The following is a 57671-nucleotide window of genomic DNA, read 5'->3' on the forward strand; positions in this document are numbered from 1 at the left end:
CGCTGATGGTAGTGTGGGGTTACCCATGTGAGAGTAAGTCATCGCCAGCTTTTAAATCTAAAACACCCCGGTCTCTAGCGAGAACGGGGTGTTTTTTATGCGCAGTGCTTATTATCGGAATAAAAGAGATCTAGTCATATTAAGTAAATAGAAATATGCACAAGAATTAAAGTGCATAAACAACTGAAAATTAATACATTTTTGTAAATGCAAAAAGAAAACCCCATCATCCTGATGGGGTTTTCTTCGTATTGGTGTGTTAGATTTGACTCCTGTCGAATCTCACGTCCTGTGTGTTTTCTTATTCTCAATGAGACTTCCTGTCTCTTTATGCTTTGTATGATAAGCGCAATGTCTAGGTCAGTATATTCGCTAATCACTGCGATTGTTGTAGGTTAAAGCTTACAAGATGATCCAATTAAAAATTAAGACCCAATTCGCTCAGTTACCAATATAAAATGGTGAGATGGATACTTTTGTTTAAAATAAATCGATAAGTCATAACAATATTGAGGGAATTTAAAATGAAGGCTTTTCGACAGTGCTTAATCTATTTGCCCCTATTGCTCAGCTGTAGCTTGTTGAGTGCATGTAATGCTCAAAATAATCAAACCACTACGGCTAATTCTTTAATTAACCAGAGCTATCAGGTCCAAAAAGTAGCGACATTTGGTGAACCTTGGGCAATGGCTGAGTTAGCTGATGGTCGTTTACTGATTACCGAAAGGAGAGGAAAGTTAAAACTGTTTGATCCTTCTACATTGAAAAGTATAGAAATTTTAGGGCTTCCCGAAGTGGCTTATGGTGGGCAAGGGGGCTTAGGCGATATTGTTCTACATCCTGATTTTGCAAACAATCATCAAATTTATTTAAGTTATGCCGAAACAGGAAAAGGGGGATATGGTGCGGTTGTGATTCGTGGTGAATTAAATCTTCAAGAGAAAAATCCCCGAATAATCAATATCAAAAGAATTTGGGAACAAGTTCCTAAAGTTTCAGGGCAAGGGCATTATGCACATCGAATGATTTTTGCAAAGGATGGTAAGCTCTGGATTAGTTCTGGTGAACGCCAGAAATTTGATCCTGCTCAAGATATGAATTCAAACTTAGGCAAAGTTTTAAGACTGAATGATGATGGTACTGTTGTTGCAGATCATCCATTTACTCAACAAGGTGAGATTGCAAAACAAGTATGGTCGTTGGGTCATCGTAATCCATTAGGTATGGCTTTTGATGCCAAGGATCAATTGTGGGTGGTTGAAATGGGGCCTAAAGGAGGAGATGAGTTAAATCTGATTAAGAAGGGCGAAAATTATGGTTATCCGATTGTTTCCAATGGTGATCATTATTCAGGAAAATCCATTCCCGATCATGCGACACGTCCTGAATTTAAAGCGCCAGAAATCAGTTGGACACCAGTGATATCACCCTCCAGTTTGGTCTTTTATCAAGATGAATTATTTCCGAAATGGAATCATAAAGCCTTAATTGGTGGGTTATCTTCAGAGGCGATTATTGTGGTTGATACTGAATCAAAGCCTGTTCGTGAGGTACAGCGTTTGAACATGCAGCAACGCATTCGAGATATTCATCCCGCGCATAATGGTTCGATTTGGGTTTTGGAAGATGGGAAAAGTGCGGGGCTATTAAGATTGTTGCCTAAGTAAAAAATTAATTTAAATTAAGGAATTATTCAGCCGACTAATGCTTATATGATGAGTGAAGCATGTCTACGTATTATAAAACTGACGCAGTATTGTCATTGAAATGACCTCAAAATGTCATGCTATTGGTTTCTAATAAAGCTCATTTAAATCAATAAAAAAGACCTTTATGAAAAAAATTGCTTACTCTGTTTTAGCGTTAGGCATATTGGCTTTAACCGCATGTAATGATGATGACAAGGATTTCTCATTTGAATCATCTGTCTCCGTACCGACCTTGGTTTCATTTGCCAAACTTGATGTCGAAACTTATGCAGCTGGCCCAAACTCAGGTACCTTTGTAAAGGGCGCCAATGGCATATTCCCGCCTTTTAAAGGTCAGCCAGTTCAAGGTTTCTCGGGTGCTGTAAAGAACGGTGATGGCACTTATATGGTCATGGCAGACAATGGCTTTGGTACACAAGACAATTCATCTGACTTTCTACTACGTATTTATCAAGTAAAACCTGATTTTCGGACGAAATCGGCAGGATCTGCAAAAGTGCAAGTGATGAGCTTTGTTCAGCTTCGTGATCCCAATAAATTAATTCCATTTACAATCATTAATCAAAACAGCACTGATCGTTTGCTTACCGGGGCAGATTTTGATCCTGAATCGATTCAACGTACTGCGGACGGTACCTATTGGATTGGTGATGAATTTGGACCATATTTACTGCATTTTGATAAAGATGGAATACTGCTTGATGCACCGATAGCATTACCTCATCCATTGAAAGCTGGTGTGGAATTACGTTCTCCGCAAAATCAATTCAATAAAGCCAACCTAAACTATGTAGAGCCTTTGGTTCTGCAAAGTGGTGGCTTTGAAGGAATGGCATTGTCTAAGGATGGTCAATATTTATATCCTTTGTTAGAAAAACCGTTAAAAGGCGAGACCACACAACAGTTGCTTATCTCACAATTTGATGTGAAGAAGAAAGCGTATACTGGTCGATATTATTATTTTACCTTGAATGCCAAGGCGACCAATATTGGTGACTTCCAAATGTTTGATGATAAGTCTGGCATTATCATTGAGCGTGATGCGAGTCAAAACAAGTTAGATGGTTATAAGAAGCTGATTCAAATTGAATTAGGGGATTCTGGTAAAGCGGTAAAACGTTCTGACTTAGTTGATCTTATGAATATTGCCAACCCGAATAATTTATATGGTACAGCGCGAGATGGGGATATTGGTACAGCAACAACTTTTGCTTTTCCATTTGAAACCATTGAAGATGTGATTATTGAAAATAAAAACACTTTAACTGTTTTAAATGACAATAACTTCCCCGGTTCATCAGGACGAAATGCAAAGCGTGCGGATGATAATGAAATTATTCAGATTAAATTGCCTAAAGCGTTGTATTAATAAGCGATAAAATATATTGGTGCTTCACTCTAACAAAGCCAGTCAATTGACTGGCTTTCTTTCTACATCATTCAAGTATGAGGATTAAGCTAAACAGTCTTGTTTAGAAACTTGATCAGGGCAGCCCAATGGATTTAAAGCACATTTTAAATCTTCAATTTGTTCATGGGTGACATAGCCTTTAGATTTTAGGTAATCTGCAACTCGGTCATCACGTAGACTTAAGAATGCTGCATCATAAACACCTAAATCTACAAATAACGCAGCTGCTTCTAAGCTATTAAAACGGTCTAGAAACACATCATTGCCATACATCAGGAAAACATGGTCGTAATCTGCATGTGCATCGATTTTTAAACGAGCTGCTAATGTTGTTGGAGAGGTTTTGATAAAAAGCAAATCTGATAATTCATCAAATTGGGTCATATCTAAGATATTTTCCCCAGTTTTTACTTTACCTAACCATGCTTTAAAGACCAGTACCGCACCGCCACGCAGTAACATGCTCCACACTTGATGGCGAACTTCATCATTTAAGCATTCGCATTCATCTTCGAGACGTTGAACCAGCTTTTCTTCTTGTTGCGCTAATTTATCAAATAGACCTAAGCCTTGAGGATGGTAAGCAACAGGGGTAAACACATCAAATTTTAATTCCTCAAATACTTGAAGTGCTAAAGGCACAGCAGCTTGATAAATCGTGTTGAGTGCTTGGATTTGTGTGTCGTGGAGTTTGCTATGTTTAAAAAGATCTTGCCAATCAATTTCAGGCAAGATTGCATTTGCACCATATTGACGATGAAATTGTTGAGCTTGGTGTAGCCCATGTGGAACAGTTTCTGAAATATTCATGGTTAAAAATCCTATTTAAAATTGAATTCAAGCGCTGTTTTTGTTTTCCTAAACATGAGCGTGATTTTGTCTTGAAGTAATTTTTGATTTATCTGAGATGCAATAGGAATACGACTAAAGTTGTAGATAGAGGGGAAAAGGTTTTTTTATTTTTTAAAATCATATAAATAGAAAATTGTAACTAACTATACAAGTGTATATTTACTATTTTGATGTTATTTGCCATAGAAAAGAAGGCTTTGAAGTTTTTAGTCAATAAATGGGTTCGAGTTTTGCTTTTTTTTGAATGCTTTTGCACAAAGCTTAAAAAAAATTGCTATTCCACTTAAAAAATTGCGTTACAAAACCTCTAGAATGTAACGATCTAGAGGTTGTAAATGTTTCAAAACATTAAAGAAGAACGTGATCAATAAATTGAAATGGGTTGAAAGTAGTGGAAGATTATTTAGAAATCTTCAAGCCAGATAACCATGCACGTAGAGAAGCAGGTTTCAATGGTTTCTTCAACAACACCACGTTGAGGTCTTTAACACGCTCAGGTAATTCAGGATCAGAATCTGCAGTAATCAGTGCTGACGGAACATTTTCCTGACGGTTTTCGACAATAAAATCTAAGCCAATTTTACCATGATTTAAATGCTGATCAACCAACCAGACTTGAATGTTTTCTTTTTGAATAATTTCCAAAGCTTGTTCAGGTTCAGTGGCTTTAAACACTTGATAACCCCATTTGGTCAGTAGCGTTGCCATACCTTCTAAGATTGTATCGTCATTGTCTAAACATAAGATTTTATAAGCTTTGGCTTTTAATGGTACCGCTTGTATAGGTGTTGAAACGACTTTAGGTGCTGCTACCATTGGCACATCAATCATAAAGCATGAGCCTTTGCCAAGCTCAGAGTAAACATGTACAGGATAATCAAGCAAACTGGTCATACGTTGCACGATTGCTAGCCCAAGTCCAAGCCCTTGTTCACCCCATGGCGAGGTATGTCCACAACGCTCAAATTCTTGAAACAACTTAATGCGTTGCTCTTCTGCAATCCCTGGACCTGTATCCCATACACCGATACGGATATGATTTGGACGATTAGACGCGCGCAATACACCAACAATCACACGTCCACGAGCAGTATAACGTAAGGCATTACTGACAAAATTTTGGATGATACGACGGATCCATTGTGGGTCGGTATCAATCCAGAATTGGGCATCATGGACATGCAATTGGATATTGCGTTGTGCGGCGATTGATTTAAATTGTAGTTCTAAATCACTCAATAAATCATGCAACGGATAAGCTTGGCGTTTCGGTTGGATTGAACCACCTTCCAATCGAGCAATATCCAAAAGGGCAGATAACATGCTCTCGGCACCATGTAAGGCACGATCAAGCTGCTGTAAGGTTTTACGGTCTTCATCTGATTGTACGCTTTGTTCTAAAGCAGTACTGAATAAGCGTGCTGCATGCATTGGTTGAAGCAAATCGTGACTAGCTGCTGCAATAAAGCGACTTTTTGACATATTAGCTTTGTCGGCTTGCTCACGTGCCAGTTGTTGTTCAGATAAGGCATTTGCAAGCTGTTGGGTACGATCAGACACGCGTGCTTCTAGTACCGCTTCATTTTCACGGAATGCGGTAATATCGGCAAAGGTTGTGACAAAACCACCCCCTTCAATGGGGTTACCACGCATTTGAATCACACGGCCATCTTTACGAATCCGTTCAAATTCATGAGCGCTACCGACTTTCATCCAATGTATTCGTTTACGTACATGCTCTTCTACCGAGCCTGGACCACATTCGCCACGTTCAGCGTTGTAACGAATCAAATCGGCAATGGGACAACCGACATAGACTAAATCTTTTGGATAATCAAACAGTTTTAAATATTGGTTGTTCCATGCGACCAAACACATGTTTTCATCAACCACACTCACCCCTTGGGTCATGTGGTCAATCATGGTCATGATGAGATTTTGGTTAAAACGTTGCCATTGTGAAGCTTGGTCGAGAATATTTGCCACTTGACCTAAAGCCAAGCCATTATTGACCATGGCTGTGGTGAGTAGTGTTCGTGCTGAGGCTGCACCGATTGTTCCTGCAAGGTATTGCTCAGTAAACCGCCACCACATCCCATTGGCACTACTATTCTCATTGAGCACCACATTATTCATAGTACAAAACTGTTGAAATGCGTGGGTTGCTGGGCCTTCGCCTGTAATACGCTTAGCAAGTGCAATCAGATCACCGACTTTAAGTTTAGCGACATCATGGTGTAAGTAATTAATATCAGTAGAGGTGTTTTGTGTAGGTAAGGGCTTAGTTTCATAGTAGAAAAAGCTCTCTGCCTGAATTTGTTCAGCAATACTTGGGCGATAAATACGAGAGACCCAAATATATAAGGTAATATTTAAGCCAAGTGCCCAGATGACACCATGTGTAAGCGGGGCAAAAGATTCAAAGCCAAATAAGGCTTCTGGTCTTAACCATTCAATATTTATAGGTCCAAACATCAAAAATTGATGTGCAAATTGGCTATATTCAACAGGTAGGCTACGTAAAATCGTGGGTAATAATAATGTATATGACCAAAGTATGAAGCCAACGACTAAACCTGCATAAACCCCTTGGCGACTTCCTCCACGCCAGTATAAACCGCCAATGAGCGCAGGCGAAAATTGTGCAACCGCACTAAATGCCAATAGCCCAAAGGTGGATAGTTGGTCAATATCATTAAAGAAGTGGAAGAATAAAAAACCGAGTAGCATCACCGCTAAAATACAAACACGACGAGTAAATTTAAGTACTTGTGGTAAGCGTTTGTCATGACGGGAAAGAATGCCAAACTTCCATAGAGAAGGCATAATCAAGTCATTACTGAGCATGATGGACAGTGCCACAGAGGATACTAAAAGCATACCAGTTGACGCTGAAAAGCCGCCTAAAAATGCCAGTAACGATAACCAGTCTTGATTATAACTAATCGGCAATGAGAGTACTGCAACATCAGGAATAGTTAGATATTTGGGTGCTGCATGAAGAGCCCAACTGGCGATTGGAATAATAGCAATAATGGTTAGAATCAAATAGGCAGCAAACCAACGTCTTGCACCACGAATATGTTTTTCATCGCGTAATTCAACCACTGCAACATGAAACTGACGGGGTAAACAGATAATTGCCAATGAGGCTAATAACGTTTGAACCCAGAAGGTGTCTGGCACACCAAACAGTTGTACTTCATGAAAAGTCTTTTGCACATCCTGTGAGATTTGTACAATATTTTGTGGATGATCAAAAATAAAGAAAAATGCCACACAAAGCAGGGCAAATAGTTTTACAAATGATTCAAAAGCGACAGCAAGCATTAAACCGCCATGTTGTTCCGTATTGGCGATTTGTCTTGTTCCAAACATCATCGCTAAAATCGCTAATACAGCAGTAAGACCAAGCACCCCATTGGTGGTGGTGGAAACTACTTGGGTATTGTGATCGAGCATGACGGAAGCGCTAAGCGCAATGGCGCGTAATTGCAGTGCTAAGTAAGGAATGATGGCGATTACAGCCAAGATTGTGACTAAGGATGCTAATGTTCCACTTTTACCATAACGTGCTGCCACAAAGTCGGCAATCGAAGAAATCGCATGATGTTGACGCACACGACCTAAGCGACGCCAGATGTCATAACCCAGCCAGACAAATAATAAAGGTCCTAAATAAATCGGCAGGAAAATAATCCCTTCACGTACTGCAGCACCTGTTGCCCCGTAAAACGTCCAAGATGAGCAATACACGCCCAATGTTAGACTAAAGAGAAGCATCCTGCCGCGCGTACTTAATCGACTCGCATGCCTCTCACCAAAGAAAGCACAAACGAATAGAATGAGGATGTAAAGGGCCAGAACCCCTATAATTAACCAACTGTTCATAAGGACTGCAGTATAAAAATCTGCGCCTATAATAACGCATCCATGAACTGTCTCGTTTATTTTGCTCAAAATTTAACGACCAAAGTCTAAGTTACGAGAACCCCACAATATTGTTAATTTTGACCATGTAAAAAAATATTAAAAAAAGCAACCAGTGTTCTGGTCGCTTATCAAGGAGCATGGTTATGGATGAGAGACAGGTAGAGGCGATTCTACAAAATCCAAAATTCAAGGAAATGGTTGCTAAAAAAAGTAAATTGAGCTGGACATTAACTGCAATTATGTTGTTCGTTTATGTTGGCTTTATGCTTTTAGTAGGCTATAACAAAGAATTTTTAATGAGTTCATTTAGTGGTGGTATAACTACTTGGGGGATTCCTTTAGGTCTGGGAATTATTGTTTTATCTTTCGTTTTGTGTGGTGTGTATTCATATATTGCCAACAATAAATTGGATCAACTGAATGCAGATGCAATGAAAGAAGTAGAAGCAATCACCCACGAAAAAGGACTGCACTAAGATGAAATGGAACTCTTTAAAGACTAAAGCAGCTCTTGCATCTACTGCACTGCTTTCTACTGTTGTACAAGCAGGCCCAGATTTAGGTGAAGCTCAACAGCAAGCAACCAACTGGCATGCAATCATTATGTTTGCAATTTTTGTTGGTTTAACTTTGTTCATTACCAAATGGGCTGCAAAACAAACCACAAATACCGCAGATTTCTATACCGCTGGTGGTGGTATCTCAGGTTTCCAAAATGGCTTAGCGATTGCAGGCGACTATATGTCTGCTGCATCGTTCTTAGGTATTTCTGCATTGGTGTTTAGCTCAGGCTTTGATGGCTTGCTTTATTCACTGGGTTTCATGGTTGGCTGGCCAATCGTATTGTTCTTGGTTGCTGAGCGCCTACGTAACTTAGGTAAATATAACCTGTCTGACGTGGTTTCTTTCCGTTTAGAAGAAAAACCAGTACGTACACTTGCAGCAATCAGTTCGCTTGTTGTTGTGGCTTTCTATTTGATTGCTCAAATGGTGGGTGCAGGTCAGCTGATCAAACTGTTATTTGGTTTGAACTATAACATCGCAGTTGTGATTGTTGGCCTTCTGATGATGGCTTATGTGATCTTCGGTGGCATGTTGGCAACAACTTGGGTACAGATCATTAAAGCAGTGATGTTACTTTCAGGTGCAACATTCATGGCGTTCATGGTGATGCATTCTGTCGGTTATAGCTTCTCTGAAATGTTCAGACAGTCTATTGATGTATTTGCAAAAGTACATGATGTCAGTCTTGATGATGCAACCAAAATTATGGGGCCAGGCAGTTTGGCGAAAAACCCACTCGATGCTTTGTCACTTGGTTTAGCACTCATGTTTGGTACAGCAGGTTTACCACACATTCTTATGCGTTTCTTTACAGTTAAAGATGCCAAAGAAGCGCGTAAATCTGTAGTTGTTGCAACAGGCTTCATTGGTTACTTCTACTTATTAACTTTCATTATCGGTTTTGGTGCGATCCTTTTCGTATCAAACAATCCACAATTTATTGATGTTGCAAAAATGGCTGTAACTGGCAAACTAGAATTAGTTGGCGGTAACAACATGGCAGCGGTACACCTTGCAGATGCAGTAGGTGGCGATCTGTTCATGGGCTTTATTTCAGCAGTTGCTTTCGCAACGATTCTTGCGGTAGTTGCAGGTTTGACACTGTCAGGTGCTTCAGCAATTTCACATGACTTATACGCAAACGTACTGAAAAAGGGTCAAACAACTCCTGAATCTGAATTACGTATGTCGAAGATTGCAACACTCGGTCTTGCGATCTTTGCGATGATTTTAGGTATTTTGTTCGAGAAACAAAACGTTGCCTTCATGGTAGGTTTAGCATTCTCTGTCGCGGCGTGTGCAAACTTCCCAGTATTGGTTCTTTCAATGTTCTGGAAAGGCTTGACTACACGTGGTGCTGTTGTTGGTGGTGTTGTCGGTCTAGTGACAGCGGTGACTTTAATTATCTTGTCTAAAGCGGTTTGGGTAGACACATTAAAAATCTCTGATACTCCGATCAACTCATTCAATGGTCCTGCAATCTTTGCAATGCCATTAGCATTCATCTGCTGTTGGTTGTTCTCTGTGACAGACAAATCTGCACGTGCAGAGGCAGAGCGCAAAGCATTTGATGCACAGTTTGTACGTTCACAAACAGGTATTGGTATCTCTGGTGCTTCAGATCACTAAGTGATTGGAGATCAGCCTAAAAAACACCTTCTCGAAGGTGTTTTTTTATGGAGGATGCAAAGCCAGAGTTCAATCATCCTAGGTTCAGCCTTTAAGCCATATTAAGCTTGTTTTATGCTGATTGATCAGTTGAATGATCACGAAAAATTGAAAGGATTTAAGAAACCCAATGAATATGTTAATTTGAATGTTTAAAAGAACAATCAGAATCAGAAAATATGCGTTCAATGCTCGAATTTTGGAAAGGTTTTAAACAATTACCGTCAGCATGGTTATTGTTGGTCCAACTGCTTATTTTAGTTTTATCTGTCTATACCAATGCCAGTAGAAGTTATCAAATTTTAACTTGGTTACTGGGTGTCTCTGCATTATTGATTATTGCCAAAGTGATTCGACAAACACCGACATTTACACTGTTGGGCTTAACCTTTGTCACAGGGGCATTTGTACTGTCCTTTCTGATGCTGATCGGTTTTCATTCTGTTACTTTGCAAATCTTTGCACATTCATTTGAAGCAGCCGCTTATTTTTGTGCAGCATATGGCCTAATCCGCTATATGTTTGCAGATCGTTATTTAACCAAAGATGAGTTGTTTGCTGCGGGTGCGGTATTTACCCTGATCGCATGGGGATTTGCCTTCTTATACAGTATCTGTCAATTGATGGTTCCACAGAGCTTTCAAAACCCAAATCATGTTGCAGACTACCAATCTTGGCTGGATTTACTATTCATTAGTTTTAGTCTGCAATCGGCCACAGGATTGTCTGATTTGATTCCTGTTGCACCTGCTGCGCGGGTGATTTCAATGTTACAAATGTTCTGTGGCGTGATGTATTTTGCCCTGATCGTCTCACGGATGATTGCCCTGCAATATATTGAAAACAAACCAAAATCATGAGTTAATGATCTTGTTACATTTAGTAAATTGTTGAAAATGTTAATTTAAATTATAATGTGGCCTGAATCCAATCGCTGTTCTACAGGATTCGTCTTTTTTCACACCTGTGAATGCCTTTTTTTGACTTTAAAAAGTCTGTCCATTGAGTATAAAAACCTGGGGGAAATATGCCTTCCAAAAAAATCACTTGGTTTGACAATGTCAATCCAAATGTTTTCTTGAGCACTGTTGGAATTATTGCGCTTTTTTTAGCCGTTGTTGTCTTTGCACCAAATGCCTTTGAATTGATTACCCAAAGGATGAATGGATGGATTACTGATTCATTTAGTTGGTTCTATGTTTTATCTGTCGCAATATTTTTAATTGTACTGATTTTTATTGCCTTTTCTGACATGGGTAAAATCAAGCTTGGACCAGATCATAGCCAGCCTGAGTATAGTAATGGGTCATGGTTTGCCATGCTATTTACTGCGGGTATGGGCATCGGGTTGATGTTTTTTAGTGTTGCAGAGCCTGTCATGCATTATGTCAATCCACCTACAGGTGATCCACAAACTATTGAATCTGCCCAAGAAGCAATGAGAATTACCTTTTTTCATTGGGGCTTACATGCTTGGGCTATCTATGCGGTTGTGGGCTTAACGCTGGCTTATTTTGCTTTTCGCTATAACTTGCCACTCAAAGTTCGTTCGGGTTTATTTCCGATTATTGGTCAACGAATTCATGGTCCAATCGGAGATGCGGTAGATACTTTTGCCACCATTGGTACGGTATTTGGTGTGGCTACCACGTTAGGGTTTGGGGTAACACAAATTAACTCTGGCTTAAATTATTTATTTGGCTGGGAAAGTAATATTAGCACCCAAATCTTTTTGATTATTGTGGTGAGTACGCTGGCTTCATTGTCAGTTTTCTTAGGATTAGACAAAGGAATTAAACGTCTCTCTGAACTGAATCTGATTTTAGCCTTGGTATTGCTAGGTTTTGTATTCCTCGCCAGTTCCAGTATTTATATCCTACAAGCAACCATTCAAAACGCTGGACAGTATATTTCGAATTTGTTTAGCATGACCTTTAATTTATATGCTTATCAATCGAATGGCTGGATTGGTGGTTGGACCATCATGTATTGGGCATGGTGGATATCTTGGTCACCATTTGTTGGTATGTTTATTGCGCGTGTTTCAAAAGGTCGAACTATTCGAGAGTTTATTGTTGGTGTACTGCTTATTCCGACAGGCTTTACCTTGATCTGGATGGGTTTTATTGGCAATGCTGCCTTGTTCAGTATTATGGAACAAGGGCAGGTTGGGCTAATTTCTGCGGTACAAAAAGATTCATCAGTTGCATTGTTTGAATTTTTAACCCATTTGCCTTTTTCAGGTGTATTTAGTCTTATTGCGACACTGCTGGTGGTCTTGTTCTTTGTTACCTCTGCGGATTCTGGTGCATTGGTGACCGATTATCTCACTGCGAAAACAGAAAATTCGCCGATATGGCAACGCTTGTTCTGGACTGTTTTAATGGCGGTGTTGTCGATCATTTTATTAATGGTCGGTGGGTTAGGCGCATTACAATCGGCTACCATGATGAGTGCCTTACCGTTCACCTTTATCATGCTGCTGTTGTGTTGGGGCTTAGTCAAAGCATTACGCTTAGATGTCACCAAAATGCAGGCTTTACAAGTGGCAAGAATCACGCCAAGAGCTGTACAAAATCCACGTAGTTGGCAGCAACGTTTAGGCTTAATCATGCACTATCCGCATACGTTGGCCGAAGTACAACATTATATTCAGGTTGATGTGATTAAGGCTTTTGAAAGTATTCGTTTTGAGTTTAAACGCCGTGATTTAAATGTGGTGATTAAAGAAACTGAAGACGGTATTCAACTCAGTGTGGATCATCATGATGAGTTCAATTTTATCTATAAAGTGATTGCACGCAAAATGGTTGCGCCAAGCTTTATGATGAATGAAGAACATCAGGAAACAGATGATTTTTATCAAGCAGAAATATTTTTAAGAGAAGGTGGTCAAAATTATGATGTGATGGAGTGGACGCAAGAAGACTTGATTCAAGACATCATTGACCAATATGAACGTCATCTACATTTCTTAAATGTATTGAGAAACTAAGTTATTTATTTAAAAGCAAAGGCAATAAAAAAGGACTCGTATGAGTCCTTTTTTTGATTCAATTTCTAAGCAAATTAGAAACGGAATTTAGCGTTTAAGCCAACAGTTTGCGTATCACCAACATACGAAATTGCTTGACCTTTATTCGCTTCGTAGTTTGCATTTACGTAGCTAGCACCAACTGCAATAGCAGGAGTGATGAAGTAGTTTACGTTTGCACCCCAAGCTGAATCAGGCGTACCTTCGTAGCTAGACGCTGCGTAAGAAGCACCAACGCTTAATTGTGGGTTCAAATAGAAATCAGTTTTGAACTGGTATGCAGTTGCATCACCATAGATAATGCCTGATTCAAACGCTAAAGACATATTTGTACCGTCAATACCGCCAACGTATTTAGCACGTGCAGTAATTGCGTCTTGGTCTTCACCAATTGTTGCAGCTTCAGCAGTCGCTTTAGCAACGCCGTTACCCATAACATTGAATGCATCTAAAGCAACTTGGTCAGCAACGTTAGTATAACCAACAGCGACTAAGAAGTTTTGAGTAGGAAGAGCACCCACTTCTAATGCAAAACGATCGCCTTGATCGTTTGACAAGCCATTTTTACCGTCAAGGATTGTGTGGCTATAAGAAGCACTCGCGTATGCAGGTACATATGGAGTAGGAACATAAAGTTCAGCTTTAGCGCCGTAGTTATGTACAACTACATCAGCGTCTAATTCGCCATAGTTATATGCTAAAGAAACATTTGATGCTTGGTTTAAGAACGCCGCTTCAGCCAATGGACCTTTTGAAGAGTCAACATTTTTGAAGTAGTAAGTACCTTGCAAACCACCAGTGAAATCTTTGTCATTTTCAGTCGTATCGATATACTCTGATTGACCTTGAATTTCGAATTGGTATGCTTGAGCGCCGGTCATGGCTAATAATAAAGCAGTGGCTAAACCGAGTTTTTTCATAATCTTTTCCAATAGGAGAAATTGGTGAAACAGACGGCATTGTATTGTAACAAGATATTAAGTCAATGATGTTTAAGGCCAATGTTTACAAAGTAGATACATGAAATTTACATTGTTCAAAAAACGCACATCTGAGTGGCTTTGCGTCAACCTAGAAAAAAACTGAATCAGAACAACAAACTAAATTCAGACAAAAGTTTTATTTCATATAAAACTGAGATCAAATTGTTAAATTAATGCATTTGTTTTATTGTTTATTTGTATATTTTAATCGATATTACCGATGGTTATTTTGCGATCAATGTCAAGAAAATGTCACTAAATTCTGCTTAATTTTAGAATTAATTTGTGACTTTATAATCATTTTATATTTAAATTGTATTTTTATTCTCATTTATTTGTAAAAACGATAAATAATTTATATCCGATCAATTTAATTGGTTTTACAAAGTAAAAGATATTTTGGATAATGAGTCAATAAAGTTCATTTATTTAAATGAATTTTTTTGAAATTTTGAGTTTATATGCCCAGCTTTCCCCAAAGTTGGGCTTTTTTTTATTTTAGATTCAAAACAAAATGCATTAAACAGAGAATAAAATATTGCACCAATATGGAGCATAATTATGCAAAATATAAATTAGCTTGGCATGATTCTTGCCAAAAAAAATCCCAATTTTCAAAGAAAACTGGGATTTTTCGCCAAAATCTGGAGCAAATCAATAAATTCTGCTGAGGAATATTAATAAATTGCCCTAATGAGGTGCATTATGCACCAATACATTGCATATGTAAATATTTTCTTACATTCAATTTAAAAAATAATTTATAGGCTCATCTACACTATTTCAGATGTAATCGATACCTAAGTAAATTTTATGAGTAATCACATATTTAAAGTCAAAATAAAAACCAGTCTATGGATTCTCCTGATTAGCGTGGCATTTTCAGGGTGTGCCTCCGATCTTAAATTGCGTGATTCAGTTTCATCACAAAGAAAAAATGAAATCCCTTTATTGTTTAATTATGCTCAAACTCAAGCTGTCTTTGTGACCTATGACGGAACTCACCTTAAACGCTATGGAAATGATTTAAATCGAGCTAAGACCTCGTATATCCCAGCCTCTACTTTTAAAATGTTGAATGCTTTGATTGGCTTGCAACATGGTAAAGCCACAAATACTGAAATATTTAAATGGAACGGGGAAAAAAGATCTTTTCCTACATGGGAAAAAGATATGACCTTGGCAGAAGCAATGCAGGTTTCAGCTGTACCTGTATATCAGGAGCTAGCGCGACGTATTGGTTTGGACTTGATGAGTCAAGAAGTCAAGCGTGTTGGTTTTGGCAATACACAAATTGGTCAACAGGTGGATAATTTCTGGCTTGTCGGACCATTGAAAATTACCCCAGAACAAGAAGCTAAATTTGCTTATCAATTGGCAAAGAAAACATTGCCTTTTGATGATACTGTACAACAGCAAGTCAAAGATATGCTTTATGTCGAAAGACGTGGTGATTCCAAGCTCTATGCTAAAAGTGGTTGGGGAATGGATGTTGAGCCACAAGTAGGTTGGTACACAGGATGGGTGGAGCAGCCGAATGGTCAGATCACCGCTTTTGCTTTAAATATGCATATGCAGACAGGGGATGACCCTGCTGAACGCAAGCAAATGACATTAAGTATCTTGGATAAATTAGGTTTATTCTTTTATTTGAGATAACCGCAGTAGATAAAAAAATGCCCAGTTTATTGGGGGAAACTGGGCAATAAAAAAGATATATTTTCAAATCGTGAGAATTTCTATCTAAGTCTGATTTTATGCAAATTCTATTGATATGTAAAATGTGAATTTTGAATATTACTCATCTATTAAAACGATAATATAAAGGAGCTGAACGCTGTAGATTAAACTTGATTATGTGGAGTAGTTTATGTGTATATATTCTATAATATAAACAAAATTTCTTTAGCTTTATTACGATATAATTTCCCACAGGACCATGGTGATGGTGCATGAACTCAGATCAGAACAAATAAGCACCCGTTTGCTTATCCTCATGTCAGTCATCATTTTGTCTGTTTTATTAATTGCTGTTCCACAAATCATCAGTAATTATCGAGAGTATAGCCGAGCAAATCGAGCTTTAGTCAATATTCAAGCCTTGCAAGTTTTTGCTGAAACATCCAATAAAATTTCACGGGAAAGAGCGCCAACAAATAAAGCAATGTCGAGCTCGACAGCAAATTTTCCAGATAGAATAAAAGAATTGCAGGACTTTCGTAAGGATGTAGATCAGCAGATTAATTTAACCGTCGAGACCTTAAACAAAGCAGGGTTTACAAGTTTGGCGGATCAAGTTAATGTTCAGTTAAGATATGATTTGAACATCGCCCGTAAACAAGTTGATGCATATTTAGCCTTACCGTTAAAAGAACGTAATTCAGTGCAAATGGATCAAGTGATTCAGGGAATGTTTCGGGCGTGGGACAGTTGTAGAGTCATGTTGCAGCAATTAATCAATCATTCAAAAAAGAATAATAGCGATGTGACTGACTATGCTTCAATTGTGCTGATATTGGCTGATTTGCGTGATCAATCTGGACGGGTCGCGTCTAACATCATGGCACCCCTGAGCTTTTCCGAACCCCTGCCTGAATATAACAAAGCACGCTCGTTACAAACGCAAGAACAGGTTAAATATTTATGGCGTTTGATGGATACCATGCAAATAGAGTCTTTAAAAACCCCTGAGTATCTTTATTTATATGGTCAGGTGAAAACTCAATTTATTGACCAAGGTTTACCCATCGTAAATCGTTTGGTGCAAGAGAGTAGAAATCAGCAGCCGTATTTTTTAACGGCAAACCAACTCACAGATGCAATCGTGGATAAGTTTACCACGGTGGTAAATTTACAAAAATATCTACTTGAAACGCATGCCTTAAGTGCGCGCCATCGAATGGAATCGGAGCAACGTCAATTTTTTATCACGCTATTTATTTCTCTTTTGTCATTGTCGGTAGCAGTTTTTACGATGTTATATACACGTAAAAAGTTATTTGAACCTTTGATATATGCAAGAAATATGATTTTGGAACTATCACAAGTTCAAGAACGTGATTATTTAGGGGATGCTTCGATACAAACCAAAGAGGTGCATACCTTAACCGATGCGCTTGATAAATTAAAAGAAATGCTCAAACAACGCGATGCTTTTGAATTTCAATTACAAAATAGTGCCAACACCGATAGCTTAACGGGTGTTTCAAATCGATTGGCTTTAGACGTTTATTTAAAAAATATTGCGACACAAATGGAGCGATTTCAAGAGTTGACCTTGATCATGGTGGATATTGATAATTTTAAATATGTGAATGATCGCTTTGGACATATTTTAGGTGATTCGGTTATTGTTGAGATTGCTCGGTGTTTAAAAGCAAATATTGCGCAATCTGATTTAATTGTACGTTTTGGTGGTGATGAGTTTTTAATTTTGATTGATCGCATCCAATGGGATTGGGCATTACAAATTTCTGAAAGTATTTTGGCTGATGTATCTAGGTTAAGTTTTAATAGTTCTATGTCTACAGAGCAGTTGAATGTTTCTGTCAGTATTGGCGTTGCGACAGGGGCTGAAAGTTGGGAAGCATTGTTTACACGAGCAGATGCATCATTATTTAAGGCCAAAGCACAAGGTCGAAACAAAGTTGTGGGCTGATTGGCTGATTTTACAGTCTATAGTGATATAAATATAAAATAAAAGCATCTAAGAGAGGCTTTGAAAATAAAGATTAAATGAAGTGGGTATTGAACAAGAGCATATGGCTCGTGATGACGATTAAGCAGTTTGGACGTATTGATTTAACATCATCATTCAATGGTGATAACGCTAAATTATTTTGAACCGACTTTAAGCAACTCTGCATACAATTGATTTAAAAATTTTTGCTGTTCTGTATTCTCTTGAAAGTGACGTTGATACAGCACACTACAGCTTTCTACATCGACAATATTATTTAGATTAAATGACCAATCATTGGTATTTTTAATACTAATCCCCAGATTATCGCCACAGCGTTGCCATTGTTTGGAGAAGCCAGAGTTTTGATTGGGAGCAAGCTGCTTAAATTCTGCTTTAAGGCTAAAGCCGCGCATTTCTGAGTTGGTGAATTTGTTGATCGTACTGATGGGTACGCCGCCCCAAGTAATGGTTTGTCCACTCGGTATTGAGATGCCTTGTAGTTTACTTTCATTCATTAACTGACTTTGTCTGCCAGTTTTAAAGCCCTGTTTTTCGTAGGTTAAAGTAGAGCCCACAGGAAGCTGTATTTTTTTAATCAGTAAGGGCTGGGTGGTTATAAAATAAGGATTGTCGGGTCTGCCATTACCACCTGCAATGTTTATGCTACAACTGCTGAGCAAACAGATACTTGGGACTAAAAGGCATGAGTAAAGAAGCTTCATAAGGAAAATATCCTGTGCTATGTATTGATCTTGCCTTGTTTGAATGAGAAATGCAAAATTTGCTTTAGAAAATCCCCAAATTACGCAGATGATTATTGAAATATATGAAGAAAAAGGCTGAGAATCTGAGTTTTATAAAAATTATATGAGCTATTTAATTTGGAGCTCAGATGATTAATCTCTCCCTAAGTCCTGTGAGAGAAAGAGGGAAACACCCTCCTTATTTAAAGGAGGGTGTGGAAGATGTAGTGAATTACTTCAACAGCGGTTTTAAGAACTTCGCTGTATGTGAAACTTTAGATTTCACCACTTGTTCTGGGGTGCCTTCCGCAATAATCTGACCACCACCTGCGCCACCTTCAGGGCCTAAATCAATCACCCAGTCCGCCGTCTTAATCACATCGAGATTATGCTCAATCACCACAATGGTATTTCCTTTATTGCGTAGTTCATGAAGAATATCGAGCAGTTTGGCAATATCGTGGAAATGCAAACCAGTGGTTGGTTCATCCAGTACATACAAGGTTTTACCTGTATCACGTTTTGCCAGCTCACGTGCCAGTTTGACCCGTTGCGCTTCACCACCCGATAGAGTTGTTGCAGACTGACCTAAGCGGATATAACCTAGCCCGACTTGGTTTAATGTTTCCAAACGACGGTGAATCACTGGGATTGCATCAAAGAAATGCATCGCATCTTCGACTGTCATTTCCAATACGTCAGAAATATTCTTGCCTTTATAACCAACTTCCAAGGTTTCGCGGTTATAACGCTGACCATGACAGTTGTCACAAGGCACATACATATCGGGTAAGAAGTGCATGGCAACTTTGATCATACCATCCCCCTCACACACCTCACAGCGTCCACCTTTAACGTTAAACGAGAAACGACCTGCAGCATAACCACGGGCTTTGGCTTCAGGGGTTTGTGCAAACAATTCACGAATCGGGGTAAACAAACCGGTATACGTCGCTGGGTTGGAACGTGGAGTACGTCCAATCGGACTTTGGTCAATGTCTACCACTTTATCAAGGAACTGTAAGCCATCAATCGAATCAAACTTTTCAGCAGTTAAGGTGGTTGCACCATTTAATTGCGTCGCTGCAAGTGGTAATAGGGTACGGTTAATTAAGGTGGATTTACCTGAACCTGAAACACCAGTCACACAAGTCATCACACCTAAAGGAATCGTCAAATCAACATTTTGTAAGTTATGCCCAGATGCACCCATCAGTTTAATTTGTTCTTCAGGTTTCGGTGGTTTAACACGCTCTTTGGGTACAGCAATTTTTAACTTACCAGATAGGTATTTTCCTGTTAGTGAGTTCTCATTGGCTGCGAGTTCATCATAGGTGCCTTCGGCAATGATATGACCGCCATGTACACCAGCGCCTGGACCGATATCAATAATATGGTCAGCTGCACGGATTGCATCTTCATCATGTTCAACCACTAAAACCGTATTACCAAGATCACGCAAACGAACTAGTGTTTCCAATAAACGATCATTATCACGTTGATGTAAACCAATGGATGGCTCATCTAAAACGTACATTACCCCCATTAGACCAGCACCAATTTGTGAGGCTAGGCGGATACGTTGTGCTTCCCCACCTGAAAGTGTTTCAGCAGAGCGAGACAGACTTAAATAGTTCAAACCGACTGATACAAGGAAGTGCAAACGCTCGCGAATTTCTTTAAAAATTTTATCGGCAATTTCACCTTTGGCACCTTCAAGATTTAAATCTTGATAGTAGCTTTCAGCATCCCCAATCGACATTTTGGTAATTTGGGCAATAGTTTTATCTTTAACACGGACATGACGTGAAATTTCATTTAAACGTGAACCGCCACAAGCATCACAAGCGGCATTAGATAAATACTGCGCCAGATCATCACGGACATAATTAGATTCAGTTTCACGATAACGACGTTCTAAATGAGGCAAAATTCCTTCAAAAGGTTGTACCCGATTATGTTTACGACCACGCTCATCGATATAACTAAGATCAATTTTTTCTTTGCCTGTACCATAGAGAAATTTCTTTTTCGTATCAGCATCGAGTTCATTCCAAGGGGTGTCTAAAGAAAACCCAAAATGATCTGCAACTTTCTGAATCATGCTGTAATAGTATGGACGTTGTCTGTCCCAGCCACGGATTGCACCTTGGCTAATAGAAACATCTGGGCTTGGAATCAGTTTTTCAGCACTGAAATGACTACGGGTACCTAAACCGTCACAGACAGGGCATGCACCAAATGGGTTATTGAACGAGAACAGACGTGGCTCTAGTTCAGCAACAGCACGGTCGCATTCAGGGCAGGAATGTTTTGCTGAAAATACACGGTCAGGATGTTCACCACCCATCCACGATAAAATCGCCAGATCACTGCCTAAACGTAATGCTGTTTCAAAGCTTTCGGCAATTCGGTTACCTAAATCATCACGGACTTTAAAACGGTCAATCACAACTTCAATGGTGTGCTTTTTCTTTTTATCAAGTTCTGGTGGTGTATCGATATCAATCACTTCACCATCCACGCGCGCGCGGACAAAACCTTGGCTCTGTAATTGCTCAAACAGATTGCTGTATTCACCTTTACGCTCACGAACAACTGGAGCAAGGAGCATCAATGCTGTGCCTTCCTCCAGTCCTTTCACGGCATCGACCATTTCAGAAACAGTCTGTGCAACCATCGGCAAGTCATGCTCTGGGCAGTAGGGTGTGCCAACACGCGCATACAGTAAACGTAAATAGTCGTAGATTTCAGTAATGGTTCCTACGGTTGAACGGGGGTTATGGCTGGTAGATTTCTGTTCAATCGCAATCGCAGGGCTTAAACCTTCAATTGAATCAACTTCAGGCTTTTCCATTTGTGAAAGAAACTGACGTGCATACGCAGATAAAGATTCGACATAACGGCGCTGACCCTCAGCATATAAGGTATCGAAAGCCAGAGATGATTTCCCTGAGCCTGAGAGTCCTGTGATGACCACAAACTTGTCACGTGGAATATCGAGTGACACATTTTTTAAATTATGGGTACGTGCGCCTCGAATACGGATATGACTTTGACTCATAAAAGCTTTCTCGAAATTATGCGAATTAAAGGGGTATATGATAGCGATTTAATTTTGTTCAAGCTGTAAAAAATAGTTTTTAAACGACAAATTGTGTCATGTAACTGACCATTTAAAACTGTGATGGAGTTTGAGTTTTTGAATAAAATAATAATATTCATATGTTTATGATAGTTTTCAATAATTTTTAGGGTCGCATTCAGCTAATTTAAAATCAAAGCTATAATTTATTTAAAATAAGTCATTGAAGAAAAATGAGATATGCAGTCAGTTTTTTGATGCTGTGCTGATTTCTGAATACTTATTTCGATATTGCATAAGTTAGAACGAATAAACCAGATCAGCTTTAAGATTGGTCATGTGATGTAATCAAGAACCACTTATCTAAAAAAGAGAATTGTTAGACAAACGTTCTGTGATTAACTATTGTTTTTATTGTAAAATGTGTGATAGCTATCGCACTTGTGGAGGGCTTGAAAATGAATATACGAAAAATTATATCAGTTGTTTGTTTTGCATTTTCTTGCAATGTCTTGGCTGGCGAGACTTCACAAGTTTTATTTGATCAAGCGTTCAATTTAAAACCCAATCAATTGTACGAATTAGAATTAGAAGATGTACAAGCGGGGGATCAGATTTGGACAGCGGTTTATTTGGTTGGACGACAAAATTATCCAGGACTTACTGCAAAAGTTGAGTTTGTTATGGACAATCATGGCCTGTTAAATAAAGCCAATCCCAGTGAGCATGCTGTATATCAAACACTGATCGCAGAAAATTTGACGCAAACCAATCAATATTCACTCAAGCAATTCAAAGGCTTAAACACATTCATTGAAGATACTTCAGAACAGCTGATTACAGATCCGATATTGGAAAAAACTGATAGCATTCGTATTTATAGTCAAGTGAATGACTGGATCCCTGAATACAACACTTATGAACCCATCAAAGTGAAATTTGGCATTCAAAATCCTTTGGATTTTGATATTGTTGCGGCTTATGTTTTGGTGGGCAAAGGTGAAAAGCCTGCTGAACTCAGTGAATTAAATTTTAAAAATATTCAAGCTACTTATGCCTCACCTTTGCCTCCAGTACCAGCCGATTTTACTCAAGCGGAAGTGAATAAATCTGAGATGCACTTGAGTAGAGGTGAGCTAAAATTTATCTTTTTTATTGTGATGGCGATTGTCATGGGTTTGGTTGCGTTTATTAACCGAGGCAAATTAAAACGCGCTTTTTAAAGGTTTAACTTATAGCGCATTAAATTTCTAATATTTTAGATTTCAAATTTACATGCTTGGCGTAAACTCTTGCACTGATCATGTGTTCGAGTAATTTTAGATGTTGTCTTTATTTTTGAAATGTATTCTGGGTGCAGCAGTGGTTTTGTTGATTTCAATTCTTTCAAAAAGTAAGGCATTTTATATTGCAGGTTTAGTTCCACTTTTTCCAACATTTGCATTGATCGCACATGTGATTGTGGCGCAGGAAAAAGGTGCTGAAGCCTTAAAGCAAACAGCCTTATTCGGGCTGTGGTCGTTGATACCGTATTTCATTTATTTGTTCATGGTTTATTTACTGGCAACTAAGCTTTCGATGTGGTCTTGTTTAGGGATTGCAACGTTATGCTGGATTGTAGCTGCTGCTGTGTTGATTTATGCATGGCAATTATTTCAGAATGGATCGGTTTTATGATTTATTGAATCAAGAAAAAGAGTTGCAATGAATACTTTTGAGTTGATTGTAAAGTTCATGAGCCTTTGATCAAGGCTCATTTTTTAGGGATGAATTTTAATAATGAGATATTTAAACAATAAACTGTTTTGGGCTTTCTAGGTTCTTAATGGCATTGTAAATTTCATCTGCATGATTACACACAATCAGTTTTGCCCGATGTTGAGGCGGTAAAAAGCCTTCAATAACAGCATGGTCTAATTGCGCAATCAAATGGTCATAGAAACCATTGACGTTATATAACATCATCGGTTTTTGATGTTGATTCAATTGTCCCCATGTCGCGACTTCTAGAATTTCTTCAAAGGTACCAAAGCCACCTGGTAGAGCGACAAAAGCACTCGCGCGTTCAGCCATCATAGCCTTACGTTCATGCATGTTTTGTACAATATGTAATTCTGTTAATTGGTTATGGGCAATTTCATAATCCAGCATAAATTCGGGAATAACACCCACAACATCACCACCATGTTCCGTGACCGTATCTGCAACTTGGCCCATTAAGCCAATACTTGCACCGCCATAGACGATCCCAAAACCTTGTTCTGCGATACCTTGGGCAAGTTGGATGGCTTTTTCTCGATAGGTGGGGTTATTTCCGGGTCGGGAACCACAATAGAGTGCGATTAAACATTGTGTGGCTTTATGTTGTTGTTGATCTAATTCGAAAGGTTTATTCATCATTACAGGCAATACACTATTCATAATTTATTTTTTCACCTTAACTTATCATGTTCTTATACATTTCTACTACTTTAAGTAAGAAATGTGACAAAAACATGTTGTATTATCGGCGCTTTTGCAATGATTTGTATCACTTTGATTTTGTATTTAATTTTAGATAAATCAGTAAAAATCCTGATAAATGAGATGAAATTCCTATCTGGATTGCCTATAATTAACGCTTATTTATCAACAAATGAATCATCATGGGTAGTGGTTGTAGTCGCTCCGAAAATGCACAATCTTTAGATAAAATAATAGTTCAAAATACACTAAAGTTTTCTTATCAATTCCAAAATTTACAGTTCTCACATGCTGAAAATAGCTATTGCACATTTTCAATGGAGCAAGATCAATGATACTTGAGTGGATGTCTGATCCTTCAGCATGGATTGGTCTTGCAACTTTAGTTGTTTTAGAAATCGTTTTAGGTATTGATAACCTTGTGTTTATTGCAATTTTGGCAGAAAAACTTCCGCCTGAACAACGTGATAAAGCAAGGATTATTGGGCTTTTACTTGCCCTCTGTATGCGAATGGTGTTACTGGCATCCATTGCATGGGTGGTGACATTAACCGAACCATTATTCCATCTCTTTGAGCATGCTTTTTCTGGGCGTGATTTGATCTTGCTGTTTGGTGGTGTGTTCTTATTGTTCAAAGGCACAATGGAACTACATGAACGCCTTGAAGGTGGTCAGGATCTTAAAGAAGAAAATCCTGTTCATGCTGTATTTTGGATGGTCATTGTCCAAATTGTTGTTTTAGATGCAGTATTCTCCCTCGATAGTGTGATCACCGCTGTGGGAATGGTGAAAGAACTTTCAGTGATGATGATTGCTGTGGTGATTGCTGTAGCTATTATGCTGTGGGCATCAAAAGCCTTGATGGACTTTGTCAATAAGCACCCGACAGTAGTGATTCTATGTCTTGGCTTTTTGATGATGATTGGTTTCTCATTGATCGTTGAAGGTTTTGGTTATCACATTCCAAAAGGTTACTTATATGCAGCGATTGGTTTTTCTGTGCTGATCGAGTTTATGAACCAAACCATGCGTAAAAACCAAGAGAAAATGGTGACAACGACCGACTTGCGTTTCCGTACAGCTTCAGCAGTATTGAAAATGTTAGGCGGAAAAAGTGCCGATAGTCAAAATGGTAAAGCGGATGATGTGATCGCAACACAAGCATTGGCAGATGAAATTTTTGATGATGAAAATGGTGCTTACCATAGTGTTATGGTTCAAGGGGTCTTGGGACTATCAGAACGTCCAGTAAAATCGGTCATGACACCGCGCCCTGAATTAGAATGGTTAGATTTGGATGAAGACGAAGCCAGCATTAAAGAAAATTTGATGGCAATGTCACATTCTCGTTTAATTTTGGCCCATGGTGAATTGGATAATATTGCGGGTATTGTTTTAACCCATAAAGTTTTAAATGATTATATCGAAACGGGTGTTTTAAATTTTGAAAAACACTTACGCGAGCCTGTGATTGTGCATGAAAATGCGCAAGTGTTGATGGTGATGGAACAACTTCGTCAGGCACCTTTACAAATGGCGATTGTATTAAATGAATATGGGTCAATTGAAGGGATTGCAACACCGATTGATGTACTTGAAGCAATCGCTGGGGAGTTCCCCGATGAAGATGAACTAGAAGCTGCTGCGGAAAGTCTTGAAGACGGTTCGTTGATCCTTGAAGGTTCAACTGATATTCGTCATGTTTCTTTGCTGTTAGGTCGTGATTTAGTCGATGAGTCGGAACAATACTCAACCCTTTCTGGTTACATCTTGTTCCATCTCGGACGTTTGCCTGAAAATGGTCAGAAACTTCAAGTTGATGGTTATGAGTTTGAAGTGGTAACGATGGATGGGCATAAGATTGAGAAGGTGCATATTGTAGCATTAACCAAATCTAAAGATGCTGAACCCTAATGGATACCTTCTAAACAAGCCAGTCGAAAGACTGGCTTCTTGCTATTTTATCATTGCGAATAATGATTTAAAACATATCGTTAAAATGATGGCTGAATGGCATTATTCATATTGAAAGAATAGCTTTCGATTTCCAACTGGGTTGGATTATCATTGAGCCTATTCAGATTTTGAGTATTTTCATGTCCAATCTATCCTGCCCATGTGGTTCAGCGCTTTATGCTGAATGTTGTCAGCCGCTACACTTGGGACAGAACAAAGCCAAGACAGCAGCACAATTGATGCGTTCGCGTTATAGCGCTTTTGCCAAACATGAGATTGATTATATTGTTCAGACCACTGCGCTTGGGCAGCAGCAAGCTTTGGATGTTAAAGCGATTTCAGATTGGAGCAAAGCCAATCAATGGCTCAGTCTCGAAGTGGTACAAGCCCAAGAAAAGCTGGATAAAAATCATGCTCAAGTTGAATTTAAAGCACATTTTCATGATGGTCAGCAGGCTCAAATACACCATGAAGTTTCACACTTTGTCCAGCATGATGATGTATGGTATTTCTTAGATCCAACCACAGATCAGCCAATCACCATGAAACAGCCATGTATTTGTGGATCCGCCAAAAAATTTAAGCAATGTTGCGCACAATTTTTATAACTTTTAGTTCGTTTTTGACTTAAAATAGCGCGCATCTTTTCCCATCAGTGGATGAAGGGCAATGTTACTGACGATTATTTATATTATAGCCATTACAGCAGAAGCCATGACTGGAGCGTTGTCCGCAGGACGACGTAGTATGGACTGGTTTGGGGTGATACTGATTGCCTGTGTCACTGCACTCGGTGGCGGTTCTGTGCGAGATGTTTTACTCGGACATTATCCACTGACTTGGGTCAAACATCCTGAATACCTTGTCCTGACGTGCTGTGCTGCCTTTGTCACCATTATTATTGCCAAATGGATGAAGCACTTACATTCCATTTTCTTATTATTGGATGCTTTAGGCTTAATTGGTTTTACCATTATTGGCTGTCAAATTGCCTTGCAAATGGGCCATGGTTTTGTGGTTTCCGCCGTTGCTGGAGTATTAACAGGGGTATCTGGTGGTATTCTACGAGATATTCTGTGTAATGATGTTCCATTGGTATTCCGTCGTGAATTGTATGCGTCGATTTCCTTTGTTGCGGTGATTTTCTATTGGTTCTGTATTGATTTTGGTTTATCGCTTGAAATTACTGTGGTTTCTACTTTAGTTTTTGGTTTTGCATTACGTTGTGTGGCGATTTATTTTGGTTTGGAAATGCCGAAATTTATCTATAAAGATGATGATGAACAATCGGCATCTTCTAAAGATGAGTCCTAAGGATGAATGCTTGAAGAGCAACTATTGATTGTGAATTGCTGCATTTAACTTTGAGCTTGGTATGTCATATCGGATTCATCAAAATATTAAACTTGAAAAATTTACAGACATAGATTTTGCTGTGTATTTTGAATTGGTCAAAAATATTAAAGTCATGCAAATGATTACCGAAAGAGCATTAACGCTTGAGGAAGCACATTCAGAATTTAGTAAGATTTTATCTAAGAATGCCTATGATGTGGCATTGGGAAATTATAAAATTCTTGATGCTCAAACACATGAATTTATGGGTTTAGCCAAAATTGAGTTGGATCAACCAATAGCACGAACAGCGGAATTGGGCTATATGCTTTTACCCGAATACTGGGGGAAAGACATTGCCAGTCAGGTTGTAGCATTTTTAATTGACCATGCAAAAAAACAACCCCATTTAACACATCTCATGGCTATTATTGATCCTGAAAATATACCTTCAAGAAAAATATTGATAAATAATGGTTTCCATTCTAAAGAATTTAAAGATTTTGACGGACTAGCAGGAGAAATTCTCCTGTTAAGTCTTTAAAGTTAAACAGCGTGCCAAAGTTATTTCTGCTTTTACATATTTGTTGAGTGCATTATGGATTTAGTATCACGTGTACAACGCTTACCCATAGGGAAATTTCATTATACCTTACTCTGGGTAATTGGACTGGGCTGGATGTTTGATGCCATGGATACAGGACTCATTTCCTTTATTCTCACCAAAATGGCAGAAGAATGGCAAATGACACCTACTGAAAAAGGTTGGGTGGTCTCCATTGGCTTTGTGGGTATGGCAATTGGTGCTGTATTTTCAGGTGGGTTGGCCGATCGAATTGGTCGTAGAACAGTCTTTGCGATTACCTTAGTGACCTATAGCATTGCAACCGCATTATGTGCTTTTGCGCCGAATCTGACTTGGTTATTAGTATTCCGTTTTATTGTCGGATTAGGGCTGGGTGGCCAACTTCCTGTGGCTGTGACTTTGGTCAGTGAATATATCCCCGCTCAAGTACGTGGTCGATTTATTGTACTTTTAGAAAGTTTCTGGGGACTTGGCTGGCTTGTTGCTGCACTTATTTCTTATTTTGTGATTCCTGAGTATGGTTGGCATATTGCATTTTTGATTGGTGGTTTACCTGCCATTTATGTTTTTATGATTCTCAAAAAAGTGCCAGAGTCTGTTCCCTATCTGATTAATCGTGGACGAATTGAAGAAGCTCATGCATTGGTACAGAAACTGGAACGGCAATGTGGTGTGGAAGTGATTGAAACCATTGAAGTCAAATCTGTTTCAGCAAAACAAACAATTACATTTTCACAACTTTGGTCTGGTAGTTTTGCTCGCCGAACTTTGATGTTGTGGTTGATTTGGTTTGGGATTGTTTATTCTTATTATGGTATTTTTACATGGCTACCAAGTCTGCTGGTCAAGCAGGGTTATACCATTGTGCAGTCATTTGAATATGTACTTGGAATGATTTTGGCACAATTACCGGGTTATGTGGCTGCGGCTTGGTTGGTTGAAAAGCTTGGACGTAAAGCAACACTTGCTGGTTTTATTGGTCTGTGCGCGTTGTCTGCTTACTTTTTTGGTCAAGCCACCTCAGTCGATATGATTATGTTGTGGGGATGCTTAATGTCGTTCTTTAATTTGGGTGCATGGGGTGTTCTATATACCTATACACCTGAACAATACCCTACCAATATTCGTGCTTTTGGCTCAGGTTGGGCATCTGCAATTGGTCGTATGGGGGGAATTGTCGCACCTTTGGTGGTGACCCATATGATGGTGGCAAGCAATGGGTTCAGTTCAGTCTTTATGATGTTTACGATTGTACTTTTCGCTGTAGCAGCTGTAGTTTTGATCTTGGGTGAAGAAACCAAAGGTAAGACCCTGGAAGAAATTGGGCTCTAGGGGGCTATTGAAATATATAAAAGAAAAGAGCAGAAAAAAACTATAGTAAAAAAAATTATAGAATGGTTGATATAGGGTTAATATTGCCGATCAGCCATTTTAATTTCTCTAACGTTAAATTTAACAACAAACAATTCATAGCATCTTTTGAGGTAGATCAGGCCTGCATTGAGGATAAAATAATGAAAAGTAAAATAGGATTAAGCTATGTATTCTTTATTTTTTGCTTACCATCTTTTGTCTTTATATCGCATTAGATCCAAGGACGGATAACAAAGGAAACTTTGTTTTCTTACAATTACCCATAGGTTTTCAAGTGTCAGCATTTAATGCAATTGGGTTAGGACTTTTATTCGATCGGCTGTCTTGGACGGCAGCGTATAGCTTCGTGGTTCCTGTTACTTTGATATTTCTATATGGGATCGGGTGTTTATTGAGTTCGAGCATCCATTCTATAAAAAAGAGAATTGGACCACTTCAATAAGTTTCAGCATTTATAAATTTCATTGGAAATAAACTGCATATCCAAATTTTAAAATACCAATTTAAATAAAAGTTGCTCATTTGTTAAAAAATGGATAATTTTACCTCATTAGAAAGATCTAAAGACGCAATTTGTCGTTGTAGGGTACACTTGCACTTGTGTAGTCAGACCCTGCGACTTAGCATAAGAACGTAGATACATAAACATTTATTTAGAACGAACTTATTTAGGATAAAAGGTTGTTATGACAAGCCTTGCGCATCATGCGACAGAAAACCGTTCCGTAGCAGAATTTACAGAACAAGCTTACCTTAACTATGCCATGTACGTGATTATGGATCGTGCATTGCCACACATCAGTGACGGTTTAAAACCTGTACAACGCCGTATCGTTTATGCGATGAGCGAATTGGGATTAAAACCAAGCGGTAAGCCGAAAAAATCTGCACGTACAGTCGGTGATGTATTGGGTAAATACCATCCGCATGGTGACTCAGCGTGTTATGAGGCGATGGTCTTGATGGCACAGCCGTTTAGTTATCGTTACCCGTTTATTGAGGGGCAAGGTAACTGGGGTTCACCTGATGATCCTAAATCATTCGCAGCCATGCGTTATACCGAAGCCAAACTTTCACCCTATAGTGATCTGTTACTTTCTGAATTAGGTCAAGGCACTTGTGATTGGCAAGATAACTTTGATGGCTCAATGAAAGAACCAGTTAGTTTACCTGCGCGTGTACCGAATATTTTACTGAATGGTACGACAGGTATTGCGGTAGGTATGGCAACCGATATTCCACCCCACAATTTACGTGAAGTCGTTAAAGGTACGATTGCTTTAATCCGTAATCCAAACTTAACGGATGAAAAAATTGCAGAATATATCCCTGCACCTGACTTACCGACCAAAGCAGAGATTATTACACCACGTGATGAATTATTAAAAATTCAAATGACTGGACGCGGTAGTTATCGAACCCGTGCAGTATATACTATTGAAAAAAATGAAATTATTATCACTGAGCTACCATATCAAGTTTCTGGCTCGAAAGTCATCACCCAAATTGCTGATCAGATGCAAGCTAAAAAACTGCCATTGGTCAGTGATTTACGCGATGAGTCAGACCATAAAAATCCAACCCGTTTGGTAATTGTATTACGTTCAAACCGCATTGATGCCGATGCAGTAATGAGTCATTTGTTCGCGACAACCGATTTAGAATCGAGTTATCGTGTCAATATGAACATGATTGGTGCAGATGGGCGCCCACAAGTCAAATCAATTCGTAGAATTTTATTAGAATGGATTGAAATTCGTAAGAGTACTGTCACACGTCGTCTGCAATATCATTTGAATAAAATTGAAAAGCGGCTACATATTCTCGGTGGTTTGATCATTGCTTATTTGAACATTGATGAAGTGATCAAGATTATTCGTGAAGAAGATCAGCCTAAACCGGTGTTGATGCTGCGTTTTAATATTGATGAAGTTCAAGCAGAAGCAATTTTAGAGCTCAAGTTACGCCATTTGGCAAAACTTGAAGAAATGGAAATGCGCCGTGAACAAGAAGAACTTGAGGCGAGAGCAGCTGTGATTCGTGAACAACTTGCAAATCCTGAGTCATTAAAATCTTTGATTATCGAAGAGCTCAAAGATGATGCGAAAAAGTTTGGTGATGATCGCCGTTCACCAATTGTACAGCGTGAGGAATCACAAGCAATTAGTGAACAAGATTTAATGCCTGCTGAAGCGGTAACAGTGATCCTTTCTGAAGCGGGTTGGGTTCGTGCAGCAAAAGGTCATGATATTGATATTGAAAAATTAAGCTTCCGGGCTGGTGACCGGTACCTAAGTTCAGCACAAGGTAAGTCTAACCAGAAAGTATATATTTTAGATGAAAAAGGACGAAGTTACGCTTTGGCCATTAATAGTTTGCCATCGGCTCGTGGTTTAGGAGAACCGTTGAGTTCAAAACTTTCTCCTGCCAATGGTGTGGGCTTTATGCAAGTTCTCATTGAAAATGAAGAAAAGGAAATAGTTGCTGTAAGTTCAAAGGGTTATGGCTTTAAATCACACGCTAAACAATTGGATACAAACGCTAAAGCGGGTAAAACATTCCTGACCGTTGCTGAAAATGCGACAGTAATGCCAATCGAAGTCATTGAAAATCATACTCATTTGGCTATACTCAGTTCAGCAGGACGCCTACTTTTAATTGAGTTATCAGAGTTGCCAACGCTCAATAAAGGTAAAGGAAATAAGTTGATACAACTTGAAACCAAAGAGTCTATTCAGTTTATGTTAACTTTGAATTTAGATGAGGTAATACAAGTGCTTGCAGGGCAGCAACAATTAAAATTAAAAGGGGATGATTTGCAAAAATATATCGGTAAACGCGCCTCAAAAGGTCAATTGTTACCGCGTGGATATCAAAAAGCAAATAAACTGTTGATTCAAAGATAAAACTAGCATCCTGGGATTGAAATACGTTATATATGCAAAGTGTTCGTGAAAATGGATGCAATATTGAGCACAAAGAAGCCAAAAAATTATGTTCAATATTGAGAAAAACAGTTTAAAACTAAGGATTACTGATTGGAGATTATGGCATTATGGAAAAAATTTGGTTCACTGAATATCAAAAGACTGGAATTCCAGAAACAGTAGAATTGCCACAGGAAAATAGCTCTCTTATTGATATTTTTGAGCGTAATTTCCAAAAGTTTGGTTCACGTGATGCCTTTATCTTCATGGATAAAGTGATGTCATTCAGTGACCTTGAATTGGCAAGCCGTAAATTTGCAACGTATCTGCAAAGCTTAGGTTTGGCAAAAGGTTCACGTGTTGCTGTGATGATGCCTAACGTCCTTCAGTATCCAGTTGTCGCTTTAGGTGTATTCCGTGCAGGTTTGGTACTTGTGAATGTGAATCCACTTTATACAGCACGAGAATTAGAACACCAACTTAATGATTCAGGTGCTGAAGCATTGGTCATTGTTGAAAACTTTGCGACTGTTTATCAAGCGATTATTGGCAAAACACCTGTAAAACATGTTGTTGTTGCATCCGTTGGCGATATGTTGGGTACTTTAAAAGGTACTTTGGTGAATTTTGTTTTACGTAAAGTGCGTAAACAAATTCCAGACTGGAATATTCCAGGACATATTAAGTTTAATGCAGCATTGGCAAAAGTAAGCCCAAGCAATTATAAACGTCCAACCATGACCCTCAGTGATACTGCTGTACTTCAATACACAGGTGGTACTACGGGTGTTTCCAAAGGGGCGGAGCTGACGCACCGTAACTTAGTTGCAAACTTGTTGCAATGTGATGGTATTTTCCAAAGTAAATTTGGTCAAGGTGATGGTGCGAAAGACGATCGTATCTTCTGTGCTTTACCGCTTTATCACATCTTCGCATTCATGGTGTGTGCGATGTATGGTATGTATAAAGGTCAGGCAAATATTCTGATTCCAAATCCACGTGATTTACCAGCGGTGATTAAAGAATTACGTAAATACCAACCGGGTTTCTTCCCTGCGGTAAATACCTTGTTCAATGCACTGGTACATAATGAAGAATTTAGACAGCTTGACTTCAGTAAGTTAAAAATGGCGATGGGCGGCGGTATGGCCGTGTTACCGTCAACTGCTGAAGAATGGAAAAAAGTTACTGGAACCATCATTATTGAAGGTTATGGGTTATCTGAAACTTCTCCAGTCGCAACTGCGAACCCGCCTGCAACGACTGAGTTTAGTGGCACAATTGGTATTCCGTTACCATTGACTGATGTCGCAATTTTAGATGATGATGGCAATCATTTGTCACAAGGTGAGCAGGGTGAAATTTCGATTCGTGGTCCTCAAGTGATGAAAGGTTATTGGAATCGTCCAGATGAAACTGAAAAAGTTATGACAGCTGACGGTTATTTCCGTACAGGTGATATTGGTTTCATGGACACACGTGGTTATTTTAAAATTGTAGATCGTAAGAAAGATATGATTTTAGTATCTGGCTTTAACGTTTATCCTTCTGAAATTGAAGAAGTGATAGCTCAACATCCGAAAGTTCTTGAAGTGGCAGCAATTGGTGTACCTGATGAAAAATCTGGTGAAGTGCCAAAATTATTTGTGGTGAAAAAAGATCCATCTTTAACCACAGAAGAAGTGCTCGAATATGCAAAAGAAAACTTAACAGGGTATAAACGCCCGCGTTATGTTGAGTTTATGGATGATTTACCAAAATCTAATGTAGGTAAAATTCTCCGTAAAGATTTACGTAAGTAATTGAAAAATTAAACATAAAAAAGCGCCAATCGTGGCGCTTTTTTATGTTCTATCGAAAATAATAGCTAGGTATATTTGTTCAATTCAAAATCTAATTTTTATGAGAACGAATATACCAACCATCGATATAGGGGCGGCTTAAGCCAACAATCCCTGTAAATGTGAGCATGGTTCCCATTTGACGACCTAGTGCTGAGGGGTTAATACTGCCATAGCTAAAATAGATATCAATTAAACAGTACACGATAATAATGGCTAACCAAAAATATAGATTCATACGCTTTATGCCGACGGCAAAAAAGGCCGCCACCAGAACGACGAGCGTTCCCAAGGTAGATTGCCAATTATAATTTGCACAAATCACGCATAATAGAAAAGCCAAAATTGGCAATACAATTTTAAGAATACGATCAATCTCAGCTTGTTGATGGCGCTGCTTTTCTAAAACCTCAAACAATTCATTTTGATCTGGTTGCACGTTATTGTCCTCACTACACAATTTTGCAAAACTCTGCATTTAACAAAAAATATTCTGTTCATGCCATGCTATGATAACTCGCATTAACACTTCATGAGAAAAAATCATGTCTGGGATAGATGGCATCATATATTTAATTCTAATTGCCTGTTTACTTCCTTATGTTTTTACCATTATTGCGAAAGCATCTGGTGGCTTTAAAGCTGCTGATAATCAGAATCCGCGTGAATTTTTAGCAAAAACCACGGGTTTAGCTGCACGTGCCAATGCAGTACAGCAGAATAGTTTTGAGAGCCTACCTTTATTTATTGCTGCGATTTTGATGGCTGAATACATGGTGGTCTCACAACATTTGATTATGATGTTAGGGATCGCCTATATTGTTTTACGCATTATTTATGGGATTTGCTATCTTGCTAATATTTCAGCACTACGGACCATCATTTGGGCTTTGTCCTTAGCTTGCCCAATTATTTTATTGTTATTGGTTATTCGAATGGTCTAAGTAGTTTTCGATAAAATTCATTCATTTTGATGATGCAAAATGTATAATCCGCATCTGTTTGCGCAATTTAGCGTTATAATCGACAAGATTTTAAATAAGACCTCACTTGAAAGAGTATCCTATGAGCTATAGCAATATTCCTGCTGGTAAAGATGCACCAAATGACATCTATGTAATTATCGAAATCCCAGCAAATGCTGCACCGATTAAATATGAAGTAGATAAAGATTCAGACGCTTTATTTGTAGATCGTTTCATGGGTACAGCGATGTTCTACCCAGCGAACTATGGTTATGTACCAAATACTTTGTCTGAAGATGGTGACCCATTAGACGTATTGGTTGTAACTCCACACCCATTGGTACATGGTTCAGTGATTCGTTGTCGTCCTGTTGGTAAATTAAATATGGAAGATGATGGTGGTATTGATGCGAAGCTTATCGCAGTTCCACATGACAAATTGACTCCACTTTATAAAGATGTGAAAGAATATTCAGATCTTCCAGCTTTGTTAATTAACCAAATTGAGCATTTCTTTGCACATTATAAAGATTTAGAGCCTGGTAAATGGGTTAAATTGACAGGTTGGGAAGGTTCAGAAGTTGCAAAAGCTGAAGTATTGAAAGCAATTGAAGCTGCGAAATAATCCTGATTTAAGCGAAGTTTAAAGATAAAATAATCTTCAAACCCATAAAAAACCTGCATTATTAAATGCAGGTTTTTTGTTTCTTTGGATTTATTCTAAATTAGAAAAATTTCACAGGAATATCTAAGAAAATACGCCATTCATTGGTATCACCAATGTAGACAGGATTATACGCTTCACTTGCACGGTAGTAAGAGTGACGTAGACGTAAGCTCGCATCTTTTGCAAAACCACTTTGCATGGTGTATTTCACCTGATTAAAGAATTCACGTTCTTGTGCATCATCAGTGACATTGCGGACTTTAATATCCCAACCATACACAAATGCTGTGGTCCAATTTAAGCCAGGAACACCATAATTGCTAAAATCTAGGTTGTATTGAACTTGAGCTGATTTTTCATGATTACCAATAAAATCAGACATATAAGAGTTTGGTAGATAAATACTTTGGAAACCATCAGCATTTTGACCATAGTCATAACCGACATCACCTGTATTTTGTTGATAAGCCAACATAACAGTATGTGGACCTTGGTTATAAGTAGAAGACAATGCCCAAATATTATTGGTTTTTTCTACGCCTGCTTTACCTGTGCTTGAGTAATCAACATCGACAGGACCAGTTGCAGAATAGGTGTTGGCATTTTTATCAAACTTGGTGTGATAACCACTGAAATCAAAAGTTAAAGAACTTTGATTTGCTAATGGGTATTTATAATTGGCATTAATATAATGACGTTCTAAGGCATTTTTAGAGTCTAAACCATAATAAGATGCAGTAAGCTGGTCATCAAATTTGTATTTGGCACCCCAAACAATCGCATCATCCAATTTATTACCATCTGTTTTGATCTGATCAGACATTTGGTCTTTGGTGAATTTACCCGCAACTAGTTCTAAATTTTTAATTTCATGGCTGGTTAATAATGTCCCTGTGAAATATTCAGGGACAAGACGTGTTGTATTACTTGCAAGTACAGGGAGGTCTAAAACTTGAGTACCATAACGTACAGTCGTATTTGAGAAACGAGCTTTTACATTTGCTCCACCACGTGCCCAATGATCATATGGATCAACTCGTCCATTTGCATCTCTTGCACCATTATTTTTGAGTGCAATCATGTTATTGCCAGCATGGTTGTTTGGACCGATTTTAAAAGAACCATCGCCAACCACACCAACACCGAAACCGACGATACCTTGAGTGAAGCCTGAATCTAAGTCGACAATTGCAGTTTGTGCAAATGAGCTTTGATCGTCAATACCATGTTTTTTATCACGAAGGATATAGCCTGTACGAAACAATACAGAACCTTTGGCATCTTCAACGAACCCTTTTGCATCACTTTGTTCGCTAGCAAATGTAGGGGATATTAGAACCGCGTTAATTAATACAGCTAAAGTAAGTTTTGGAGCATTCAACATGAATTGCCTCGTGAACGAGAATAGATTGCACTGACTGATCGAATTCAGAACAGATTGTGGATGAATTGTATATTTAATCTATAAAAATGGAATCTCTTTTGCTTAAAAATATTACATTTCTGTAATCTTTTACACAATATTAATTTCTTTTCTTATGAAAAAAAATTCTAAAGAGTTATTAAAATACTAATTTTGTGTGAAATATGAAATAAATTGGAAAATATGCTGAATTTATCTCCATGTTTTTTACCAAAAATTTAAAAACACAGTAAAATTCGCCTTTATTTATACGCCCACCCATTTGTTATCATGAATTCACTTATTTCTAAACTATTACGGGCAATCCCTATCTGTATAGCGTCGTGCCCAGCATTTGCTGAACAAGCAAATGTTTTGGTTAAAAATGGCATGATTTCTGGAAATGTGGGATTGGTATCTAAGTATATCTATCGAGGAGGAATTGAAAATGATGATATCGCTGTTCAAGGTGGTTTAAGTTATGCACATAAAAGTGGCATCACGCTTGGCTATTGGGGTTCTACACTGAGCTATAATCCTACAGATGTTATGCAAGATCATGGTTTTGAAAATAATTTTTATTTGGCTTATGCTCAGGAAGTTGCGCAAAATTGGAGCTATAGCTTAAGAACCACCGCATATGTTTATCATAAAGGCGGTACTATTTATGCAGATCAAGCAGATCATCGTAAAACTACATATACAGATCTATCTGCTGAACTGAGTTATAAAAATTTAACCGCAGGTGCTTCAGTGATGTTAGCTGATGCATCCTCTGCCAATGCTGGTGATATTTATCTAAGCATTGCGTATCGTCATGCTTTGGCTCAAGATTTTATTTTTAACACTTCTATTGGTGCATCTCTTTATAACAGTCATCGTGATGACAGTATTGTGCAGACAGAACAGGATTTTACATTGAGCGAAATGCGCTTGGGGCTCAGTAAAACCATTGCCAATACAGGTGTTACTGCTTCATTAGACTATGTGATCGGTGGTAAAGATCGTTTGGGTGAAGGTTATAAGGACAATATGTTATTTGGTTTGGCTTATAGTTTTTAAGATTAACTTATAGTTTTTAATAAGAAGAATATGCCTGAGAATTAGCCTTTCTTATTTTATCAAAGTGTATGACCGAAGATAGGAAATGCACTTTTTTTAGGCGTTTTTTAAACTGTGTGCTTTTTTTGAGCAAAAGAACAATATGCATCATTACAATAAACTGATATGAAAAGCATAAAGTAATATTTATACGTTTTTTATGACAACAATAAAGCACCTTATAGAAAATTTACGCTCAGATTTTTCATACTATTTTGCATTAAAACCATGCTTAAAGTAGGTCAATATGAATCAGCTCCATCAAGTGATGCTTGAAATAGCATATGTTCAACAGCTGAAGAATAAAAAAAATTACCCACAATATTTTAATTCTAAAGCATTGATTATAAAAATATTAATATGTATTTCTGAATTTTATAAAATGCTTGAGTTTCATTTTGGCATGGCAATTGCTAATTGCTTAGGGAGTTCATCAAATTTTAGCATAACAAATAAACATCGTATGATGGGGGAGCACTCAAGATGAAATTCTCAACTAAAGCACTAACATTGGCAGTTCTATCGTCTACAGCAACAATGGCAATGGCGGAAGACAACGCACTGTCAAAATTAGGTTTAAGCTTTGCAGGTAGTGCTGCCGTAACGAGTGACTATCGTTTCCGCGGTATGACTCAAACATTAAGCGACCCAGCAGTACAAGCGGGTTTTACCTTATCGCATAGTTCTGGTTTATATGCGGGTCTTTGGGGTTCAAATGTGAATTTTGGTTCATCTGATCCACATTTAGAATTAGATCCTTCTATTGGCTATACAACAGCCTTGGCGTTATCTCCAACCTTTAAACCAACTTTGGATGTTGGTGTTGTTGAATATAATTATCCAAGTGCAAGCAGTGATTTTAACTGGACTGAGTTTTATGCAAAATTAATATTTGCAGACGTCTTGATTAAAGGCAGTAGTCTATTGACCAATGTGAACTATACCAATGACTGGGCAGCAGTCGGTGGCAACAGTTGGAATTTTAACGTTGGCTATTCAGCTCCATTTGGTGATACTGGTTTCGGTGGGCTTGCTAATGTTGGCTATACTACAATGGATGAAAAAGCATTACCTGATGGTAAAGACAATTATGTCGACTGGAAAGTTGGGGTGAATTATGCGGTTAGATCTATTCCTGGGGTAACTGCGGAACTTGCTGCAGTCGGAACCAATATTGATACTGATGGGTTCACTAATTCTGCGAAACGTGGTGTTGAAACAGGCGCTGTGTTTACTTTAACTAAAGCGTTCTAAGCGTAAATTAAAATAAATAAAGGTGACCATGAGTCACCTTTATTTTTTGCGATTTTGAAATCAAATTAGGCTTTCACTTCAAATGCTGGATGATATTTTACGGTACCTTGTGGAATGCTTTGGTTAAAAGCAAGGACTTGAAAATATTCAGTAGGCACATCGTCAAGAATCAAACTGGCGTGTGGCTGAAAGCCAAATTTGGAATAATAGGCAGGATCTCCAAGCACAACACATCCTGCTGCATTGAGCTGTTGTAACTGCTGTAATGCGTGTTGGATTAAAGCTTTACCAACACCTTGTTGTTGATATTCTGGTGCAATTGAAATTGGGCCTAAGCCATACCAATGTTGTGCGCCAGAAGAAATTTCAACAGGTGAAATCGCCACATGCCCAATAATCTGTCGATCCAATTCAGCAACAACTGAAATAGTTAATTGATTTGCATCCCTGAGTGCATTGACGATCAAGTGTTCAGTATGGTCGGTATGCGTTGCATTTAGAAAAACCAGTTGAGTGAGATTGAAAATATTTTCAATGTCGTCTGCATGTTCGTTGCGTAGGCTTAAATTTAGCATGCTATGTATTTTCTATATGTCATAGGTTAGATTCTAAGATTGAGTTCCACGATATGACAAGGCTTCAGTTAAATGCGCACTTTGGATTTGCTCACTTTGAGACAAATCTGCAATAGTTCTTGAGACACGTAAAATACGATGATACGCCCGCGCAGATAAATTTAAACGTTGTTGTGCCATTTCGAGCATTTGCTTAGATGTTTCATCTAAAACCACATATTTTTCTAAGTCTTTTGGCGATAAGCTGTGATTTAAATGGCCTTGTCTTTTGATTTGGAAGTCAAAAGCATCAATCACCCGTTCCCGTACTGTTGCTGAATCTTCGACAGGTGTTTGATCCTGTAATTCTTGGGCTTTTAATGGTGGTACATCGATATGTAAATCAATACGATCTAATAATGGACCTGAGATTCTATTTTGATAGCGTTTAATTGCTTCAGCAGAACACTGGCATCGACTGTCCTGATTAAAAGCATAACCACAAGGACAGGGATTCATTGCTGCAATCAATTGAAAGTTTGCAGGAAATGTAATTTGGCGTGATGCTCTAGAAATAACGATTTCTTTAGATTCAAGTGGTTGTCTTAAAACTTCGAGTACTTTTTTATCAAACTCAGGCAACTCATCTAAAAATAGCACACCTAAATGCGCCAGGGTAATCTCTCCTGGTTTTGGATTTGAACCACCACCGACGAGGGCGATCGCTGATGCAGTATGGTGAGGGGCGCGAAATGGACGTTGTCCAAAATGATGTTTTGCCTTTGCAATTGAATAAATACTGGCAACCTCAAGATTTTCTTGTGGATTTAAGGCTGGCAAAATACTCGGTAAGCGAGAAGCTAAAAGGGTTTTACCGGTACCTGGCGGGCCTTTAAATAAAATAGAATGTCCACCTGCGGCTGAGATTTCTAAAGCACGCCGTGGGCGTAATTGCCCTTTAACATCCGATAAATCAAATTTGTAGGCATTATTTTGCTGTATTTTTTGTGTAGCAGTGACCTCAATTTTGTGTAGATTTAAGAAATGCTCACATACCTGTTTTAAGTGCTGAGCAGCAAAAACTTGAAATTCAGGCAATTGCGCTGCTTCAGCGGCATTTTCCTGTGGCAGCATCAATTGATGTTTGGCCATCTGACATGCCATCGCAATAGTTAAGGTCCCTGTGATTGGTCTTAAGTGTCCATCTAGTGCTAATTCACCAATAAACTCAAAATGATCTGTGACATTTTCAGGAAGTTGTCCCGTGGCAATTAAGATACCCAGTGCAATGGGCAGATCTAGACGAGAGCCATCTTTGGGAAGATCCGCAGGTGCGAGATTGATGGTCAAGCGCTTGGTTGGGAATTGATAGCCACTGTTAATGATGGCTGATCGAACGCGATCCTTACTTTCACGAACTGCTGCTTCAGCTAAGCCAACAATTGTTAAAGAAGGAAGCCCTGCACTAACATGGACCTCAACTTCAATTAAAGGTGCATGCAGCCCGAGCAAGCCTCGGGTATAAATTTTGGCTAAAGACATTGTTGTTTTCCACTGGTGCTTTATTTTTAATCATTATTATATTTTTTGCACCAACAAAGTGCAAATTTAGTTTATTTTTTATCCTGAATCAGCACCTCAAGTGCTTTGACCTTTTCTTGTAAATCGGTCAATCGTAAATTGGCATTATTTAGTGCAGTCTTTTGGCGTTCAATTTCGTCTTTTGAAACGATATCCATTTTAGAAATGGCTTCGTTTAGCAAAGCGCGCAAATTATGTTCTATATCTTTTTTAGGCTGATCGACCTGTTCTAAAATTGCTTGTAATAATGTTTCAATCATGAGGAATCCAAATTAGTAATGCTCTTCGCCTAGTGTAACATCGCGTATTCATTTTATTTAAGTAATTTTTTATCCGCTGCTTAAAGCATAATGTCTCCTATAATTTAGCAATGAAATCTAAAAAAACACGCAATATTATGTGTTTTTTAAAGTTGCAACTTCACCTAAGTATATACAATAGGTTATAAAGGCAATGCATGTTGATTGAATTAATCACCCCAACCATTAATAAGATTGGCATGAAAATTGAACATAAAACCTTACTGGTGAAATAAGCCGAAGGAAAACAATATGAAGCTCGTAACTGCAATTGTAAAACCGTTTAAATTAGATGACGTGCGTGAAGCACTGTCTGATATAGGCGTTCAAGGGATTACCGTAACTGAAGTTAAAGGTTTTGGTCGTCAAAAGGGGCATACTGAACTTTATCGTGGCGCTGAGTATGTTGTTGATTTTCTGCCTAAAGTGAAAATCGAAATCGCAATCAGTGATGACATGGTAGATTCAGTGATTGAATCTATTACACGCGTTGCTAGCACTGGCAAAATTGGTGATGGAAAAATTTTCGTGACTAATTTAGAGCAAGTAATTCGTATTCGTACAGGTGAAACAGGTCCAGACGCTGTTTAATTTGGCACGAAGATTGCTGGTTATGTATATCAATACATAACTCACAAAATTAGGTTGGGGGATACGAATGAAAAAAATGCTATTAGCGCTCAGCCTGTCTGGCGCACTTCTTGGCGGATCAGTTGCGTGGGCAGAAGAAAACGTAGCTGAGCCTGCATCTACAGCTGTTGCAACGGCAAGTGATGTGACTGCAACAGTCGCCGATACATCGGCAACCGTTGCGCCTGAAACGGTGACTGCCACAGCTGCGCCAGCAGCAGAAGTAGAAAAACCAACTTTAAATACAGGTGATACAGCGTGGATTCTTGTATCTACAGCACTTGTATTGCTGATGACAATTCCCGGTTTAGCATTATTCTACGGCGGTATGGTGCGTAAGAAAAATGTGCTTGCTACTATGGCGCAAAGCTTTACTGCTGCAGCAGTGGTCAGCATCGTATGGGTGGTCATTGGTTATTCACTTGCATTTGGTTCTGGTAATGCTTTTATTGGTGGTTTCGATAAAATCATGTTATCTGGGATTACAACAGATGCGCTGAGTGGCACAATTCCAGAAATTCTTTTCGTTATTTTCCAAATGACTTTTGCGATCATTACCGTTGCCATCATCAGTGGTTCTGTGGCTGATCGTATGAAATTTAGTGCTTGGATCACGTTCATTACAATTTGGGTCATTATTGTTTATGCACCAATTGCTCATTGGGTATGGGGCGGTGGCTGGTTAATGAATGATGGTGCGCTTGATTTCGCGGGTGGTACTGTTGTTCATATTAACTCTGGTGTTGCAGGTTTAGTTGCTGCGTATTTGCTGGGTAAACGTATGGGCTTGGGCAAAGAATCTATGGCGCCACACAACTTAACCTTAACTGTATTGGGTGCAAGCTTGGTATGGGTCGGTTGGTTTGGTTTCAATGGTGGTTCTGCTTTGGGTGCAAATGGTTCAGCAGCGTATGCTTTAGTAACGACTCAAATTGCAGCAGCAGCTGCAGCAATTGCTTGGTTAGTGGTTGAAAAAATTGTTCGTGGTAAAGGTTCAGTATTGGGTGCGGCATCGGGTGCAGTTGCTGGTCTGGTTGTGATTACGCCAGCGGCAGGTTTTGTGACTGTAAGTGGTGCGTTGATCATGGGCTTAATCGGTGGTGTAGTATGCTTCTGGGGGATCTCTGGTCTTAAACGTATCCTTAAAGCAGACGACTCATTGGATGCGTTTGGTTTACACGGTGTAGGCGGTATTGTTGGTGCGATTTTAACAGCTGTATTTGCAAGCTCATTCATTATGGGTGATAAAGCACCAACGGATGTAATGCATCAATTATGGGTGCAAGTTGAAGGTGTGTTAGCAACCATCGCATACTCAGCAATTGTGACTTTTATCTTGCTTAAAATCATCGATGTTGTGATTGGGATCCGTGTTGAATCTGATGATGAACGTATGGGGCTCGATTTAAGCCAACATGGCGAACGTATCGAATAATTAATAAGATCTGAATAATAACTATATATAGTATAAAACAGTCCGTAAGGGCTGTTTTTTTTCCATATCTTGCGAAAGGCTCAACAAAATCAGGTTTTTTTGCTACACTAGCTGAAATCATGAATTTTGTTCAATAAAACCACTATGCACTGTCCATTTTGCAATGCTGCAGATAGTAAAGTAATCGACTCTCGTTTGGCTGCTGAAGGTAGCCAGATTCGTCGACGTCGTGAATGTATCAGCTGTGGCGAACGTTTTACGACATTTGAGAGTTATGAGGTGGTGATGCCACGTGTGACCAAGTCAGATGGTAAAAATGAACCATTTGATGAAGCAAAATTACGACGTTCTTTAATGCACGCCTTACAAAAAAGACCTGTGACTCAAGAACAGATTGAAACCGCCATTAGTGATATTCAATTACAAATTCGCCGTTTGGGTGAACGTGATGTACGTTCACGCACCATTGGTGAAATCGTCATGAAATCTTTGTTTGCATTGGATCATGTGGCTTATGTGCGTTTTGCATCGGTGTATCAGGATTTCCAAGATATCGATGCTTTTCGTCATCAAATTGAACAAATGCAAGATCGTGGGCAAGACCACTAATTTTATTTTTTGAACGTTATTGATTAGGAATTTTATGTCTGAGTTTGATTCAAACTCTAAACCCGAAGATTGTTTAAACATAGATCAGGTTTGGATGCAGAAAGCAATTGAGCTTGCGAAGCTTGGACAATATTCCACACGACCAAACCCGAACGTCGGTTGTGTCATTGTAAAAGATGGACAATGGGTGGGAGAGGGTTATCATCCTCGAGCTGGGCAACCACACGCAGAAGTTTTTGCAATGCGTCAAGCAGGCGAGTCTGCGAAAGGTGCAACTGCTTATGTTACATTGGAACCTTGTGCGCATTATGGCCGTACACCACCTTGTGCCAAAGGGCTGGTTGAAGCGGGTGTAAGTAAGGTTGTTGTTGCATGTGCTGATCCAAATCCTTTGGTGGCTGGTAAAGGTGTTGATATCTTACGTCAGGCAGGGATTAAGGTTGAAACAGGGATCTGTGAGCAACAAGCGGCACAACTCAATAAAGGCTTTTTAAAGGCAATGGCAACAGGGTTGCCTTATGTTCGTTTAAAAGTTGCTTCCAGTTTAGATGGCCGTACTGCAATGGCATCTGGTGAGTCTAAATGGATTACTGGGGCCGAATCACGTCAAGATGTTCAGCATTGGCGGGCCATTTCAGGTGCAGTGATTACTGGGATTGATACTATTTTGGCAGATGACCCACAATTAAATGTACGTTCATTGGGCGATATTGATATTGCAAAGATTGTACAGCCTAAGCGCGTGATTTTAGACCGACAAGGTCGCTTGCCACTCAATGCTCAAATTCTTAACACACCTGAAACAGTGGTGGTCATGGGGCCATTTCGTCAAGAACTTGCTAAGCTGGGCGTGGTACAATTAGAAGTTCAATCTTTAAAAGATTTGCTTGCTACTTTAAAAGATTTCCAAATTTACGATGTGTTGGTTGAAGCTGGTGCGACATTATCCACTGCATTTTTGCAGGGAAATCTGGTGGATGAATTAATCAGTTATGTTGCCCCGACCTTTTTAGGACAATCAGCACGTGCCATGTTCAATGCCGAATTTGAAACGATGGCACAACAATTACGTTTTAAGTTACAAGATGTTCATCAGTTTGGTGATGACATTCGCTTAAGACTTATCCCTTCACAAGAGTCAGTATGAATCCAGAGTCAACATCATCGGTTTACCATAAACGTCGTCATGCTGCGCGTACAACAGATGAATATCTTTTTCATCAGTTAGTTCCCTATTTAGGAAACAAACGCCGTTTGTTGCATCTGATTCTTGAAGCGCTTGAAATCACAGGAACTTTGAATCCTAAGGGTAAACGCGCCCCAATTTTTGCCGATTTTTTTGCTGGCAGTGGTGTGGTTTCGCGCTTAGCTCGTCAAAATGGCTATAGGGTGATTGCCAATGACTGGGAACCTTATAGTCATGCATTAAATCATGCCATTTTGGCATGCACAGATGCACCTGCATTTAAAGAATTGGGTGGGTATCAGAAAGCCATCGATTATTTAAACCGCTTGCCTGAAGTGAAAGGATGGGTTACCCATAACCTTTGTCCGCGCAATGATGAAATTTATGACCCTGCACGAGACCGTTTATTTTTTAAACGCCGCAATGGGATGCGCATAGATGCAATTCGCCAGCAAATTGCTACTTGGCAAGCACAGGGTGCAATTGACGATGTAGAAATGAGTGCGTTATTGGCACCTTTGCTCTATTCGGCAAGTTTTGTCAGCAATACCAGCGGTGTATTTAAAAGCTTCCATCATGGTTGGGGTGGAAAAACCCAAACTGCGTTAGAACGTATTGAATCTTTATTATGGCTAACACCCAGCCGCTTTAGTGAAGTAGGACATAATCAACAGAAAACCCCTATGGCAGAAGTGTGGTGTGTGGATGCACAGCATTTGGCGAATCAGATGAGTGGTTTTGAAGTTGATGTGGCTTATCTAGATCCACCGTATAACCAACATGCCTATAGTAGCAATTATCATGTGCTCAACTCGCTAACACTTTGGGATCAAACTGATTTACCTACACCGGATACAAAAGGTTTTAAAAGCGGGATTGACCGTGCATGGCGTAAAGAACGTCCAAGTCCTTATAATTCCTCTAAGTATGCACAAGAAGCCTATGAGAATTTACTGGAAACCATTAATGCGCGTTATATTCTCACCAGTTACTCCACTGATGGCAATATTGAAGCCAAAGACTTATTGGCAGCTAATCTGAAACGTGGCAAAGTCACCTTATTGACTCAGGATGTGCCTCGCTATCGTGTCAGTAAACAACGTCAGTCTGAGCGCGCACGTGTTCTTGAGTTTATTGTGATCACCGATACCCATGCCAAGTCCGGACCACCATTGCGTCAGCTGTTGGGTCAACTCTATCATTTTGCAGAATTGGGTGGTGTGGATACATCAGGTGTCAGTACGCAATTGGCCTTATGGTAACAACTCGCCTTTGCCTTTAAAATATGTAGCAAGTGCAAAATAAACAAGATTGAACTTCATCAGTTTCTCTCACTGCAGCAGTAGGTAGAATTATGTTCACAGGTATCATTGAAAGTTTGGGTAAAGTCGAAAGTTTACAAAATGTAGGTGGTGATGTGCGCTTACGTATTCAGACTGACTTGGATATGTCAGATGTGCATTTGGGCGACTCTATTGCGACCAATGGGATCTGCTTAACTGTGATCGACTGGGGTAACAACTGGTATGCTGCTGATGTATCCCGTGAAAGTTTAAATCGTTCGACTCTAGCAAGTTGGAAAGCGGGGCAGGCGGTCAATGTAGAAAAAGCAATGTTGCCAACAACACGCTTCGGTGGACATATCGTCAGTGGGCATGTCGATGCTGTGGGTGAAATCACCGTAGTACGTTCAGATGCTCGCTCACTGTATTTCGAAGTCACTGCACCTGTTGAAATTGCTAAATATTTGGCTGAAAAAGGTTCTGTGACTGTAGATGGGATTAGCCTTACTATCAACCATTTACGTGGAAATATATTAAGTTTAAATTTAATTCCACATACTGCTGAACGGACCAATATTGGAACGTGGAAAGTGGGTTCTCAAGTGAATTTAGAAGTGGATGTATTGGCACGTTATATAGAAAGATTGTTACTTGGTGATAAAGCTGCTGAGCCAAAAGCAGAGTCTAAACTCAGTATGGAATTTCTGGCAGCCAATGGTTTTTTAAAATAAATAAAAACAAAACCCGATTAAAAAAGCCTAATTTATTTAGGCCTTTTAATATATACATGATTAAATTAGGCTAATATATCGTGAATTCTTCTGTAAGAGAGTTGAGTATTGCTTGAATTTTTATTGCATTTAGAACAATTATTGCCCACTTTTTTAGAGAATTACGGGTTGTGGATTTATGCCATTTTGTTTCTAATCATTTTTGCAGAAACTGGCTCAGTCTTTATGTTTTTTCTCCCTGGCGATAGTTTATTGATTGCTGTCGGTGCTTTATGTTCTACCGCTGAATCTGTGCATTTGCACTATATGGGTGTGTTGCTGATTATTGCTTCAATTTTGGGTTATATGGTTAACTATTATACTGGGCGTGCGCTAGGTTTTAAGTTTTTCCATGCGCATTCACGTTGGTTTAAGCCTGAATATATTAAAAAGACCAATCATTATTTTGAAAAGCATGGCGGGAAAACCATTCTCGTTGCCCGTTTTGTGCCTTTTGTTCGTTCTTTTGCTCCTTTTGCAGCAGGTGCAGGGCATATGAAAATGCCTGTATTCATGTTGTATAACATTTTAGGTGGATGGATTTGGATTGCGCTATTGCTTGGTGCGGGTTATGGCGCGGGTAACTTATTATCTTTACTGCTCGATTCATTTTAATCAGATTTAGACAGTCGTAAACTGCCCCGATGAATAAGCCGAATATGGATCCTCAACATTCGGCTTATTCATGTTGAGAATAGAATAAAATCACGAGGGTTTTATTTAAAAAATCAGATGTATTTATCAAAATAATTTGCTGCTATTTTTACGCACTGACACAAAAAAATATCTAGAAAGTGAAAACAGAAAAAGCTTTCAAATCGCCAAAGTGCTAACATTTTGCAAGTTTTAAAATCTTAATGCTGGTGAGCAAAAATGTTAATACAACGTGGTGGGTTAAAAGTTGTGGCTGGGCTTGGAATTTCAGGCGTTTCAGCAGTAAATTTTCTTCATGAAAATGGCTACCGTGTTGCAGTCACAGATTCTCGTGAAGTTCCACCAGGACATGAGCAAATTCCAGCAGCAGTTCAAACCAGCTTTGGTCAACTCGATCAAGATTTACTTTTGCAAGCTGAAGAGATCGTCATTAGTCCAGGGTTAGATCCTCAGTTACCAGCAATTCAAGCTGCGATTGCAAAAGGCATTCCAGTCATCAGTGAAATTCAAATTCTCCGCCGTGCTACAGATAAACCGATTGTGGCGATTACTGGCTCAAATGCAAAAAGTACCGTGACCACTTTGATTGGCCTAATGGCGCAAGAAGCAGGAGTAAAGGTTGCGGTAGGGGGTAACTTGGGTCGCCCAGCTTTAGATTTAACCCATGATGATCCAGATGTTTATATCCTTGAGCTTTCCAGCTTTCAATTGGAAGCAACCTCGAGTTTAAATGCCGAAGTGGCTGTGGTCTTGAACATGAGTGAAGACCACTTGGACCGTCATGGGGATATGGCAGGTTACCATGCGGCAAAACATCGTATTTTCCAAGGTGTGAAAAAAGTCGTATATAACCGTGACGATTCATTGACGCGTCCATTGGTGCCAGATGTTACACCGATGCAAAGCTTTGGGCTCAATGCACCTGATTTAAAACAATACGGTATCCTAAGAGAAGATAACGGTACGATTTGGTTAGCGCGAGGTCGTGAACGTCTACTCAAAAGTTCAGAGATGTATATTCAAGGGACACATAATGTTGCCAATGCTTTGGCATGTTTAGCTCTAGGTGAAGCGATTGGTTTGCCTATAGACAAAATGCTTGAAACCTTAAAAACATTTAAAGGTTTAGAGCATCGTTGCGAATTCGTTAAAGAAGTCGATGGTGTGCGTTATTATAATGATTCTAAAGGCACCAATATCGGTGCAACTTTGGCTGCATTGGATGGCTTAGGTGCTGCAATTGAAGCACAAGATGGTCAGGTTGCGATTATTCTGGGTGGTCAGGGCAAAGGACAGGATTTTACTGCATTACGTGAGTCTCTGCAAAAATATGCCAAAGTTGCAGTACTGATTGGTGAAGACAGCTCAATTATTGAAAACGCCATTACAGGGACAACAGAACTTCTACATGCAGCATCTTTGCAACAAGCTGTAGAACTTTGTCAACAACATACGCATGCGCAAGATGTAGTGCTATTATCACCTGCATGTGCAAGCTTTGATATGTTTACAGGCTATCCTGAGCGTGGTCATCGCTTTGTTGAATATGTAAATGCTCTAAACTAAAAAGAATCATAAGGAAATAAAGTATGGCTGGGTTAGCTCAGACGACTATAAGTAAGATTAACCAAGTGTATGATCGTTGGATGCCAAAATTGCCGGCAGAGATTACACCACGTAATGTACTGATATTTTGCGTCATATCATTGTTATGTATTGGAACGGTGATGGTGGCTTCGGCTTCAATGCCTTACGCAGAAAGAATGCATGAAAACGAATTTCACTATGTGATTCGCCATGCAATTTCGATTGTGGTGGCTTTTGTTGCGGCCGCAATTACCTATCGAGTTTCACTCAACCTTTGGTTTAAAAATACCTTTCCATTGTGGTTGATCACCATTGCTTTATTGCTCGCCGTTTTAGTTGTGGGTACTGAGGTTAATGGCTCAACACGATGGATTCGTGTCGGGGGATTTACCTTGCAGGCAACCGAAGTCGCCAAGGTGATGATGGCGATATTCACGGCGGACTATGTGGTCCGCCGTGCTGAAGAAGTCCGTAATAATATTAAGGGCTTGGTACGTCTTGGTGTGGTGATGTTGCTGACGGTCGGACTGATTATTGCAGAACCTGATTTAGGTGCAACTGTGGTTATTGCAGTTTCGATGCTGGGTGTATTCTTCTTGGCTGGTGCGCCTATGATCCAGTTTGGCTTTGCATTTGGTGCGATTCTGGTGGCATTTGTATCATTGATCGTGTTTGAACCTTATCGTTATGAGCGCTTAATGTCATTCTCAAACCCTTGGGCTGATCCTTTAGGCTCAGGTTATCAATTGTCGAATGCATTGATGGCGTTTGGTCGTGGTGAATGGTTTGGGGTAGGCTTAGGACATAGTATTCAAAAAATGTCTTATCTACCAGAAGCACATACCGACTTTATGTTGGCAATTTTAGGTGAAGAATTCGGTTTCTTTGGTATTTCGACTGTTTTGTTGCTCTCGTTTGTGATGTTGATTTGCTGTATTCGTATTGGTCAACGTGCGCTCAATCATCAATATTTGCGAGCAGGTTATTTGGCTTATGGGATTAGCATTATTTTCTTATTACAGATCTTAGTGAATGCAGGCATGAATATGGGAATGTTACCGACCAAGGGGCTGACGCTTCCATTTATTAGTTATGGTGGTTCATCTTTAATTATGTGTGCGGTGATGATCAGTTTAATTCTTAAAATTGATGCAACCACCAAAGATGCTAATCCAGCGCGAGAAGAGTCCAGTTTTTAGCAATTTATTTAATTTGAATAAAAAAGCCATTTGATCAAAAGTGGCTTTTTTATTGGTAAATGGCTTTTATCTCTGTTCCTTTGGGAATACTTGTAATATCCCACTGAGTGATGGCTTGAACCAACATTTTATCTGGCTGATCTAAGTCCACTGGCGCTTGTCCAAGCGCTATAATCGCCTCTAAAAGCAATTCAGACGCATGTTTGACATCAAGGGCTTGAGCATGGTTCTGTTTAGAGAGTTTTTGCCCTAGATGATTCATTGCAAGCGGCAAGTGCATATATTCAAGAGCGGGATAGCCTAAAAGCTGCCCTAGCCAAATTTGACGTTCAGTATTATCCAATAAATCCGCACCACGTACCACATGGCTGATCTCTTGTAAATAATCATCGACAACGACTGCCAATTGATAGTTGATAATGCCGTCACGACGTGTGAGAACAAAATCACCTAAATCGTGGTGTAAATTAGCGCAATGTTGCCCTTGTAATCGATCATTGAAACAAATATTTTGATCAGACACTTTTAAACGAATGGCTTGGTTTTCGAAGTCGAGCTGTTTGTCTCGGCAAGTTCCAGCGTAGATATGATTTGACCCTAATATTTTTCGGGTACATTCACAAGCATAAACTAAATTGTTTTGTTTGAGTTGTTCGATTACTGACTGGTAAATGTCTAAGCGATGTCTTTGATAAACGATTTCAACATCAGATTGGAAACCAAAAGCGTCTAGACACTTTAAAATGTGCTGTTCACTATCTGGATAAATACGTGGAATATCCGTATCTTCTATTCGGACGATCCATTGCCCATGATGAGCTTTAGCATCGCAATAACTCGCAACAGCAGTCACCAAGGAGCCAAAATGTAACGGCCCTGTGGGTGAAGGTGCAAACCGTCCTTTGTATACAGTATTCTTCCTCCCTCCCTTTGGAAAAGAGAGGGGTGGGGAGGAATTTGACACAGCGTTAACCGTTATTTTGCTTCTCTTTGATCTCAGCAAGGGTTTTGCAATCGATACATAAAGTTGCGGTTGGTCGTGCTTCTAAACGGCGTAAACCAATTTCGATACCACACGTTTCACAGAAACCATAGTCGTCATTTTTAATCGCTTCAATAGATTGCTCTATTTTGCGAATAAGTTTACGTTCACGGTCACGGGTACGTAACTCAATGGCAAACTCTTCTTCTTGCGTAGCACGGTCATTTACATCAGGTAAAGAAGAAGATTCATCTTGCATTGTATTTAGGGTGCGATCCACTTCCGACATCAATTCAGCTTTCCATGCCAGCAAAATTTTACGAAAATGTTCGAGCTGCCCCTCAGACATGTATTCTTCATTTTTCTTTGGCTGATAAGGCTCGATACCGAATAGACTTGCTGTAGTACCGTTTTCATTGGTCTTCGGCTTGGTTTTACGCACTCGCTTTACAGACTTATCATCTGCTGCTGTTTGTTCTTCCAAGACTTGATTTTGGTTGTCATTCGCCATAAAGGGCATTCCTCATCATATACGTATTATCTATACGCAAAAAATATGGTGATATGCAAGTATTTTTTATCACTACCAACAGAATGAATCTATCGGGGGCGTCATCATATAGATTTTTTTACCAAGATGAAAGTCACCTAACCCTGAATTAGACTTTCTGCATATCTCGTTGGACGAATAACTTAATAGAAAAAAACAAAAATGAAAAGCTAGTAACCTGAAATTTCTTCATTAATTGTAACTTTGAAGTGATCCAAGCGGTGTACAAAGGTCTCAAATTCACCATTGGCTTTTAAATGTAAGCAACGGTAACCAGGTGCAATTGGATCAAATGAAAACTCTTGGCTGAGTGGTTTAAATTGCACACAAGTCGCAGGCGTAGAAATAAAATGTATTCCATTCCATATATTATAGGACTCTTGATGAACATGACCATGTAAAACAGCTTTGATGTTATCAAATGGTTCAAGTACAGCTTTTAATTCATCTGCATTTTTTAACTTGTGCTGATCGAGCCATTTCGAATGCATATCAAAAGGATTATGATGACAAGCGATGAGTATGAATTTGTCGCTCATTTTTTCCAATAACAGTTTTAGATGTGCCAATTGTTCTGTTTGAATGTTTCCATCAGTACGCCCGCTCACAGCACTATTCAGCAAAATGATACGCCATTGATCTAACTCAATAACTGCGGGAATCGGTTCTGGCGCATGGAAGGGAAACAAGTTCAGATTGTCGTGATTTCCTGGAATTTGATAAAAATTGATACCAAAACGCTGCATATAATCTAAATAGCGCGCATAGGTTTCTGGAAACGCAGCTTGAGCCAAATCACCTGTATGTAAAATTAAATCGATATTTTTATAGCGTTGCTGAATATCATTCATAACGGCATGAAAGCTTTCTTCAGGATTAATCCCGACAAATTCAGCCTCAGGTCTATCCATCAGATGTGTATCTGTGATTTGGATAATTACTCTATCTTTATCAGTTTGCGGCAATATCTCTGATTGCATGCCTTTCCCCTAGACATTTTCAAATGTATGCAAGTGCTGTTGTAGCCATTGCAAAGCCATAATCACAGGCGCATTTTTTAAACGATTACTTTGTAATAAGATGCACAGATCTGAATAATCAATGATATGAAGTTTGATATTTTCACTTTCATCAGGCATACCAAACACCCCACCTTCAGCGGGTAACGCTGCTTGAGCAACATAGAGATGGAAGATTTCATCACATGCACCAGCAGATGGATAGAAGCTAAACAAGTGTCTGATTTGATTTAATTCACATCCAGATTCTTCAACGCTTTCTCGCCGAATGCAACTTTCTGGAGATTCATCTCCATCGAGTACACCTGCGATGATTTCAAGTTGCCAAGGTGAAACATCATCATCAATCGCCCCCACACGAAACTGTTCAATCAATGCAAATTTCTGTTGCTGATCATTATAAATCAGTACACCAGCAGCCTCTTTACGGCGAATCAATTCACGTTGGATGGTTGTGGTATATTCAGTTTGATTAAATAATCGGTGTCGCAAGCTCACTTTTTCGACTTGAACAAAACCTTTAAAGGCATATTCACGAGATTGTATTTCTACATCATTAGGTGTGTAGGTTGCTTGCTGAATGATGTTCATGTGCACAGTTAGGATGAAACATATTCATTTCATCCTAACTGAGAAATAGTGAAAGACAAAAGTTTTTTTTAAACTTTACACTTTATGGTACAACTTTTGCCCTTGTTCCTGATAAACGGATTTCATGGTTTTGAGACCATCTTCTATAACCGTTTTGTTATTTACAGGGTGTGCTGCATTTTGTTGATTTTGTGCATAATCTCGCACGTTTTGAGTGATTTTCATCGAGCAGAACTTGGGTCCGCACATTGAACAGAAGTGTGCGGACTTATGTGCCTCTTTAGGCATAGTCTCATCATGCATCGATCTTGCTGTATCTGGATCGAGGCTGAGATTGAACTGATCTTCCCAACGGAATTCAAAGCGTGCCTTAGATAAAGCATTGTCACGGACTTGTGCACCCGGATGTCCTTTGGCTAAATCAGCAGCATGTGCTGCGATTTTATAGGTGATAATCCCGTCTTTAACATCTTTCTTATTGGGCAGGCCCAAATGCTCTTTTGGGGTCACATAACACAGCATGGCCGTGCCATACCAACCAATCATTGCTGCGCCAATCGCAGAAGTAATGTGGTCATAGCCTGGAGCAATATCTGTGGTGAGTGGCCCAAGGGTATAGAACGGTGCTTCTTGACAGACTTCAAGTTGCAGGTCCATATTTTCTTTCACCATATGCATTGGAACATGGCCTGGCCCTTCGATCATGACTTGAACATCATGTTTCCATGCTCGATGGGTCAGTTCACCTAAAGTGCGTAATTCTGAAAATTGCGCTTCATCATTGGCATCTTGAATACAACCTGGGCGTAAACCATCACCTAAGCTGAAAGACACATCATAGGCTTTCATGATTTCGCAGATTTCATCAAAATGTGTATAGAGGAAATTTTCTTCATGATGTGCCAAACACCATTGCGCCATGATCGAACCGCCACGTGATACGATTCCAGTCAAACGATTGGCTGTCATTGGCACATATCGCAATAAGACCCCAGCATGAATGGTGAAATAATCGACACCTTGTTCAGCTTGTTCAATTAAAGTATCTTTAAAAATTTCCCATGTGAGGTTTTCTGCAACACCATCGACTTTTTCAAGTGCTTGATAAATAGGAACTGTACCAATTGGAACAGGCGAGTTACGGATAATCCATTCACGAGTTTCGTGGATATTTTTACCTGTCGATAAGTCCATGATGGTGTCTGCACCCCAACGGGTTGCCCATGTCATTTTCGACACTTCTTCATCTATTGATGAACCCAAAGCTGAGTTTCCGATATTTGCATTAATTTTCACCAAGAAATTACGTCCAATAATCATGGGTTCGCATTCAGGATGGTTAATATTGGCTGGAATGATGGCACGCCCTTCAGCGACTTCCTTACGCACAAATTCAGGGGTGATTTGCATAAGATTGTGGGCGCCAAAATTTTGTCCTGCATGTTGGCGCATATCTACACCCTCATGCTGGCGTTGATTTTCACGAATGGCAATGTATTCCATTTCAGGCGTAATAATACCTTGCTTGGCATAATGCATTTGAGTGACATTATTGCCTGTTTTTGCACGACGTGGTTTTTGAATATGGGCAAAACGTATTTCAGCAGTACGAATATCTTTCAGACGTTCTTGACCAAATTTAGAGGTTAAGCTGGCTAAATGCTCAGTATCCGCACGTTCTTCAATCCAAGATTCACGTACATTGGGTAAGCCTTTATTCAAATCAATGTGTACGTTGGGATCGGTATAAACACCTGAAGTGTCGTAGACCATAATTGGTGGATTTTTTTCACCACCAAGGCCTGTTGGGGTATCCGTGAGTTCAATTTCACGCATCGGTACTTGAATATCTGGGCGTGAACCTTGAATATAAACTTTTTTAGATGCGGGTAAAATTCGAGTCAGATCTTTGGCTTCTTGCTCGTGTTGAGCCAATTGATCAGCAGGGGATAGATTCGTTAATTGGTTCATTACAATGATCCTTATGAATGACATCAACGAATCAAGCACGACCAAAAACGGTGGCAAATCTAGTCTATTTTATCTGCTAAATTCATCATCAGAATAAAGCGCTATTGCGACAAAAATAGATAAACTATGGGCTGTCAGTTTTTAGATGCTTGATTCCTACGCAGGTCTTAACCTGATCAGGTTCAACGGTACTTTAGTTTAAGTTTTGGCAAGGAGATGCAAAACTGACTAAATCTCAGCGAGGTATTACTCGCGCTCCGTCAAGCGATGTTCAAATCTTAGCATGTTCTTATTGAAAATATGCTGGCATACAGATATCAATTTCAATTATTTTCTTGAGCCAGAATTACCTCGACAGATTTTCTAATTTTTTGTTCAAATGCTTCACGTTGTGCTCGGATGTCTTGCTGTTCAGCTGAATTATCTTCAGGATACTGGCTAGATGGTTTTGGCATTTGTTGCCAAAGCGTTTCACTTGCATTGATTAAATTCACAAATTTCTGTGCAGTTGGGCTACTTGCAGTTTTACTTCCTGCAATTTTTTCAATCGCTTTGATTGCTTGTTCATCTGCAATTTTATCGTCATCGAACCAGAGCGTGCGAGTGTTGTCCTCGCCTTGAAAAAGTGCACTACGGTATTGTTCAATGTTCTCTACGACTTGATGTTTAAAATGGTTGTTGGGGTAGTCTTTATTGAATTTTTCCCAATATAACAGTCGATTGGCCACTTCATCAAAACTAATTGCTAACCCTGCGTCCATAATATAGTTGGCACCTGTATACTCTTTACGGATCTGTTTAAAGTAGACCTGATCTGATTTTTCTAAATAGGGTGCAAAAGTATCCAGATCATATTGTGGATGCTGTACAAAGGTGTACTCACCTTCGCCGATATAAAATTTTGCTAAATATAAGTCTTTTGAGTGATCAACTAAATATTTCTCACGAGGTTTTAACTTTTTATACAGTTCTTGTTTTTGTTGAGCTGTCATCGACTGACCGTCTGCAAGTGTGTCGGTCATATATTGAAATACTTCAGGCGAGGCATCTGCGATGAGTTTTTGATAAATGTTTTCAATTTTTGCTTGCCATTGATAGCGTGTTTTTAATGGAGTAGATGCGAGACATTTTTTAAATAATTGATTGAGGTCATTTAAATCTTCAACGATAACCTTTTTTTCTAATTTTTTGATGCTTGTATCTATCTCGTTACAGTTTTGTGGAACAGCTGGAAT

General features: G+C 39.1%; 48 protein-coding genes and 1 riboswitch (1 of these 49 running past the window's edge). Of the genes, 31 read left to right on the plus strand and 17 right to left on the minus strand.

What is annotated here, in order from left to right; translation table 11 throughout:
- Positions 1 to 524: 524 nt before the first annotated feature.
- Both ACG9ZL_RS00005 and ACG9ZL_RS00010 read left to right on the plus strand, forming a co-directional pair.
- Positions 525 to 1667, plus strand: coding sequence for a PQQ-dependent sugar dehydrogenase (locus ACG9ZL_RS00005; protein ID WP_419358662.1), 1143 nt, complete (start codon positions 525 to 527; stop codon positions 1665 to 1667).
- Positions 1668 to 1833: 166 nt separating this feature from the next.
- Positions 1834 to 3078, plus strand: a complete 1245-nt coding sequence (locus ACG9ZL_RS00010; protein ID WP_419328024.1) for an esterase-like activity of phytase family protein — start codon at positions 1834 to 1836, stop codon at positions 3076 to 3078.
- Positions 3079 to 3162: 84 nt separating this feature from the next.
- Here the strand turns inward: ACG9ZL_RS00010 and ACG9ZL_RS00015 are convergent, their stop codons facing one another.
- The gene (locus tag ACG9ZL_RS00015; RefSeq protein ID WP_034612732.1) at positions 3163 to 3930 is read right to left on the minus strand and encodes a hypothetical protein; all 768 of its coding nucleotides are present in this window, start codon (positions 3928 to 3930) and stop codon (positions 3163 to 3165) included.
- 441 nt (positions 3931 to 4371) lie between these two features.
- Complete coding sequence (locus ACG9ZL_RS00020; protein ID WP_336953608.1) at positions 4372 to 7863, minus strand: PAS domain-containing hybrid sensor histidine kinase/response regulator; 3492 nt, start codon at positions 7861 to 7863, stop codon at positions 4372 to 4374.
- A 185-nt stretch (positions 7864 to 8048) separates the two neighbouring features.
- Here ACG9ZL_RS00020 and ACG9ZL_RS00025 point away from each other — a divergent pair, with 185 nt between their 5' ends.
- The 4 genes from ACG9ZL_RS00025 (at position 8049) to ACG9ZL_RS00040 (ending at position 13132) form a co-directional block, all read left to right on the plus strand.
- Entirely contained in the window at positions 8049 to 8381 is a 333-nt protein-coding gene (locus tag ACG9ZL_RS00025) for a DUF485 domain-containing protein (protein WP_336953609.1), read from the plus strand.
- Between the two features lies 1 nt (position 8382).
- The gene (locus ACG9ZL_RS00030; RefSeq protein WP_336953610.1) at positions 8383 to 10098 is read left to right on the plus strand and encodes a cation acetate symporter; all 1716 of its coding nucleotides are present in this window, start codon (positions 8383 to 8385) and stop codon (positions 10096 to 10098) included.
- 218 nt (positions 10099 to 10316) lie between these two features.
- Positions 10317 to 10997, plus strand: a complete 681-nt coding sequence (locus ACG9ZL_RS00035) for an ion channel (RefSeq protein WP_336953611.1) — start codon at positions 10317 to 10319, stop codon at positions 10995 to 10997.
- A gap of 167 nt (positions 10998 to 11164) precedes the next feature.
- Complete coding sequence (locus ACG9ZL_RS00040) at positions 11165 to 13132, plus strand: glycine betaine transporter (protein WP_336953612.1); 1968 nt, start codon at positions 11165 to 11167, stop codon at positions 13130 to 13132.
- 74 nt (positions 13133 to 13206) lie between these two features.
- On the opposite strand, the gene omp33-36 is transcribed toward ACG9ZL_RS00040, so the two are convergent.
- Positions 13207 to 14091: a porin Omp33-36 gene (omp33-36, locus tag ACG9ZL_RS00045; protein ID WP_336953613.1), complete on the minus strand. Its 885-nt coding sequence runs from the start codon at positions 14089 to 14091 to the stop codon at positions 13207 to 13209.
- Between the two features lie 876 nt (positions 14092 to 14967).
- On the opposite strand from omp33-36, the gene blaOXA reads away from it, so the two are divergent.
- Both blaOXA and ACG9ZL_RS00055 read left to right on the plus strand, forming a co-directional pair.
- Complete coding sequence (blaOXA, locus tag ACG9ZL_RS00050; RefSeq protein WP_419358666.1) at positions 14968 to 15813, plus strand: class D beta-lactamase; 846 nt, start codon at positions 14968 to 14970, stop codon at positions 15811 to 15813.
- 286 nt (positions 15814 to 16099) lie between these two features.
- Positions 16100 to 17812: a GGDEF domain-containing protein gene (locus tag ACG9ZL_RS00055; protein ID WP_419328020.1), complete on the plus strand. Its 1713-nt coding sequence runs from the start codon at positions 16100 to 16102 to the stop codon at positions 17810 to 17812.
- A gap of 176 nt (positions 17813 to 17988) precedes the next feature.
- Here the strand turns inward: ACG9ZL_RS00055 and ACG9ZL_RS00060 are convergent, their stop codons facing one another.
- The gene (locus ACG9ZL_RS00060) at positions 17989 to 18558 is read right to left on the minus strand and encodes a hypothetical protein (RefSeq protein WP_419358668.1); all 570 of its coding nucleotides are present in this window, start codon (positions 18556 to 18558) and stop codon (positions 17989 to 17991) included.
- Between the two features lie 253 nt (positions 18559 to 18811).
- The gene (uvrA, locus tag ACG9ZL_RS00065; protein WP_419358670.1) at positions 18812 to 21643 is read right to left on the minus strand and encodes an excinuclease ABC subunit UvrA; all 2832 of its coding nucleotides are present in this window, start codon (positions 21641 to 21643) and stop codon (positions 18812 to 18814) included.
- A gap of 479 nt (positions 21644 to 22122) precedes the next feature.
- On the opposite strand from uvrA, the gene ACG9ZL_RS00070 reads away from it, so the two are divergent.
- Positions 22123 to 22887: a hypothetical protein gene (locus ACG9ZL_RS00070; protein WP_419358672.1), complete on the plus strand. Its 765-nt coding sequence runs from the start codon at positions 22123 to 22125 to the stop codon at positions 22885 to 22887.
- Positions 22888 to 22987: 100 nt separating this feature from the next.
- Entirely contained in the window at positions 22988 to 23341 is a 354-nt protein-coding gene (locus ACG9ZL_RS00075; RefSeq protein WP_151801796.1) for a GlpM family protein, read from the plus strand.
- Positions 23342 to 23452: 111 nt separating this feature from the next.
- Here ACG9ZL_RS00075 and ACG9ZL_RS00080 read toward each other — a convergent pair whose 3' ends face one another.
- On the minus strand, positions 23453 to 24085 hold the full coding sequence (locus tag ACG9ZL_RS00080) for an LOG family protein (RefSeq protein ID WP_336953619.1): 633 nt from the start codon (positions 24083 to 24085) through the stop codon (positions 23453 to 23455).
- A 373-nt stretch (positions 24086 to 24458) separates the two neighbouring features.
- Between ACG9ZL_RS00080 and ACG9ZL_RS00085 the strand changes: the two genes are divergently transcribed.
- From ACG9ZL_RS00085 to ACG9ZL_RS00115, 7 genes are all read left to right on the plus strand, one after another.
- Positions 24459 to 26042: a TerC family protein gene (locus ACG9ZL_RS00085; RefSeq protein ID WP_419328017.1), complete on the plus strand. Its 1584-nt coding sequence runs from the start codon at positions 24459 to 24461 to the stop codon at positions 26040 to 26042.
- Between the two features lie 182 nt (positions 26043 to 26224).
- The gene (locus tag ACG9ZL_RS00090; RefSeq protein WP_336953621.1) at positions 26225 to 26692 is read left to right on the plus strand and encodes a YchJ family protein; all 468 of its coding nucleotides are present in this window, start codon (positions 26225 to 26227) and stop codon (positions 26690 to 26692) included.
- Positions 26693 to 26753: 61 nt separating this feature from the next.
- A complete protein-coding gene (locus ACG9ZL_RS00095) occupies positions 26754 to 27398 on the plus strand; it encodes a trimeric intracellular cation channel family protein (RefSeq protein WP_004725253.1) in 645 nt (214 codons plus the stop codon).
- A 61-nt stretch (positions 27399 to 27459) separates the two neighbouring features.
- Positions 27460 to 27963 carry a GNAT family N-acetyltransferase gene (locus ACG9ZL_RS00100; protein WP_419358673.1) on the plus strand — a complete coding sequence of 168 codons (504 nt, stop codon included), beginning with the start codon at positions 27460 to 27462 and terminating at the stop codon, positions 27961 to 27963.
- A gap of 54 nt (positions 27964 to 28017) precedes the next feature.
- The gene (niaP, locus tag ACG9ZL_RS00105; protein ID WP_419358675.1) at positions 28018 to 29337 is read left to right on the plus strand and encodes a niacin transporter NiaP; all 1320 of its coding nucleotides are present in this window, start codon (positions 28018 to 28020) and stop codon (positions 29335 to 29337) included.
- A gap of 728 nt (positions 29338 to 30065) precedes the next feature.
- Positions 30066 to 32285 carry a DNA topoisomerase IV subunit A gene (gene parC / locus ACG9ZL_RS00110; protein WP_336953624.1) on the plus strand — a complete coding sequence of 740 codons (2220 nt, stop codon included), beginning with the start codon at positions 30066 to 30068 and terminating at the stop codon, positions 32283 to 32285.
- Positions 32286 to 32434: 149 nt separating this feature from the next.
- Positions 32435 to 34108 (plus strand): long-chain-fatty-acid--CoA ligase, encoded by a 1674-nt coding sequence (locus ACG9ZL_RS00115; RefSeq protein WP_336953625.1) that lies wholly within the window; start codon positions 32435 to 32437, stop codon positions 34106 to 34108.
- Between the two features lie 91 nt (positions 34109 to 34199).
- Here the strand turns inward: ACG9ZL_RS00115 and ACG9ZL_RS00120 are convergent, their stop codons facing one another.
- Positions 34200 to 34625, minus strand: coding sequence for a hypothetical protein (locus ACG9ZL_RS00120; RefSeq protein WP_336953626.1), 426 nt, complete (start codon positions 34623 to 34625; stop codon positions 34200 to 34202).
- Positions 34626 to 34692: 67 nt separating this feature from the next.
- Here ACG9ZL_RS00120 and ACG9ZL_RS00125 point away from each other — a divergent pair, with 67 nt between their 5' ends.
- Positions 34693 to 35091 (plus strand): MAPEG family protein, encoded by a 399-nt coding sequence (locus ACG9ZL_RS00125; protein WP_419328013.1) that lies wholly within the window; start codon positions 34693 to 34695, stop codon positions 35089 to 35091.
- A gap of 121 nt (positions 35092 to 35212) precedes the next feature.
- Positions 35213 to 35737, plus strand: coding sequence for an inorganic diphosphatase (gene ppa / locus ACG9ZL_RS00130; protein WP_151801800.1), 525 nt, complete (start codon positions 35213 to 35215; stop codon positions 35735 to 35737).
- A 100-nt stretch (positions 35738 to 35837) separates the two neighbouring features.
- Here ppa and ACG9ZL_RS00135 read toward each other — a convergent pair whose 3' ends face one another.
- Positions 35838 to 37163 (minus strand): OprD family outer membrane porin, encoded by a 1326-nt coding sequence (locus ACG9ZL_RS00135; protein WP_336953628.1) that lies wholly within the window; start codon positions 37161 to 37163, stop codon positions 35838 to 35840.
- Positions 37164 to 37472: 309 nt separating this feature from the next.
- Between ACG9ZL_RS00135 and ACG9ZL_RS00140 the strand changes: the two genes are divergently transcribed.
- From ACG9ZL_RS00140 to ACG9ZL_RS00150, 3 genes are all read left to right on the plus strand, one after another.
- Positions 37473 to 38243, plus strand: coding sequence for a TorF family putative porin (locus ACG9ZL_RS00140; RefSeq protein WP_419358676.1), 771 nt, complete (start codon positions 37473 to 37475; stop codon positions 38241 to 38243).
- A 286-nt stretch (positions 38244 to 38529) separates the two neighbouring features.
- The gene (locus tag ACG9ZL_RS00145) at positions 38530 to 38769 is read left to right on the plus strand and encodes a hypothetical protein (RefSeq protein WP_419358678.1); all 240 of its coding nucleotides are present in this window, start codon (positions 38530 to 38532) and stop codon (positions 38767 to 38769) included.
- Entirely contained in the window at positions 38766 to 39536 is a 771-nt protein-coding gene (locus ACG9ZL_RS00150) for a TorF family putative porin (protein ID WP_419358680.1), read from the plus strand. Before ACG9ZL_RS00145 ends, ACG9ZL_RS00150 begins: the two co-directional genes overlap by 4 nt.
- A 65-nt stretch (positions 39537 to 39601) precedes the next feature.
- Here the strand turns inward: ACG9ZL_RS00150 and ACG9ZL_RS00155 are convergent, their stop codons facing one another.
- The 3 genes from ACG9ZL_RS00155 to ACG9ZL_RS00165 all read right to left on the minus strand — a co-directional run bounded on the left by ACG9ZL_RS00155 (position 39602) and on the right by ACG9ZL_RS00165 (position 41931).
- Positions 39602 to 40111, minus strand: a complete 510-nt coding sequence (locus ACG9ZL_RS00155; protein WP_419358682.1) for a GNAT family N-acetyltransferase — start codon at positions 40109 to 40111, stop codon at positions 39602 to 39604.
- Positions 40112 to 40144: 33 nt separating this feature from the next.
- Positions 40145 to 41632, minus strand: a complete 1488-nt coding sequence (locus ACG9ZL_RS00160; RefSeq protein WP_419358684.1) for a YifB family Mg chelatase-like AAA ATPase — start codon at positions 41630 to 41632, stop codon at positions 40145 to 40147.
- A 71-nt stretch (positions 41633 to 41703) separates the two neighbouring features.
- A complete protein-coding gene (locus ACG9ZL_RS00165) occupies positions 41704 to 41931 on the minus strand; it encodes an accessory factor UbiK family protein (RefSeq protein WP_419328008.1) in 228 nt (75 codons plus the stop codon).
- A gap of 291 nt (positions 41932 to 42222) precedes the next feature.
- Between ACG9ZL_RS00165 and glnK the strand changes: the two genes are divergently transcribed.
- The 9 genes from glnK (at position 42223) to ftsW (ending at position 51323) form a co-directional block, all read left to right on the plus strand.
- Complete coding sequence (gene glnK, locus ACG9ZL_RS00170) at positions 42223 to 42561, plus strand: P-II family nitrogen regulator (protein ID WP_004725283.1); 339 nt, start codon at positions 42223 to 42225, stop codon at positions 42559 to 42561.
- A gap of 67 nt (positions 42562 to 42628) precedes the next feature.
- Positions 42629 to 44035, plus strand: a complete 1407-nt coding sequence (locus ACG9ZL_RS00175; protein WP_419328007.1) for an ammonium transporter — start codon at positions 42629 to 42631, stop codon at positions 44033 to 44035.
- Positions 44036 to 44179: 144 nt separating this feature from the next.
- The gene (gene nrdR, locus ACG9ZL_RS00180) at positions 44180 to 44644 is read left to right on the plus strand and encodes a transcriptional regulator NrdR (protein WP_419358686.1); all 465 of its coding nucleotides are present in this window, start codon (positions 44180 to 44182) and stop codon (positions 44642 to 44644) included.
- 34 nt (positions 44645 to 44678) lie between these two features.
- The gene (gene ribD, locus ACG9ZL_RS00185) at positions 44679 to 45791 is read left to right on the plus strand and encodes a bifunctional diaminohydroxyphosphoribosylaminopyrimidine deaminase/5-amino-6-(5-phosphoribosylamino)uracil reductase RibD (RefSeq protein ID WP_336953635.1); all 1113 of its coding nucleotides are present in this window, start codon (positions 44679 to 44681) and stop codon (positions 45789 to 45791) included.
- Positions 45788 to 47092, plus strand: coding sequence for a DNA adenine methylase (locus ACG9ZL_RS00190; RefSeq protein ID WP_336953636.1), 1305 nt, complete (start codon positions 45788 to 45790; stop codon positions 47090 to 47092). Before ribD ends, ACG9ZL_RS00190 begins: the two co-directional genes overlap by 4 nt.
- A 92-nt stretch (positions 47093 to 47184) precedes the next feature.
- Entirely contained in the window at positions 47185 to 47844 is a 660-nt protein-coding gene (locus ACG9ZL_RS00195; protein ID WP_336953637.1) for a riboflavin synthase, read from the plus strand.
- A gap of 108 nt (positions 47845 to 47952) precedes the next feature.
- Positions 47953 to 48498 (plus strand): VTT domain-containing protein, encoded by a 546-nt coding sequence (locus ACG9ZL_RS00200; protein WP_004725292.1) that lies wholly within the window; start codon positions 47953 to 47955, stop codon positions 48496 to 48498.
- Positions 48499 to 48756: 258 nt separating this feature from the next.
- Complete coding sequence (gene murD / locus ACG9ZL_RS00205) at positions 48757 to 50103, plus strand: UDP-N-acetylmuramoyl-L-alanine--D-glutamate ligase (RefSeq protein ID WP_336953638.1); 1347 nt, start codon at positions 48757 to 48759, stop codon at positions 50101 to 50103.
- Between the two features lie 23 nt (positions 50104 to 50126).
- Positions 50127 to 51323: a putative lipid II flippase FtsW gene (ftsW, locus tag ACG9ZL_RS00210; protein ID WP_419328005.1), complete on the plus strand. Its 1197-nt coding sequence runs from the start codon at positions 50127 to 50129 to the stop codon at positions 51321 to 51323.
- A gap of 49 nt (positions 51324 to 51372) precedes the next feature.
- Here the strand turns inward: ftsW and gluQRS are convergent, their stop codons facing one another.
- The 6 genes from gluQRS to ACG9ZL_RS00240 all read right to left on the minus strand — a co-directional run.
- Entirely contained in the window at positions 51373 to 52287 is a 915-nt protein-coding gene (gluQRS, locus tag ACG9ZL_RS00215) for a tRNA glutamyl-Q(34) synthetase GluQRS (protein ID WP_336953640.1), read from the minus strand.
- A gap of 4 nt (positions 52288 to 52291) precedes the next feature.
- Complete coding sequence (dksA, locus tag ACG9ZL_RS00220) at positions 52292 to 52816, minus strand: RNA polymerase-binding protein DksA (RefSeq protein ID WP_336953641.1); 525 nt, start codon at positions 52814 to 52816, stop codon at positions 52292 to 52294.
- Positions 52817 to 53025: 209 nt separating this feature from the next.
- On the minus strand, positions 53026 to 53835 hold the full coding sequence (gene cpdA / locus ACG9ZL_RS00225; RefSeq protein WP_336953642.1) for a 3',5'-cyclic-AMP phosphodiesterase: 810 nt from the start codon (positions 53833 to 53835) through the stop codon (positions 53026 to 53028).
- A gap of 9 nt (positions 53836 to 53844) precedes the next feature.
- On the minus strand, positions 53845 to 54465 hold the full coding sequence (locus tag ACG9ZL_RS00230; RefSeq protein ID WP_419358689.1) for an NUDIX domain-containing protein: 621 nt from the start codon (positions 54463 to 54465) through the stop codon (positions 53845 to 53847).
- Positions 54466 to 54540: 75 nt separating this feature from the next.
- Positions 54541 to 56436: a phosphomethylpyrimidine synthase ThiC gene (thiC, locus tag ACG9ZL_RS00235; RefSeq protein ID WP_419358690.1), complete on the minus strand. Its 1896-nt coding sequence runs from the start codon at positions 56434 to 56436 to the stop codon at positions 54541 to 54543.
- A gap of 136 nt (positions 56437 to 56572) precedes the next feature.
- Positions 56573 to 56706, minus strand: a riboswitch (TPP riboswitch).
- 53 nt (positions 56707 to 56759) lie between these two features.
- Positions 56760 to 57671, minus strand: partial view of a hypothetical protein gene (locus ACG9ZL_RS00240; RefSeq protein ID WP_419358691.1) — the 3' portion only. The gene runs 144 nt beyond the window's last position; only the last 912 of its 1056 coding nucleotides appear in the window; its start codon lies off the right edge, out of view — the gene reads right to left on this strand; it ends in the stop codon at positions 56760 to 56762.

The organism is Acinetobacter legionensis, assembly GCF_048551735.1.
Classification (GTDB): domain Bacteria; phylum Pseudomonadota; class Gammaproteobacteria; order Pseudomonadales; family Moraxellaceae; genus Acinetobacter.

Coding starts and splice junctions, on each gene's coding strand:
- ACG9ZL_RS00005 (WP_419358662.1), top strand. CDS start 525: ATGAAGGCTTTTCGACAGTGCTTAATCTATTTGCCCCTATTGCTCAGC.
- ACG9ZL_RS00010 (WP_419328024.1), top strand. CDS start 1,834: ATGAAAAAAATTGCTTACTCTGTTTTAGCGTTAGGCATATTGGCTTTA.
- ACG9ZL_RS00015 (WP_034612732.1), bottom strand. CDS start 3,930: ATGAATATTTCAGAAACTGTTCCACATGGGCTACACCAAGCTCAACAA.
- ACG9ZL_RS00020 (WP_336953608.1), bottom strand. CDS start 7,863: ATGAACAGTTGGTTAATTATAGGGGTTCTGGCCCTTTACATCCTCATT.
- ACG9ZL_RS00025 (WP_336953609.1), top strand. CDS start 8,049: ATGGATGAGAGACAGGTAGAGGCGATTCTACAAAATCCAAAATTCAAG.
- ACG9ZL_RS00030 (WP_336953610.1), top strand. CDS start 8,383: ATGAAATGGAACTCTTTAAAGACTAAAGCAGCTCTTGCATCTACTGCA.
- ACG9ZL_RS00035 (WP_336953611.1), top strand. CDS start 10,317: ATGCGTTCAATGCTCGAATTTTGGAAAGGTTTTAAACAATTACCGTCA.
- ACG9ZL_RS00040 (WP_336953612.1), top strand. CDS start 11,165: ATGCCTTCCAAAAAAATCACTTGGTTTGACAATGTCAATCCAAATGTT.
- omp33-36 (WP_336953613.1), bottom strand. CDS start 14,091: ATGAAAAAACTCGGTTTAGCCACTGCTTTATTATTAGCCATGACCGGC.
- blaOXA (WP_419358666.1), top strand. CDS start 14,968: ATGAGTAATCACATATTTAAAGTCAAAATAAAAACCAGTCTATGGATT.
- ACG9ZL_RS00055 (WP_419328020.1), top strand. CDS start 16,100: ATGGTGCATGAACTCAGATCAGAACAAATAAGCACCCGTTTGCTTATC.
- ACG9ZL_RS00060 (WP_419358668.1), bottom strand. CDS start 18,558: ATGAAGCTTCTTTACTCATGCCTTTTAGTCCCAAGTATCTGTTTGCTC.
- uvrA (WP_419358670.1), bottom strand. CDS start 21,643: ATGAGTCAAAGTCATATCCGTATTCGAGGCGCACGTACCCATAATTTA.
- ACG9ZL_RS00070 (WP_419358672.1), top strand. CDS start 22,123: ATGAATATACGAAAAATTATATCAGTTGTTTGTTTTGCATTTTCTTGC.
- ACG9ZL_RS00075 (WP_151801796.1), top strand. CDS start 22,988: ATGTTGTCTTTATTTTTGAAATGTATTCTGGGTGCAGCAGTGGTTTTG.
- ACG9ZL_RS00080 (WP_336953619.1), bottom strand. CDS start 24,085: ATGAATAGTGTATTGCCTGTAATGATGAATAAACCTTTCGAATTAGAT.
- ACG9ZL_RS00085 (WP_419328017.1), top strand. CDS start 24,459: ATGATACTTGAGTGGATGTCTGATCCTTCAGCATGGATTGGTCTTGCA.
- ACG9ZL_RS00090 (WP_336953621.1), top strand. CDS start 26,225: ATGTCCAATCTATCCTGCCCATGTGGTTCAGCGCTTTATGCTGAATGT.
- ACG9ZL_RS00095 (WP_004725253.1), top strand. CDS start 26,754: ATGTTACTGACGATTATTTATATTATAGCCATTACAGCAGAAGCCATG.
- ACG9ZL_RS00100 (WP_419358673.1), top strand. CDS start 27,460: ATGTCATATCGGATTCATCAAAATATTAAACTTGAAAAATTTACAGAC.
- niaP (WP_419358675.1), top strand. CDS start 28,018: ATGGATTTAGTATCACGTGTACAACGCTTACCCATAGGGAAATTTCAT.
- parC (WP_336953624.1), top strand. CDS start 30,066: ATGACAAGCCTTGCGCATCATGCGACAGAAAACCGTTCCGTAGCAGAA.
- ACG9ZL_RS00115 (WP_336953625.1), top strand. CDS start 32,435: ATGGAAAAAATTTGGTTCACTGAATATCAAAAGACTGGAATTCCAGAA.
- ACG9ZL_RS00120 (WP_336953626.1), bottom strand. CDS start 34,625: ATGCAGAGTTTTGCAAAATTGTGTAGTGAGGACAATAACGTGCAACCA.
- ACG9ZL_RS00125 (WP_419328013.1), top strand. CDS start 34,693: ATGTCTGGGATAGATGGCATCATATATTTAATTCTAATTGCCTGTTTA.
- ppa (WP_151801800.1), top strand. CDS start 35,213: ATGAGCTATAGCAATATTCCTGCTGGTAAAGATGCACCAAATGACATC.
- ACG9ZL_RS00135 (WP_336953628.1), bottom strand. CDS start 37,163: ATGTTGAATGCTCCAAAACTTACTTTAGCTGTATTAATTAACGCGGTT.
- ACG9ZL_RS00140 (WP_419358676.1), top strand. CDS start 37,473: ATGAATTCACTTATTTCTAAACTATTACGGGCAATCCCTATCTGTATA.
- ACG9ZL_RS00145 (WP_419358678.1), top strand. CDS start 38,530: ATGAATCAGCTCCATCAAGTGATGCTTGAAATAGCATATGTTCAACAG.
- ACG9ZL_RS00150 (WP_419358680.1), top strand. CDS start 38,766: ATGAAATTCTCAACTAAAGCACTAACATTGGCAGTTCTATCGTCTACA.
- ACG9ZL_RS00155 (WP_419358682.1), bottom strand. CDS start 40,111: ATGCTAAATTTAAGCCTACGCAACGAACATGCAGACGACATTGAAAAT.
- ACG9ZL_RS00160 (WP_419358684.1), bottom strand. CDS start 41,632: ATGTCTTTAGCCAAAATTTATACCCGAGGCTTGCTCGGGCTGCATGCA.
- ACG9ZL_RS00165 (WP_419328008.1), bottom strand. CDS start 41,931: ATGATTGAAACATTATTACAAGCAATTTTAGAACAGGTCGATCAGCCT.
- glnK (WP_004725283.1), top strand. CDS start 42,223: ATGAAGCTCGTAACTGCAATTGTAAAACCGTTTAAATTAGATGACGTG.
- ACG9ZL_RS00175 (WP_419328007.1), top strand. CDS start 42,629: ATGAAAAAAATGCTATTAGCGCTCAGCCTGTCTGGCGCACTTCTTGGC.
- nrdR (WP_419358686.1), top strand. CDS start 44,180: ATGCACTGTCCATTTTGCAATGCTGCAGATAGTAAAGTAATCGACTCT.
- ribD (WP_336953635.1), top strand. CDS start 44,679: ATGTCTGAGTTTGATTCAAACTCTAAACCCGAAGATTGTTTAAACATA.
- ACG9ZL_RS00190 (WP_336953636.1), top strand. CDS start 45,788: ATGAATCCAGAGTCAACATCATCGGTTTACCATAAACGTCGTCATGCT.
- ACG9ZL_RS00195 (WP_336953637.1), top strand. CDS start 47,185: ATGTTCACAGGTATCATTGAAAGTTTGGGTAAAGTCGAAAGTTTACAA.
- murD (WP_336953638.1), top strand. CDS start 48,757: ATGTTAATACAACGTGGTGGGTTAAAAGTTGTGGCTGGGCTTGGAATT.
- ftsW (WP_419328005.1), top strand. CDS start 50,127: ATGGCTGGGTTAGCTCAGACGACTATAAGTAAGATTAACCAAGTGTAT.
- dksA (WP_336953641.1), bottom strand. CDS start 52,816: ATGGCGAATGACAACCAAAATCAAGTCTTGGAAGAACAAACAGCAGCA.
- cpdA (WP_336953642.1), bottom strand. CDS start 53,835: ATGCAATCAGAGATATTGCCGCAAACTGATAAAGATAGAGTAATTATC.
- ACG9ZL_RS00230 (WP_419358689.1), bottom strand. CDS start 54,465: ATGAACATCATTCAGCAAGCAACCTACACACCTAATGATGTAGAAATA.
- thiC (WP_419358690.1), bottom strand. CDS start 56,436: ATGAACCAATTAACGAATCTATCCCCTGCTGATCAATTGGCTCAACAC.